This window comes from Streptomyces sp. NPDC040432 (genome assembly GCF_055595445.1).
In genome coordinates this window covers 1-56,947 of the sequence record NZ_JBVIVP010000025.1, presented here as the reverse complement: position 1 = coordinate 56,947, position 56,947 = coordinate 1, and the positions used below count along the sequence as shown (strand labels likewise).

At 71.8% G+C, this 56,947-nt stretch carries 50 protein-coding genes, 1 pseudogene and 2 riboswitches; of the genes and pseudogenes, 22 read left to right on the top strand and 29 right to left on the bottom strand.

Annotation, left to right across the window (positions count from 1 at the left end):
• Window positions 1-382: 382 nt before the first annotated feature.
• The 5 genes from ligA to ACZ58N_RS32905 all read right to left on the bottom strand — a co-directional run bounded on the left by ligA (window position 383) and on the right by ACZ58N_RS32905 (window position 5,934).
• Entirely contained in the window at window positions 383-2,584 is a 2,202-nt protein-coding gene (gene ligA / locus ACZ58N_RS32925; RefSeq protein ID WP_471167451.1) for an NAD-dependent DNA ligase LigA, read from the bottom strand.
• Between the two features lie 30 nt (window positions 2,585-2,614).
• The gene (locus ACZ58N_RS32920; RefSeq protein ID WP_471167449.1) at window positions 2,615-3,598 is read right to left on the bottom strand and encodes a methionine synthase; all 984 of its coding nucleotides are present in this window, start codon (window positions 3,596-3,598) and stop codon (window positions 2,615-2,617) included.
• The gene (locus tag ACZ58N_RS32915; RefSeq protein ID WP_471167446.1) at window positions 3,595-4,284 is read right to left on the bottom strand and encodes an SDR family oxidoreductase; all 690 of its coding nucleotides are present in this window, start codon (window positions 4,282-4,284) and stop codon (window positions 3,595-3,597) included. The genes ACZ58N_RS32920 and ACZ58N_RS32915 overlap by 4 nt, the downstream gene beginning before the upstream one ends.
• Before the next feature lie 145 nt (window positions 4,285-4,429).
• On the bottom strand, window positions 4,430-4,774 hold the full coding sequence (locus ACZ58N_RS32910) for a DUF1330 domain-containing protein (RefSeq protein ID WP_471167443.1): 345 nt from the start codon (window positions 4,772-4,774) through the stop codon (window positions 4,430-4,432).
• A 98-nt stretch (window positions 4,775-4,872) separates the two neighbouring features.
• Complete coding sequence (locus ACZ58N_RS32905) at window positions 4,873-5,934, bottom strand: GlxA family transcriptional regulator (RefSeq protein ID WP_471167441.1); 1,062 nt, start codon at window positions 5,932-5,934, stop codon at window positions 4,873-4,875.
• A gap of 126 nt (window positions 5,935-6,060) precedes the next feature.
• Between ACZ58N_RS32905 and ACZ58N_RS32900 the strand changes: the two genes are divergently transcribed.
• Complete coding sequence (locus ACZ58N_RS32900; protein WP_471167439.1) at window positions 6,061-6,984, top strand: NADP-dependent oxidoreductase; 924 nt, start codon at window positions 6,061-6,063, stop codon at window positions 6,982-6,984.
• Between the two features lie 83 nt (window positions 6,985-7,067).
• On the opposite strand, the gene mnmA is transcribed toward ACZ58N_RS32900, so the two are convergent.
• Window positions 7,068-8,198 (bottom strand): tRNA 2-thiouridine(34) synthase MnmA, encoded by a 1,131-nt coding sequence (mnmA, locus tag ACZ58N_RS32895; protein WP_471167436.1) that lies wholly within the window; start codon window positions 8,196-8,198, stop codon window positions 7,068-7,070.
• A 68-nt stretch (window positions 8,199-8,266) separates the two neighbouring features.
• Here mnmA and ACZ58N_RS32890 point away from each other — a divergent pair, with 68 nt between their 5' ends.
• Window positions 8,267-8,938 carry an N-acetylmuramoyl-L-alanine amidase gene (locus ACZ58N_RS32890; RefSeq protein ID WP_471167433.1) on the top strand — a complete coding sequence of 224 codons (672 nt, stop codon included), beginning with the start codon at window positions 8,267-8,269 and terminating at the stop codon, window positions 8,936-8,938.
• Window positions 8,939-9,010: 72 nt separating this feature from the next.
• Here ACZ58N_RS32890 and ACZ58N_RS32885 read toward each other — a convergent pair whose 3' ends face one another.
• The 11 genes from ACZ58N_RS32885 to ACZ58N_RS32835 form a co-directional block, all read right to left on the bottom strand.
• A complete protein-coding gene (locus ACZ58N_RS32885) occupies window positions 9,011-10,174 on the bottom strand; it encodes a cysteine desulfurase family protein (RefSeq protein ID WP_471167431.1) in 1,164 nt (387 codons plus the stop codon).
• Window positions 10,175-10,276: 102 nt separating this feature from the next.
• Window positions 10,277-11,128 (bottom strand): thioesterase family protein, encoded by an 852-nt coding sequence (locus ACZ58N_RS32880; RefSeq protein WP_471167429.1) that lies wholly within the window; start codon window positions 11,126-11,128, stop codon window positions 10,277-10,279.
• Between the two features lie 79 nt (window positions 11,129-11,207).
• Window positions 11,208-11,864 carry a trimeric intracellular cation channel family protein gene (locus ACZ58N_RS32875; RefSeq protein WP_471167426.1) on the bottom strand — a complete coding sequence of 219 codons (657 nt, stop codon included), beginning with the start codon at window positions 11,862-11,864 and terminating at the stop codon, window positions 11,208-11,210.
• Between the two features lie 85 nt (window positions 11,865-11,949).
• Window positions 11,950-13,083 (bottom strand): ABC transporter ATP-binding protein, encoded by a 1,134-nt coding sequence (locus tag ACZ58N_RS32870; RefSeq protein ID WP_471167424.1) that lies wholly within the window; start codon window positions 13,081-13,083, stop codon window positions 11,950-11,952.
• Window positions 13,080-14,087, bottom strand: coding sequence for an ABC transporter ATP-binding protein (locus ACZ58N_RS32865; protein WP_281208082.1), 1,008 nt, complete (start codon window positions 14,085-14,087; stop codon window positions 13,080-13,082). Before ACZ58N_RS32865 ends, ACZ58N_RS32870 begins: the two co-directional genes overlap by 4 nt.
• 98 nt (window positions 14,088-14,185) lie before the next feature.
• Complete coding sequence (locus tag ACZ58N_RS32860; RefSeq protein WP_471167421.1) at window positions 14,186-15,187, bottom strand: ABC transporter permease; 1,002 nt, start codon at window positions 15,185-15,187, stop codon at window positions 14,186-14,188.
• Between the two features lie 146 nt (window positions 15,188-15,333).
• Window positions 15,334-17,100 (bottom strand): ABC transporter substrate-binding protein, encoded by a 1,767-nt coding sequence (locus ACZ58N_RS32855; protein ID WP_471167418.1) that lies wholly within the window; start codon window positions 17,098-17,100, stop codon window positions 15,334-15,336.
• Window positions 17,101-17,140: 40 nt separating this feature from the next.
• Window positions 17,141-18,133, bottom strand: a complete 993-nt coding sequence (locus tag ACZ58N_RS32850) for an ABC transporter permease (protein ID WP_281208051.1) — start codon at window positions 18,131-18,133, stop codon at window positions 17,141-17,143.
• 576 nt (window positions 18,134-18,709) lie between these two features.
• Entirely contained in the window at window positions 18,710-19,450 is a 741-nt protein-coding gene (locus ACZ58N_RS32845) for an enhanced serine sensitivity protein SseB C-terminal domain-containing protein (protein WP_281208052.1), read from the bottom strand.
• A gap of 56 nt (window positions 19,451-19,506) precedes the next feature.
• Window positions 19,507-20,241, bottom strand: a complete 735-nt coding sequence (locus ACZ58N_RS32840) for an enhanced serine sensitivity protein SseB (RefSeq protein WP_471167414.1) — start codon at window positions 20,239-20,241, stop codon at window positions 19,507-19,509.
• Window positions 20,242-20,312: 71 nt separating this feature from the next.
• Window positions 20,313-20,936, bottom strand: a complete 624-nt coding sequence (locus ACZ58N_RS32835; protein WP_471167411.1) for an AAA family ATPase — start codon at window positions 20,934-20,936, stop codon at window positions 20,313-20,315.
• A 263-nt stretch (window positions 20,937-21,199) separates the two neighbouring features.
• Window positions 21,200-21,304: riboswitch (glycine riboswitch) on the top strand.
• 186 nt (window positions 21,305-21,490) lie between these two features.
• On the opposite strand from ACZ58N_RS32835, the gene gcvT reads away from it, so the two are divergent.
• The 7 genes from gcvT to ACZ58N_RS32800 all read left to right on the top strand — a co-directional run bounded on the left by gcvT (window position 21,491) and on the right by ACZ58N_RS32800 (window position 29,255).
• Window positions 21,491-22,606, top strand: a complete 1,116-nt coding sequence (gcvT, locus tag ACZ58N_RS32830; RefSeq protein ID WP_471167408.1) for a glycine cleavage system aminomethyltransferase GcvT — start codon at window positions 21,491-21,493, stop codon at window positions 22,604-22,606.
• 122 nt (window positions 22,607-22,728) lie between these two features.
• Window positions 22,729-23,112, top strand: coding sequence for a glycine cleavage system protein GcvH (gene gcvH / locus ACZ58N_RS32825; RefSeq protein ID WP_281208055.1), 384 nt, complete (start codon window positions 22,729-22,731; stop codon window positions 23,110-23,112).
• A 17-nt stretch (window positions 23,113-23,129) separates the two neighbouring features.
• Window positions 23,130-24,386 carry a serine hydroxymethyltransferase gene (gene glyA / locus ACZ58N_RS32820; protein ID WP_471167404.1) on the top strand — a complete coding sequence of 419 codons (1,257 nt, stop codon included), beginning with the start codon at window positions 23,130-23,132 and terminating at the stop codon, window positions 24,384-24,386.
• A gap of 165 nt (window positions 24,387-24,551) precedes the next feature.
• Complete coding sequence (locus tag ACZ58N_RS32815; RefSeq protein WP_471167401.1) at window positions 24,552-26,198, top strand: APC family permease; 1,647 nt, start codon at window positions 24,552-24,554, stop codon at window positions 26,196-26,198.
• A gap of 159 nt (window positions 26,199-26,357) precedes the next feature.
• Window positions 26,358-27,740: an L-serine ammonia-lyase gene (locus ACZ58N_RS32810; RefSeq protein ID WP_471167399.1), complete on the top strand. Its 1,383-nt coding sequence runs from the start codon at window positions 26,358-26,360 to the stop codon at window positions 27,738-27,740.
• A gap of 431 nt (window positions 27,741-28,171) precedes the next feature.
• A complete protein-coding gene (locus tag ACZ58N_RS32805; protein WP_471167396.1) occupies window positions 28,172-28,585 on the top strand; it encodes an SsgA family sporulation/cell division regulator in 414 nt (137 codons plus the stop codon).
• 142 nt (window positions 28,586-28,727) lie between these two features.
• Complete coding sequence (locus tag ACZ58N_RS32800; RefSeq protein WP_471167394.1) at window positions 28,728-29,255, top strand: AMIN-like domain-containing (lipo)protein; 528 nt, start codon at window positions 28,728-28,730, stop codon at window positions 29,253-29,255.
• Between the two features lie 89 nt (window positions 29,256-29,344).
• On the opposite strand, the gene ACZ58N_RS32795 is transcribed toward ACZ58N_RS32800, so the two are convergent.
• The gene (locus ACZ58N_RS32795) at window positions 29,345-30,097 is read right to left on the bottom strand and encodes a flavodoxin family protein (RefSeq protein WP_471167391.1); all 753 of its coding nucleotides are present in this window, start codon (window positions 30,095-30,097) and stop codon (window positions 29,345-29,347) included.
• A 65-nt stretch (window positions 30,098-30,162) separates the two neighbouring features.
• A riboswitch (cobalamin riboswitch) is annotated at window positions 30,163-30,358 on the top strand.
• Window positions 30,359-30,387: 29 nt separating this feature from the next.
• On the opposite strand from ACZ58N_RS32795, the gene ACZ58N_RS32790 reads away from it, so the two are divergent.
• From ACZ58N_RS32790 to ACZ58N_RS32770, 5 genes are read left to right on the top strand one after another with little or no spacing between them, the layout of a single operon-like run.
• Complete coding sequence (locus ACZ58N_RS32790) at window positions 30,388-31,089, top strand: energy-coupling factor ABC transporter permease (protein ID WP_471167388.1); 702 nt, start codon at window positions 30,388-30,390, stop codon at window positions 31,087-31,089.
• Window positions 31,086-31,466 carry an energy-coupling factor ABC transporter substrate-binding protein gene (locus ACZ58N_RS32785; protein ID WP_471167385.1) on the top strand — a complete coding sequence of 127 codons (381 nt, stop codon included), beginning with the start codon at window positions 31,086-31,088 and terminating at the stop codon, window positions 31,464-31,466. The genes ACZ58N_RS32790 and ACZ58N_RS32785 overlap by 4 nt, the downstream gene beginning before the upstream one ends.
• A gap of 4 nt (window positions 31,467-31,470) precedes the next feature.
• Entirely contained in the window at window positions 31,471-32,220 is a 750-nt protein-coding gene (gene cbiQ / locus ACZ58N_RS32780) for a cobalt ECF transporter T component CbiQ (protein ID WP_471167383.1), read from the top strand.
• Window positions 32,217-33,050, top strand: a complete 834-nt coding sequence (locus tag ACZ58N_RS32775; RefSeq protein ID WP_471167380.1) for an energy-coupling factor ABC transporter ATP-binding protein — start codon at window positions 32,217-32,219, stop codon at window positions 33,048-33,050. Before cbiQ ends, ACZ58N_RS32775 begins: the two co-directional genes overlap by 4 nt.
• A gap of 55 nt (window positions 33,051-33,105) precedes the next feature.
• Window positions 33,106-33,666 (top strand): PadR family transcriptional regulator, encoded by a 561-nt coding sequence (locus ACZ58N_RS32770; protein WP_471167377.1) that lies wholly within the window; start codon window positions 33,106-33,108, stop codon window positions 33,664-33,666.
• Window positions 33,667-33,740: 74 nt separating this feature from the next.
• Here the strand turns inward: ACZ58N_RS32770 and ACZ58N_RS32765 are convergent, their stop codons facing one another.
• Entirely contained in the window at window positions 33,741-33,953 is a 213-nt protein-coding gene (locus ACZ58N_RS32765; RefSeq protein ID WP_281208070.1) for an EF-hand domain-containing protein, read from the bottom strand.
• Between the two features lie 254 nt (window positions 33,954-34,207).
• On the opposite strand from ACZ58N_RS32765, the gene ACZ58N_RS32760 reads away from it, so the two are divergent.
• Together ACZ58N_RS32760 and ACZ58N_RS32755 are read left to right on the top strand one after the other, a co-directional pair.
• Window positions 34,208-35,029: a tRNA-dependent cyclodipeptide synthase gene (locus tag ACZ58N_RS32760; RefSeq protein ID WP_471167374.1), complete on the top strand. Its 822-nt coding sequence runs from the start codon at window positions 34,208-34,210 to the stop codon at window positions 35,027-35,029.
• Window positions 35,010-36,257 carry a cytochrome P450 gene (locus tag ACZ58N_RS32755; RefSeq protein ID WP_471167372.1) on the top strand — a complete coding sequence of 416 codons (1,248 nt, stop codon included), beginning with the start codon at window positions 35,010-35,012 and terminating at the stop codon, window positions 36,255-36,257. Before ACZ58N_RS32760 ends, ACZ58N_RS32755 begins: the two co-directional genes overlap by 20 nt.
• Window positions 36,258-36,443: 186 nt before the next feature.
• Here ACZ58N_RS32755 and ACZ58N_RS32750 read toward each other — a convergent pair whose 3' ends face one another.
• Together ACZ58N_RS32750 and ACZ58N_RS32745 are read right to left on the bottom strand one after the other, a co-directional pair.
• Window positions 36,444-37,634 (bottom strand): YncE family protein, encoded by a 1,191-nt coding sequence (locus ACZ58N_RS32750; RefSeq protein WP_471167369.1) that lies wholly within the window; start codon window positions 37,632-37,634, stop codon window positions 36,444-36,446.
• Window positions 37,631-38,428 (bottom strand): polysaccharide deacetylase family protein, encoded by a 798-nt coding sequence (locus ACZ58N_RS32745; RefSeq protein WP_471167366.1) that lies wholly within the window; start codon window positions 38,426-38,428, stop codon window positions 37,631-37,633. The genes ACZ58N_RS32750 and ACZ58N_RS32745 overlap by 4 nt, the downstream gene beginning before the upstream one ends.
• A gap of 460 nt (window positions 38,429-38,888) precedes the next feature.
• Between ACZ58N_RS32745 and ACZ58N_RS32740 the strand changes: the two are divergent.
• A pseudogene (locus ACZ58N_RS32740) lies at window positions 38,889-39,992 on the top strand (ABC transporter substrate-binding protein); the annotation flags it as partial.
• 24 nt (window positions 39,993-40,016) lie between these two features.
• Here ACZ58N_RS32740 and ACZ58N_RS32735 read toward each other — a convergent pair.
• The 6 genes from ACZ58N_RS32735 to ACZ58N_RS32710 form a co-directional block, all read right to left on the bottom strand.
• Entirely contained in the window at window positions 40,017-40,628 is a 612-nt protein-coding gene (locus ACZ58N_RS32735; protein ID WP_471167364.1) for an ATP-binding protein, read from the bottom strand.
• A gap of 146 nt (window positions 40,629-40,774) precedes the next feature.
• Entirely contained in the window at window positions 40,775-41,542 is a 768-nt protein-coding gene (locus tag ACZ58N_RS32730; protein WP_471167361.1) for an enoyl-CoA hydratase/isomerase family protein, read from the bottom strand.
• Window positions 41,543-41,629: 87 nt separating this feature from the next.
• Window positions 41,630-42,871 (bottom strand): L,D-transpeptidase, encoded by a 1,242-nt coding sequence (locus tag ACZ58N_RS32725; protein ID WP_471167359.1) that lies wholly within the window; start codon window positions 42,869-42,871, stop codon window positions 41,630-41,632.
• A 121-nt stretch (window positions 42,872-42,992) separates the two neighbouring features.
• Entirely contained in the window at window positions 42,993-43,700 is a 708-nt protein-coding gene (locus tag ACZ58N_RS32720; RefSeq protein ID WP_471167357.1) for a L,D-transpeptidase family protein, read from the bottom strand.
• 140 nt (window positions 43,701-43,840) lie between these two features.
• On the bottom strand, window positions 43,841-46,330 hold the full coding sequence (locus ACZ58N_RS32715) for a SpaA isopeptide-forming pilin-related protein (RefSeq protein ID WP_471167354.1): 2,490 nt from the start codon (window positions 46,328-46,330) through the stop codon (window positions 43,841-43,843).
• Between the two features lie 190 nt (window positions 46,331-46,520).
• Window positions 46,521-47,756, bottom strand: coding sequence for a L,D-transpeptidase (locus ACZ58N_RS32710; RefSeq protein WP_471167543.1), 1,236 nt, complete (start codon window positions 47,754-47,756; stop codon window positions 46,521-46,523).
• A 182-nt stretch (window positions 47,757-47,938) separates the two neighbouring features.
• Here ACZ58N_RS32710 and glgX point away from each other — a divergent pair, with 182 nt between their 5' ends.
• Window positions 47,939-50,197, top strand: a complete 2,259-nt coding sequence (glgX, locus tag ACZ58N_RS32705; protein ID WP_471167352.1) for a glycogen debranching protein GlgX — start codon at window positions 47,939-47,941, stop codon at window positions 50,195-50,197.
• A gap of 95 nt (window positions 50,198-50,292) precedes the next feature.
• Here the strand turns inward: glgX and ACZ58N_RS32700 are convergent, their stop codons facing one another.
• On the bottom strand, window positions 50,293-50,874 hold the full coding sequence (locus ACZ58N_RS32700) for a MarR family transcriptional regulator (RefSeq protein ID WP_471167349.1): 582 nt from the start codon (window positions 50,872-50,874) through the stop codon (window positions 50,293-50,295).
• A 404-nt stretch (window positions 50,875-51,278) separates the two neighbouring features.
• Here ACZ58N_RS32700 and ACZ58N_RS32695 point away from each other — a divergent pair, with 404 nt between their 5' ends.
• On the top strand, window positions 51,279-52,001 hold the full coding sequence (locus ACZ58N_RS32695; protein WP_471167346.1) for a CDP-alcohol phosphatidyltransferase family protein: 723 nt from the start codon (window positions 51,279-51,281) through the stop codon (window positions 51,999-52,001).
• On the opposite strand, the gene ACZ58N_RS32690 is transcribed toward ACZ58N_RS32695, so the two are convergent.
• A complete protein-coding gene (locus ACZ58N_RS32690) occupies window positions 51,982-52,470 on the bottom strand; it encodes an FAD synthase family protein (protein WP_389707703.1) in 489 nt (162 codons plus the stop codon). The genes ACZ58N_RS32695 and ACZ58N_RS32690 overlap by 20 nt on opposite strands.
• A 172-nt stretch (window positions 52,471-52,642) precedes the next feature.
• On the opposite strand from ACZ58N_RS32690, the gene ACZ58N_RS32685 reads away from it, so the two are divergent.
• The 3 genes from ACZ58N_RS32685 to ACZ58N_RS32675 are packed head-to-tail and all read left to right on the top strand — an operon-like array spanning window position 52,643 to window position 56,828.
• Entirely contained in the window at window positions 52,643-53,848 is a 1,206-nt protein-coding gene (locus ACZ58N_RS32685; RefSeq protein WP_471167541.1) for a glycosyltransferase family 4 protein, read from the top strand.
• Window positions 53,845-55,590, top strand: a complete 1,746-nt coding sequence (locus tag ACZ58N_RS32680; protein ID WP_471167342.1) for a lipopolysaccharide biosynthesis protein — start codon at window positions 53,845-53,847, stop codon at window positions 55,588-55,590. Before ACZ58N_RS32685 ends, ACZ58N_RS32680 begins: the two co-directional genes overlap by 4 nt.
• Window positions 55,587-56,828 (top strand): MATE family efflux transporter, encoded by a 1,242-nt coding sequence (locus ACZ58N_RS32675; RefSeq protein WP_471167340.1) that lies wholly within the window; start codon window positions 55,587-55,589, stop codon window positions 56,826-56,828. Before ACZ58N_RS32680 ends, ACZ58N_RS32675 begins: the two co-directional genes overlap by 4 nt.
• Window positions 56,829-56,947 lie beyond the last annotated feature (119 nt).

The following is a 56,947-nucleotide window of genomic DNA, read 5'->3' as shown; positions in this document are numbered from 1 at the left end:
TCCCTCTCACAGCCGGCGATGCCGATGTCACGCGATGGCCCCGATGTCATGCCATCACGGCCGGAAGCGCATCCAGGCAGCCGTGCACGACAGGCGCACCCCACAACAGTAGGACGCGGGAGGCACCCAGGGGCAGCGGTCGGCGGTGGTTGCCCGAATGCGACCCGGCCATCCTCATCAGTACGGTATCCGCCGAACGGGTGAGTTTGGACCAGGCCCCCCGTCACCCGTCCGATGATCCGATGGCCCAACGCGCCACGACCAGGCCTGTACCGGCCGTTTACCGCCGGGCGCCGCGCCGGGCGTGCGCCCGCCCGTACGGCCGCACGCCACGCATCCGTTCGCCTCCACCGCTCCCCCGAGGCGGCTCCCGGATGGGTTACTACTCCGTCGCGGCCCCGTCGTCCAGGGGAAGCGCCGCTTCGCGTGCCGCGTCGGGCCCCTGTTCGAGCAACACCTCGAAACCCGCGTCGTCCAGGATGGCCAATTTCAGCTGCACGGCCTTGTCGTACTTCGATCCGGGGTTGTCCCCGACGACGACGAAGGAGGTCTTCTTCGACACCGATCCGGTGACCTTGGCGCCCCGGCTCTGCAGGGCCTCCTTGGCGCCGTCGCGGGTGTGGCCCACGAGGGTGCCGGTGACCACCACGGTCAGGCCCTCCAACGGACGCGGTCCCTGCTCCTCGGCGGAACCCTCCTCCTCCATCCGCACCCCGGCCTCACGCCACTTGCGGAGGATCTCCTGGTGCCAGTCGACGGCGAACCACTCCTTGAGGGAGGCGGCGATGATCGCCCCGACGCCCTCCGTGGCCGTCAGCTCCTCCTCGGTGGCCTGCTCGATGCGCTCGATGGAACGGAACTCGCGGGCGAGGGCCTCCGCGGCGACCGGGCCGACGTGGCGGATCGACAGGCCGTTGATGATGCGGGCGAGCGGGCGCTCCTTGGCGGCCGCGATGTGCTCCAGCATCGCCAGGGCGTTCTTCTTCGGCTCGCCCTTCTGGTTGGCGAAGACCGTGACGATCTTCTCCTCGCCGGTCTTCGGGTCCCTCTTGGGCAGCCCGCTGTCCGCGTCGAGGACGTACGCCTTGATGGGCAGGAGCTGTTCGATGGTCAGGCCGAAGAGGTCGCCCTCGTCCAGCAGCGGGGGCGTGGCCGGCTCCAGCGGGCCGGTCAGCGCGGCCGCCGCGACCATGCCGAAGTTCTCGATGTCCAGGGACTGCCTGCCGCCGAGGTAGAAGAGCCGCTCCCGCAACTGGGCCGGGCAGGTCTGGCCGTTGGGGCACCGGACGTCGATGTCCCCTTCCTTCATCGGCCGCAGCGGCGTCCCGCACTCGGGGCACTCGGCCGGCATGACGAACTCCCGCTCGCTGCCGTCGCGCAGGTCCACGACCGGGCCGAGGATCTCGGGAATGACGTCGCCCGCCTTGCGCAGCACGACGGTGTCGCCGATGAGGACGCCCTTGGCCTTGACGACCTCCTGGTTGTGCAGGGTCGCGAACTCGACCTCGGAGCCCGCGACCGTGACGGGTTCGACCTGCGCGTACGGGGTCACGCGCCCGGTGCGCCCGACACCGACCTTGATGTCGATCAACTTGGTGTTGACCTCTTCGGGCGCGTACTTCCAGGCGATGGCCCAGCGCGGGGCGCGGGCGGTGGAGCCGAGCCGGCCCTGGAGGGCGATCTCGTCGAGCTTGACGACGACGCCGTCGATCTCGTGCTCCACCGAGTGCCGGTTCTCACCGAAGCGGGTGATGAACTCCCGCACCTCGGCGAGCGTGGAGACCACCGCGTTGTGCTGGGCGGTCGGCAGACCCCACTCGCGCAGCAGCTCGTACGCCTGGGACTGGCGCTCGATGTCGAAGCCCTCGCGGGCGCCGATGCCGTGCACGACCATGTGCAGCGGCCGACCGGCGGTGACCTTGGGGTCCTTCTGGCGCAGTGATCCGGCCGCCGCGTTGCGCGGGTTGGCGAAGGGCTTGCCCTCGGCCGCGACGAGCCGTGCGTTGAGCTCCTCGAACTTCTCCATCGGGAAGAAGACCTCGCCGCGGATCTCGACGAGGGCCGGGATCCGGTCGCCCTTGAGGCGGTCCGGGATCTCGGCGATGGTGCGGACGTTGGGAGTGATGTCCTCACCGGTGCGGCCGTCGCCGCGGGTGGCCGCGCGGGTGAGCCGGCCGTTCTCGTAGGTGAGGTTGACGGCGAGCCCGTCCACCTTCAGTTCGCACAGGTAGTGGTAGTCGGAGGTGTTGGCGTCCCGGGCCACGCGCTCGGCCCAGGCCGCCAGTTCCTCGTCGTCGAAGGCGTTGTCGAGGGAGAGCATCCGCTCCCGGTGCTCGACGGAGGCGAAGTCCGTCGCGTACGCCCCGGCCACCTTCTGGGTCGGCGAGTCGGGGGTGCGGAGCTCCGGGTACTGCTCCTCCAGTGCCTCCAGCGAGCGCAGCAGCTTGTCGAACTCGGCGTCGCTGACGACCGGCTGGTCGTTCACGTAGTACCGGAAGCGGTGCTCCTCGACCTGCTCGGCCAGCAGTGCGTGCTGCTCACGCACCGCCGTCGGTACTGCCGTGTCCTGCTGTTCGGCTGCCATGCCGTGTCCTCCCGTGGCCCGTCTCGACCGTCACTCAGGGTTATCGGCGAGCGACCTCGCCGCCCTGACGCAATGGGCCTGCGCCGCGCGGGCGTAGGCGGGCGAGGCGCCCGCCAGTCCGCACGACGGGGTGACCACGACGGACTCGGCGAGAGTCCCCGGGGCCAGCCCCAGCCTGCGCCAAAGCTTCCTGACACCCATGACGCTACCGCCCGGGTCCGACAACGCGGCGTCGGTGCCCGGCACCACTCCGGCGAAGAGTTTCAGACCGCCCTCGACGGCTTCCCCGAGGGCGTCGTCCTCGCGCTCGGTGAGCAGGGAGAAATCGAACGAGACGCCTGCGGCCCCGGCCCGCCGCAGCAGTCCGAAGGGCACCTCGGGGGCGCAGGAGTGGACGATGACCTCGCCGTCGTGGACGGCGAACAGGTCGCGCAGGGTGCCCTCGACGACCTGCCGGTCGATGGCCCGGTAGGTGCGGTAGCCGCTGGCCGAGCGGATCCGGCCGAGCAGGACGGCGGTGAGCGAGGGCTCGTCGTACTGGAGGACGACCTCGGCGCCGGGGATGCGCTTGCGGACGTCGGCCAGGTGCTCGCGCAGGCCCTCGGCGAGGGAGGCGGCCAGGTCCCGGCAGGCTCCGGCGTCCTGGAGCACGGCCTCGCCGCCGTGCAGTTCGAGGGCGGCGGCGAGCGTCCACGGTCCGACGGCCTGGACCTTCAGCTTCCCCCGGTACCCCTGGGTGAACTCCTCCAGGGCGTCCAGGTCCTCGCCGAGCCAGGAACGCGCGCGCCGGGTGTCGCGGCCCGGACGGTCGCTGATGCGCCAGCCGCTGGGCTCGACGTGGGCGTACAGGTCGACGAGCAGCCCGAGGGAGCGGCCGTTCATGTCGGCGCCGGGCCCGCGCGCCGGCAGCTCGGCGAGGTACGGGAACTCCTCGAAGGACCCGGTGACGGTCTTGGCCGCCTCGCGGGCGTCACCGCCGGGCAACGAACCGACGCCGGTGGCGCTCGCGGTCATCGTCCGGGCCTGACGGACAGGTCGTTCACCTCGGCGTCGCGGGGCAGGTCGACGGCCATGGCGACGGTGGTGGCCACGGACTGGGGGTCGATCCACGCGGCGGGGTCGTACTCCCTGCCCTCCTGCGAGTGCACCTTGGCCTGCATGGGGCTCGCGGTGCGCCCCGGGTAGACGGAGGTGACGCGGATGCCGTGCTCCCTCTCCTCGGCGCGCAGCGAGTCGGCGAGTGCCTTGAGGCCGTGCTTGGAGGCGGCGTACGCGCTCCAGTCGGCGTGGGCGGTCAGGCCGGCGCCCGAGTTGACGAAGACGATGGTGGCCTTGGACGCGCGCAGGGTGGGCAGCAGCAGCCGGGTGACCTCCGCGGGGGCGATCAGGTTGACGTTGAGCTGGTGGTGCCAGGTCTTGGGGCGGAGCTCGCCGACGGGGCCGAGGTCGACGACGCCCGCGATGTGCAGGAGGGAATCGATGCGCTCGGGGATCGGCTGCTTGGAGAAGGCCCACGAGAGGCGGTCGGGGTCGGCCAGGTCCCCCACGAGGGTGCGCGCGCCGGGGTAGAGCTCGGCGAGCTGCCGGGCCCGGCCGGCGTCACGGGCGAGGAGTACCAGGTCGTCGCCGCGGGTGTGGAGGCGGGCCGCGACGGCGGCGCCGATGCCGGAGCCGGCGCCGGTGATGAGATGAGTAGGCATACGAGCCATGCTCGCACCCCCGAGGGGCCCCCGTGGCCCCCGGCCGGAAGCCGCCGGCGGGGAGGCCGGGGATCGCGCCGTCCACGGCCCGTCGCGTCGGGCCGGCGGGCCCCCGGACGGGCGGGGGACGGCCGGGGCGGCCGGGTCAGAGGCCGGCTGCGGCCCGCATCGCCTTGGCCGTCGCGCGGGCGTCGTAGCCGGCGGGGACGCCCTGGACCAGGAACGTCTCGCCCGAGATGTGGGCGGTGCGCAGCGGCAGGATCTCCTGGTAGGCGGGCGAGGCGTACCAGGCGCGGGCCCGCTCGATGTCCGGGAATCCGATCATCACGATGGTGCCGGGGAAGGGGCCTTCGAGGACCTCGACCTCGGCGCCGTGGACGAGGAAGCGGCCGTCGAAGGGATCCATCGTCGACTGGATCTCCTCGATGTAGCGCAGGATGTCCTCGTTCAGGGCCTCGGGGCGTATGTGGGCGATGGCGTACGCGGTCATGGTGGTCTCCCCTGTCAACGGGCCCGCGGTTCCCCGGGCCGTCGGCTCCCATCCTGCACCGGGGGGCACCCCCCGTGTCGATGACCGCCCAGGTCATGTCAGGTCGTGGTGACGGCCGCCGCGGGGTGGGGGGATTCGGCGGGTCCGTGCGGCTGGAAGGTTCGGCGGTAGGCGATCGGGGAGACGCCGAGGGCGGCGCGCATGTGCTGGCGCAGGGAATTGGCGGAGCCGAAGCCCGCGCGGTGGGCCACGAGGTCGACGGGCAGGTCACTGGACTCCAGCAGCTGCCGCGCGATCTCCAGCCGTTGGGTGGTGAGCCACTGCACGGGGGTCATGCCGACCTCGTCGCGGAAGCGCCGGGTGAAGGTGCGCAGGCTCATCCGGGCGTGGGAGGCGAGCTCCGCGAGGGCGATGGGTTCGGCGAGGCGCTCCAGGGCCCAGGCGCGGGTGGCGGTGGTGGTGGCGACGGTGGGTTCGGGGACGGGCCGGTCGATGTACTGGGCCTGACCGCCGTCCCGCCACGGCGGCACGACGCACATCCGGGCGGCCCGGTTGGTGGTGGCGACGCCGTGGTCGCGGCGGATGAGGTGCAGGCACAGGTCGACGCCCGCGGAGACACCGGCGGAGGTCAGGACGTCGCCGTCGTCGACGAAGAGGACCTCCTCGTCGACGAGGACCCGGGGGTAGGCCCGACGGAACTCGGGGGCGAGGTTCCAGTGGGTCGTGGCGGGGCGGCCGTCGAGGAGGCCGGCGGCGGCGAGGACGTAGGAGCCGCTGCAGATGGAGACCAGGCGGGTGCCGGGCCGGATGCCGGCGATCGCGGCGGCCACCCCGGGCGGCAGCGGCCCCCCGAGAGCCAGCTCGGGCATGGCGTGGGTGGGCGGGATGATCACGGTGTCGGCGGCGGCGAGGGCCTCGGGCCCGGCGACGGGGTGGATGGCGAACCCGGAGTCGCTGGTCACCGGGCCGCCGTCGGCCGTGCAGACCACGACCTCGTACAGGGCGGCGCCGTCCTCGTCGACGGCGCTGCCGAAGACGCGGGAGGGGATCCCCAGCTCGAAGGGCGGGAAGCCGGGCAGGGCGAGGACGGCGACCAGGTGGCGGCCGTCCGCACCGGCCCCGCCCGCCGACCGCGTCGGGTCCGTACGCGTCTCACTCATGGCCAGATCCTGTCACATGGTGGCCGGACGGCCAACACCATGAAGGGTCGCCGTGGCGGAATGTGGGACGTGCCGCCGGGGAATGCCCCGGTGACGACGCAATCGGACGGAATGAGGCGGACAGACATGCGCGCGATGGTCGTGAACGAGTGGGGCGGTCCCGAGAACCTGGTCGAGCGGGAGATCGAGCGACCGGAGCCCGGTCTGGGCGAGGTCCTCGTCCGGGTCCACGCGGCCGGCGTGAACCCGGTGGACTGGAAGACCCGCGCGAGCGGCGCCCTGATCAACTGGGGCGAGACCCCGATCGTGGGCTGGGACGTCTCCGGCACCGTCGAGGCGGTCGGCCCCGGCGTGACCCTGCACGGCGCGGGCGACGAGGTGTTCGGGATGCCGCTCTTCCCGCGACAGGCCGGCGGCTACGCCGAGTACGTGGTGGCACCGGCCCGACACTTCGCCCGCAAGCCCGCCTCCCTGGACCACGTACAGGCTGCCGCGCTGCCGCTGGCGGCGCTCACCGCCTGGCAGGCGCTGGTGGACACCGCCGACATCACCGCGGGACAGCGGGTCCTGGTGCACGCGGCGGCGGGCGGTGTCGGGCACCTGGCGGTGCAGATCGCCAAGGCGCGCGGCGCGTACGTCATCGGCACCGCGAGCGCGGCCAAGCACGAGCTGCTGCGCGAGCTCGGCGCCGACGAGCTCATCGACTACCGGGAGCAGGACTTCACCGAGGCGGTCGCCGAGGTGGACGTGGTGATCGACGCCCTCGGCGACGGGACCGCCGAGCGCTCCCTGAAGGTCCTGAAGGCCGGTGGGCACCTGATCTCGCTGCCCGGACCGGACTCGGTCCCCGCGGACGCCGGCACCGCGCGGGCGGTGTGGCTGCTGGTCGACCCCGACCTCAAGGGCCTGGAGGGCATCGCCGCCCTCGCCGACCAGGGCCTGCTGAAGCCCTTGGTGGAGACGGTGTTGCCGTTGGAGCGGGCCGCGGAGGCGCACGAGATCGGCGAGCGGGGCCGGACCACCGGCAAGATCGTCCTGACGGTGGTCTGATCCGGAGGAGCCGTACGGCCGGTACGGGCCGCCACGGCCCGTACCGGCCGGCACCGGCGGCCCGAGCCGTACGGCGTCGCGCGTCAGACCGCGGCCGCGGCCCGGGTGGTGGTGGCGATGGTCGCGGAGCCGACCACGCGGGTGCCGTCGTAGAGCACGATCGCCTGGCCCGGGGCCACGCCGCGGACCGGCTCGGTGAAGGAGACGCGCAGCTCGCCGTCCACCAGCTCGGCGAAGACCTCGGTCTCGCCGCCGTGGGCGCGCAGCTGCGCGGTGTAGGTGCCGGGGGCGGCGGCCGTGGAGCCGCACCAGCGGGGCCGGATCGCGGTGAGGGCGCTGACGTCCAGGGCCTCGACGGGGCCGACGGTGACGGTGTTGTTCACCGGGGAGATGTCGAGGACGTAGCGCGGCTTGCCGTCGGCGGCGGGGTGGCCGATGCGCAGGCCCTTGCGCTGGCCGATGGTGAAGCCGAAGGCGCCCTCGTGGGTGCCGACCTTCTCCCCGGTCTCGTCGACGATGTCGCCCTCGGCCTTGCCGAGGCGGTTCGCGAGGAAGCCCTGGGTGTCGCCGTCGGCGATGAAGCAGATGTCGTGGCTGTCGGGCTTCTTCGCGACGGCCAGGCCCCGCTCCTCGGCCTCGGCACGGATCTCTTCCTTGGTGGTGAGGGTGTCACCGAGCGGGAAGAGGGCGTGGGCGAGCTGCTTCTCGTCGAGCACGCCCAGGACGTACGACTGGTCCTTGGCCATGTCGGAGGCCCGGTGCAGTTCGCGGGTGCCGTCCTCGTTGAGGACGACGGTCGCGTAGTGGCCGGTGCAGACGGCGTCGAAGCCGAGGGCGAGGGCCTTGTCGAGCAGCGCCGCGAACTTGATCTTCTCGTTGCAGCGCAGGCAGGGGTTCGGGGTGCGCCCGGCCTCGTACTCGGAGATGAAGTCCTCGACCACGTCCTCGCGGAAGCGCTCGGCGAGGTCCCACACGTAGAACGGGATGCCGATGACGTCGGCGGCGCGACGGGCGTCCCGGGAGTCCTCGATGGTGCAACAGCCGCGGGCCCCGGTCCGGAAGGACTGCGGGTTCGCGGAGAGCGCCAGGTGGACGCCGGTGACGTCGTGCCCGGCTTCGACCGCGCGGGCGGCGGCGACGGCGGAGTCCACGCCGCCGGACATGGCGGCCAGGACGCGAAGGGGACGGGCGGTGCGCGGCAGGTTCTCAGTCATAGCACCGTCCAGGGTACGGGGAACCGAGCGGGGTCACAGCGCGTTATCGGCTGTGGGGGGTGGATCACATGACGGAGCAGACGGACAAGGGCGGTAAATCGCCGCGCAGGACCCGCAGGGCGGTGCTGTTCGGCGGGCTCGGCGTGCTCGCGGCGGCGGCGGTCGTCGGGCGTGAGGAGATCGGCCGGGCCTGGTGGCTGATGCCGGGGGTGTCCAAGCCCCGCAAGGAGGGCGAGCTCGACCACGCGGGCGCGAGCTGGACGGCGGCGTCGCCCGCGAACTGGCGGCTGGCCGACCGGCCGGACGACTACCGGGTGGACCGGATCGTCGTGCATGTCACACAGGGCGGCTTCGCCTCCTCGGTGGACGCGTTCAAGAACCCGTGGCACAAGGCGTCGGCGCACTACATCGTGCGACAGGACGGGCACATCGAGCAGATGGTGCGCGAGCTGGACGTGGCGTACCACGCGGGCAACCGCTCCATGAACGAGCGCAGCGTCGGCATCGAGCACGTGGGCTTCGTGCACCGACCGCAGGACTTCACGGACGCGATGTACGCGGCCTCGGCCAAGTTGGCGGCGGACGTCTGCCGGCGCTACGACATACCCGTCGACCGCGAGCACATCGTGGGCCACTCCGAGGTGCCGGGAGCCGACCACACGGACCCGGGCAAGCACTGGGACTGGGACCGCTACATCCGCATGACCGCCGAGGCCCTGGCCGCCGCGCCCAAGGCCTGACCCGGCGGGCCCCGTACGGGGCGGACCCGGTCCGCGTCCCCGACGCCCGAGTCGGCGTCGAGGCGCTGCGGATCAGCTGAGGCCCGCCGTGCGGGCCCGGGCGACCGCCGGTCCGATGGCGGCGGCCACGGCCGCGACGTCCTCCTTCGTGGAGGTGTGGCCGAGGGAGAACCGCAGGGTTCCGCGGGCCAGTTGCGGGTCGGTGCCGGTGGCCAGCAGGACGTGGCTGGGCTGGGCGACGCCGGCGGTGCAGGCGGAGCCGGTGGAGCACTCGATGCCCTGCGCGTCCAGGAGCAGCAGCAGGGAGTCCCCCTCGCAGCCGGGGAAGCTGAAGTGGGCGTTGGCCGGGAGCCGGTCCTCGGGGTCGCCGCCGAGGACGGCGTCGGGCACGGCCCGCAGCACGGCGCCGATCAGCTCGTCGCGCAGCGCGCCGACCTCGGCCGCGAACCGTTCGCGGCGCTCGGCGGCGAGCACGGCGGCCACCGCGAAGGCGGCGACGGCCGGGACGTCGAGGGTGCCGGAGCGGACGTGGCGTTCCTGCCCGCCGCCGTGGAGCACGGGGACGGGGCTCTGGTCGCGGCCGAGCAGCAGCGCCCCGATGCCGTAGGGGCCTCCGACCTTGTGGCCGCTGACGGTCATGGCGGCGAGACCGCTGTCCGCGAAGCGGACGTCGAGCTGTCCGAAGGCCTGGACGGCGTCGGAGTGCAGGGGGACGCCGTGTTCGCGGGCGATGGCGGCCAGTTCGCGGACCGGCATGACGGTGCCGATCTCGTTGTTGGCCCACATGACGGTGGCCAGGGCCACGTCGTCGGGGGCGTGCTCGACGGCTTCCCGGAAGGCGGCGGGGTGCACGCGCCCGTGCCGGTCGACGGGCAGGTACTCGACCCGCGCGCCCTCGTGCTCGGCGAGCCAGTGCACGGCGTCGAGGACGGCGTGGTGCTCGACGGGGCTGGTCAGGACCCGGGTGCGGGAGGGCTCGGCGTCGCGGCGGGCCCAGTACAGGCCCTTGACGGCGAGGTTGTCGGCCTCCGTGCCGCCCGAGGTGAACACCACCTCGCTCGGCCGGGCGCCGAGGGCTTCGGCGAGGGCCTCGCGGGCCTCCTCGACGGTGCGGCGGGCGCGGCGGCCGGCGGCGTGGAGGGAGGACGCGTTACCCGTGGCGGCGAACTGCGCGGTCATCGCCGCAGCGGCCTCCGGCAGCATCGGGGTGGTGGCGGCGTGGTCGAGGTAGGCCATGATCCCCCGATTCTACGAGTCCCCCGGGCCCGGGATCCCCAGCGGGCGGGGCCATCGGATCGCCCCGCCCGTCCGCCCCGCCGGTCCGCGTCGTCGGGACGACTACCTCGGAGCCCGCGCGAGCTGCCGGGACTGGGCCACGAGCCGGTCCGCGGAGTCCCAGACCTCGGCGTCCTCCTCCAGGAAGCCGCCTGCCATGTTGCGGGTGGTGATGGAGACGCGCAGCGGCCCGGGGGCGGGACGGCAGCGGATGTGGGTGGTCAGTTCGACGGTCGGGGCCCAGCCGACGAGCCCGAGGTCGAAGGCGGTGGGGGGCAGCGCGTCCACCGCGAGGAGCAGGGAGAACGGGTCGGGGTCGCGGCCGTCGGCCAGTTCGAACCAGGCCCGCATCTCGCCCTTGCCGGAGGGCGCTCCGACGGCCCAGCCGGCGGTCGCCGGGTCCAGGCGCAGCCGGAGGCGGTCGACGATGGCGGAGCTGCCGGGGATGGGCGCGGGGCCCGCCTCGGCGCCCAGGCAGTCCTCGTAGGCGGGGAAGGCGGGCGGCTTGGCGGCGGTGTGCACGGTGTCGGGCAGGGCGGCGAGGTCGCCGTAGGAGGCGAGGACGCGGATGCGCTCGACCTCGGCGCCGTTCTCGTCGAACTGGTACAGCGAGGCCTGGCCGGTGGAGAGGGTGCGGCCGACGCGGACGACCTGGGTGCGGATGACGGCGGGGCCGGGCACCGAGGAGGTCAGGTAGTGCGCGGACACGGTGAAGGGGTCCGGGTGCGGCAGCGCGGCCGACAGGGTCCGGCCGACCAGGGCCAGCAGGTAGCCGCCGTTGACGGCGGTGATGATCGTCCAGCCGGCGGAGAGTTCCGCGTCGTACACGCCGGGCTCTGCCGCGCGGGGGGAGACGCGGGTGTCACGGTCGAATTCGCTGTCGCCGATGGAGGCCTGGGCCGCTGCGTATGCCATGGAACGACGGTACACCGGCAGGCTACTAAGCGGTAGCTTTGGATTTCTTCCCCGGCTCGTGGCCGCCCCACCGCGCCCCCTACGGCTCCTCGGCCACCGCCGAGCGCCTGTTCCAGGCCAGCGGCGCCCGCCAGTGGTAGCGCATGGCGAGCAGCCGCAGCACGAAGGTGGTGACGATCGCGAGGCCGGTCGTCACGGCGTTCAGCGTCTCGAAGGCGATGAAGAGCGCCACCATGGCCGCTCCCACGACGGCCGGCACGGCGTACATCTCCCGGTCGCGGAGCAACGACGGCACCTCGTTGGCGAGGACGTCCCGCATGACGCCGCCGCCGACCGCCGTGGCCAGCCCCAGTGCGGCGGAGGCGGTCAACCCGAGGCCGTACTCGTAGGCCTTGGTCGTACCCGTCACGCAGAACAGGCCGAGGCCGGCGGCGTCGAACACGTTGATGGCCCGGTTGATGCGCTGGACCTCGGGATGCAGGAAGTAGACGAGCGCGGCGGCGATCAGCGGCGTGACGAAGAAGCTCAGCTCCCCGAAGGCCGCGGGCGGGACGGCGCCGATGCACAGGTCGCGCAGCAGGCCGCCGCCGAGGGCGGTGACGAGGGCGAGCACGGCGATGCCGAAGACGTCGAAGTTCTTGCGCACGGCGAGCAGCGCGCCCGCGGTGGCGAAGACGAAAATGCCCGCGAGGTCCAGGGCGTGCTGGACGCCGGGCGGGAAGAGATCGTGGAGCACCCGGCCATTGTCGCCCGGAAACGGAGCGGGGCCCCCGGGACGTGTCCCGGGGGCCCCGCTCCGGCGCCGGCGCCGGTCTCGTCCGCTACTCCGGGACCGACACCACCGCGTCCGCCGCGCCGGGCAGAGCCTTGTCGCCCGGAGCCTGGTCCGGGGCGTTCTCGGGGTGGTGGCAGGCGACCTGGTGGCCGGTGGCCAGGGACAGCATCGGCGGCTCCTGCGTCGTGCAGATCTGCGTCGCCTTCCAGCACCGGGTGTGGAAGCGGCAGCCGCTCGGCGGGGAGATCGGCGAGGGCACGTCGCCCTTGAGCAGGATGCGGCCGCTCTTCGCGCCGCGCCGCCGCGGGTCCGGCACCGGCACGGCCGACAGCAGCGCCTTGGTGTACGGGTGCATCGGGGTCTCGTAGAGCGACTTGCGGTCGGTCAGCTCCACGATCTTGCCGAGGTACATCACCGCGATGCGGTCCGAGACGTGCCGGATGACCGACAGGTCGTGCGCGATGATCACGTACGTGAGGCCGAGCTCCTCCTGGAGGTCGTCCAGCAGGTTGACCACCTGGGCCTGGATCGACACGTCCAGCGCCGACACCGGTTCGTCGGCGACGACCAGCTTCGGGTTCAGGGCCAGGGCCCGGGCGATGCCGATGCGCTGGCGCTGGCCGCCCGAGAACTCGTGCGGGTAGCGGTTGAAGTGCTCGGGGTTGAGGCCCACGAGCGACAGCAGCCGCTGCACCTCCGCCTTGAGCCCGCCCTCCGGGGAAACCCCCTGGAGCTTGAAGGGCGCTCCGACGATGGTGCCGACGGTGTGCCTCGGGTTCAGCGAACCGTACGGGTCCTGGAAGATCATCTGCACGTCGCGGCGCAGCGGGCGCATCCCGGCGACCCCGAGGTGCGTGATGTCGCGCCCCTCGAACTCGACCGTGCCGCCCGTCGGCTCCAGCAGGCGCGTGATCAGCCGGCCCATCGTGGACTTGCCGCAGCCGGACTCGCCGACGACGCCGAGCGTCTCGCCGCGGCGGACCTCGAAGTCGATGCCGTCCACGGCCTTGACCGCCCCGGTCTGGCGGCGCAGCAACCCCTTGTTGATGGGGAAGTGCTTGACCAGCCCGGTCACCTTCAGCAGCGGCTCCGCGTCGGATCCCTCGGCGGTGGCCTGCGCGACGCGCCCGGCGGGGTCCTTCACGGCGTCCTTCGCGGCGTCCTTCTTCATGTCGGTCACAGCTTCGGCGCAATCTCTTCGGTCCAGATCCGGGTCCGCTCGTCCTGCGACATGTGGCAGGCGGACCAGTGCCGGCTGTCGTCCTGGACCAGCTCGGGCCGCTGGGTGCGGGTGATGCCGCCCTTGGGGACGTCGGCGTACGGGCAGCGCGGGTTGAAGGCGCAGCCGCTCGGGATGTTGATCAGGCTGGGGGGCGAACCCTTGACCGGGATGAGCCGCTCGGTCTGGTCGCGGTCGATGCGCGGCATCGAGCCGAGCAGGCCCCAGGTGTAGGGGTGCCGGGGCTCGTAGAACACCTTCTCGGCGGTGCCGCGCTCGATGCACCGGCCGCCGTACATCACGAGGATCTCGTCGGCCATCTCGGCGACCACGCCGAGGTCGTGCGTGATCATGATGACCGCGGAGCCGAACTCCTTCTGCAGGTCGCGGATCAGGTCCAGGATCTGCGCCTGGACGGTGACGTCCAGGGCGGTGGTCGGCTCGTCCGCGATGAGCAGTTCGGGGTTGTTGACGAGCGCCATGGCGATCATCGCGCGCTGGCGCATGCCGCCGGAGAACTCGTGGGGGTACGCGTCCACGCGCCGGTGCGGCTCGGGGATGCCGACCCGGTCGAGCATCTCGACGGCCCGCTTGCGGGCGGTCTTCTTGTCGACCTTGTGGTGGGTGCGGTACGCCTCGACGATCTGCGCGCCGACCGTGTAGTACGGGTGCATCGCCGAGAGCGGGTCCTGGAAGACCATCGCCATCTTGCGGCCGCGGAGCTTGCGCACGTGGTCGGCGTCGGCGGCGACGAGGTCCTCGCCGTCGAGCCGGACCTCGCCGGAGATGTGCGGGCGGCTGCGGGCGTTGCCGGTGCGGTGCAGTCCCATGATGGCCAGCGAGGTCACCGACTTGCCGGAACCGGACTCTCCCACGATGCCGAGGGTCTTGCCGCGTTCCAGGTCGAAGGAGAGCCCGTCGACGGACTTCACGAGGCCGTCGTCGGTCGGGAAGTGCACCCGCAGGTCGCGTACGGAGAGGTACGCGCCGTCCCGCGGACCGGCCTGTTCGGGGACGAAGGCGGGCCCGCCGGAGGCGGTGGGGGTGGAGGCGGGATTCTCGGTCACGTCAGCCTCACGCGCGGGTCGATGACGGCGTACAGCAGGTCCACGATCAGGTTGGCCATCACCACGAAGAGCGCGGCGAGCAGGGTCACTCCCATGATCACGGGGAGGTCGCCGGCGCCGATGGCGGCCACGGCGGCCGTGCCCAGGCCCTGGAAGTTGAAGGTCGTCTCGGTGAGCACCGCGCCGCCGAGGAGTCCGCCCAGGTCGAGGCCGAACATGGTGACGACCGGGGTGAGCGTGGAGCGCAGGGCGTGCTTGCGGATGACCACGCCCTCCTTGAGGCCCTTGGCGCGGGCGGTGCGGATGTAGTCCTCGCCGAGCACTTCGAGCATGGTCGCCCGGGTGATGCGGGCGTAGGTCGCGGCGAAGAGGAAGGCCAGGGTGATCCAGGGCAGGATCAGACTGTTGAGCCAGGCCAGTGGATCCTCGGTGAGTGGCTGGTAGTTGGAGACGTCCAGCCAGCCGAGGCCGTAGACGAAGATCGCGGGGGCCACCATGCCGGTGAAGAAGATCGGCAGGGAGACGCCGGCGAGGGCGCCGACCATGACGGTCCGGTCGATGGCGGTGCGGCGCTTGAGCGCCGAGACGACGCCCGTGGCCACACCGGCGATGACCCAGATCACAGCCGCGCCGAGGGCGAGCGAGAGGGTGACCGGCATGCGGTCGATCATCGTCTCCCAGACGGGGGCCTCGGTCTTGAAGGAGTAGCCGAAGCAGGGCGCCGCGCAGTGCGTGACGTCCGTGCCGCCGTCGTAGTCGCGGCCGACGAAGATGCCCTTGAGGAAGAGCAGGTACTGCTCGGAGATGGGCTTGTCGAAGCCCATCTTCACGCGGATGCCCGCCAGGGCGGTCTCGTTGGTCTCGCGGCCGGCGTACATGAGCGCGGGATCGCTGCCGGTCAGCTTCGGGACCGCGAAGAAGATGCCGAAGGTGACCACGGAGACCACCAGCAGCGTGGCGGCGACGTTGAACAGCCGCCGTATGAGGTAGACGAGCACTGCAGTCGGCCGCCCGGGGCGGGTGGCCGCCGTCCCTCGTGGGGACGGCGGCCACCGCCTGCGGCCTTCACCTGCCCTTCGGACTAGCGCATGTGCGGTGAAGGCACTTACTTGCGTGCTGAGTTGCTATGAACCAGGCCTTGCGACTACTTGGCGGCGATGCCCACCGTGGCAAGGTCGATCTTGCCCATGGAGTCGTTGAAGTAGACGTTCGTCAGGCGCGGGTTGTGGTAGACGAAGGCCTTGTCGAAGTTGATCGGCAGGTAGAGCGCCTTCTCCATGACCTTCTTGTTGATCTCCGTGTAGAACGGGGCGGCGGCCTCGGGCGTGGCCGCGGAGGCGGCCTTGTCGAAGAGACCGTTGACCTCGGGGTCGTTCAGCTCGGTGTAGTTGTTGTTGCCGTTCGGCAGGATGAACGAGCCGTCGACCAGGGGCTGGAGGAAGCCGGCGCCGGAGTTGTAGTCGGCACCCCAACCCATCACGATGATGCCGTAGTTCTTCTTCTTCACGTTCTCGGGCGAACCGATCGTGGAGGAGGAGAGCTTGCCGTCGTACTGGTCGATCGTCGCCTTGATGCCGACCTTGGCGAGGGCCGCCTGCAGCGACTCCGCGCTCTTCACCTCGGGCGCGCGGTTGTTGCGCACGGCGATGGTGGTCTCGAAGCCGGCGGGCTTGCCACAGGCCGCGAGGGCCTCCTTGGCCTTGGCCTCCTGCGGCTCGCCCTTCGTCAGGCCGAACGGGTCGAAGGCCTTGTCCGAGCCGGGGATGCCGGGCGGCAGCATGTTGGCGCCGAGGTCACCGCTGGTCGGGCCGCCGCGGGCGGTCTGCAGCGACTTCGGGTCGGCCGCGTAGATGACGGCCTTGCGGCACTCGATGTTGTCGAACGGCGCGACGGACTGCGGGAAGGCGAAGTAGCGGATGTAGCCCGTGAACGGGTTGTCCGCGTTCTTCTTGAGGTTGGGGTCCTTCAGGACCTTGTTCTTGCCGGCCTGCTGCATGCCCGTGCCGTCGACCGCGAGGTCGATGTCACCGGACAGCAGGCGCTGGTCCATGTCGTCCGGGTTGGTCGTCACCGTGAAGGAGACCTTGTCCGGCAGGCCCTTGCGGATCGTGTCGGTCTTCGGGTCCCAGTGCTCGTTGCGCACGAAGGTGGCGCCCTTGCCCGCGGTGAAGCTCTCCACCTTGTAAGGGCCGGTCGACAGCGGCTTGTTGGTGTAGGTGGCGCCCGTGTCCTTGGCCGCCGGGACCGGCGAGGAGGACGGCATGGCCAGCAGGTAGCTGAAGTCGGAGTTGGCGCTCGCCAGGTTGAAGACGACCGTCTTGTCGTCCGGCGTCTCGACGGACTTCAGACCCATCTTGTTCGGGTCGGTGTCCTTGTACGGGCCGGGGTACTTCTGCCCCTGGTCGAGGATGTCGATCAGGTACGTCGGACCACCGGACAGCACGTCCTGCGCGAAGACGCGCTCGATGCCGTACTTGATGTCCTTCGAGGTGACCGGCGTGCCGTCCTCGAACTTGACGCCGTCCTTGAGCTTGACGGTGTAGGTCTTGCCGTCGTTGCTGAGCACCGGCAGGGCCTCGGCGAGGTCCGGGACCAGCTTGGTGCCCGCCTCGCCCGGCTTGCTGTCGTACGCGAGCAGCTGGCGCACGTAGAGGCGCTGCATGTTCCACACGAAGCCGTAGTAGGCACGCGCCGGGTCGAGGTAGTCGACGTCCTGCGGCGACCAGAGCTTGAGCTCCCCGCCCTTGGCGTCCGACGGGTTCACGAGCCCGGTGGTGGCCGCGTTGAACGCGGCTCCGCCGTCACCGGCCTTGCCCTCGGCCTTCTTGTCGTCGCCGCCACCGCACGCGGCGGTCAGCGACAGGGCGGCGATCACGGCGGTGATCGCGAGTGCCTGCTTTCTGCGGATCACTATTGTCCAACCTCCATAGGTGGGTGAATCGAGAAGCGGTTCAGCTGCCCTTGGGGTCGAGTGCGTCACGCAGCCCGTCCCCGAAGAGGTTGAACGCCAGGACGGTGATGAAGATCGTGATACCCGGGACCACCATGTACATGGGGTCGTCCTGGTAGATGGGGATGGCGTCGGACAGCATCTTTCCCCAGGAGGCGGTGGGCGGCTTGACGCCGGCGCCGAGGAAGCTGAGGGCCGCTTCCGTCAGGATGTTGGTCGGGATGATCAGCGTCGCGTAGACGAGGATCGGCGCGACCAGGTTCGGCAGCAGCTCCTTGATCAGGATGTAGCCGCGGCCGGCGCCCAGGCTGCGGGCCGCCTCGACGTACTCGCGCTCCCTCAGGGAGATCGTCTGACCGCGGACGATGCGGCCGATGTACGGCCAACCGAAGAAGCCGATGACGACGATCAGCACGCCCATGCGGACGCCCGAACCCTCGAATCCCAGCAGGGAGTTCGGGACGACCGAGACCAGCGCGATGGTGAAGAGCAGCTGCGGGAAGGCCAGCAGCAGGTCCATCAGGCGGCTGATGACGCCGTCCACCCAGCCGCCGAGGAAGCCCGCCAGCGCGCCGAGGAAGCTGCCGATGACGACCGACACGAAGGCCGCGAGGAACGCGACGACCAACGAGATGCGGGCGCCGTAGACGATCCGGCTGAACACGTCGCGGCCATTGGTGGGTTCGACGCCCAGCAGGAACTCGGAGCTCATTCCGCCGAAGGAGCCGATCGGCGTGCCCAGGTCCGGGTCGATCATGTCCTCGTGGAACTCGTTGGGCGGGTGGCCCAACAGGCTCACGATCTGCGGTGCGAACACCGCGATCAGGATCAGCAGGATCACGACCACGCCGCCGGTCAGCGCGACCTTGTCACGCTTGAGCCGCATCCAGGCGATGCGGCCGGGCGAACGGCCTTCGATGGCTTTGGCAGGGACGTCGGCTACGGACACGGGTGCGGGTGTTTCCGCGCTCGTGTCGTGCAGTGGTGCCGTCATCGTGGTGGGGACCCCTCTCGGCCGACGGGTGGTCGGCCCATGCCCGCCGCTGTGGCGGCGTTGGTGCGGAGTGGCGCTCGGAGTGCGTGGTACACGCAGAACGCGTGCGGAGTGCAGGGTGCGGAGCAGCTGAAGTGCGGAAAGTGCGGGAAGTGCCGTGCGGAACAACAAGCGAAGCCCACGTGCCGAACCGGGTCCCGCAGGACTGACCGGCTCTTGGGTGGGGAGTCTTCATCGGGCGCTCGACCAGCCGCCAGACCCGCAGATGAATGGATGCGCAACCGTGATCTGACGCATCGGTTCCCGTTATCCGGACTCCGCTGTCGGCTCAGCGGAGCAAGACCGGCCGTTCGGTACCTAACCGGACATCGCGCCCAACTCGCTGGAGGAGTGCGCCTATTGGGCGCCCATCGGGGACGAAATCCGGACAAGACGAGAGCCGCCGGGAACCGTGGTTCCCGGCGGCTCGAAGTCCGTCGAAGGGGTCCGTCCCAGAGTGCGGGCAGCCTGCCCGAATTCCCTGTAGGTGACCTGGTGAAAGCCCTCCGGAAACGTCCCGGCGGCCTCCGGCGCCCGTCAGTGGACCGCCGCCTGACCCTCCCGGTCGTAGAACGGACGGGTCTGCGCGCGCAGCCACATCGCCACCGGGTCGTGCTCGTCGGCCAGCGCGACCGTGCACACCGGCACCCCCTCGGGCACCGCCCCCACCGACTGCCGCATCATCTCCCGTACGGATTCCAGGGCGGGCGCCGAGGCGTCGTAGAGGTCGAGGCCCACCGCCAGGTACGCCGACCCCAGCGAGGGCTGCACCCAGGCGCGGCGCAGCGAGCGCACGGCGGGCGTGCGGTGCGCGTGGCGGGTCAGCAGACCGTAGAACTGCGGGAGCTCCAGGGAGGGCTCGGAGAGCCGCAGCGGGCCCGCCGGCATCCGGTCCAGGCCGGTGGCGATCCGGCGCAGGTCGGCCCACGGCACGCCGAGGCCGCCGCCCTGGGCGTGCGGGTTGACCCACAGGCCCCAGCGGTCCGGGTAGAGGGCGCGGGCGATGTCCCGGCCGGTGACCACCTCGTAGCCGCGGTTCCAGCCGCTCGCGGCCAGTTCCTGCGGCGAGGTCACGCAGGGCGCGTAGCCGAGTCCCTCGACCTCCATGCCCCCGTACTGGGCGTCCGGAGAGCCCGGCTGCCCCTGCCACAACAGCATCCACAGCCGGCCCTCCGCGAGGGCGTGCAGCAATGACTCGTAGCTCTCATAGCGCCCGGGAGTCACCTGGCGCAGCATGTGCTCGACCTGCCCGGCCGCGGCCGTGCCTGACGCACTCACCCGGTACCCCTCTTCGTCCGCCCGTCGTCCACACGTACCAACCAGCTTAAGCGGCGCTACGGGAGGTAGAAGGGGCGTACGCGCTCACGAATCCACTCCGTGACCGGGTCCTCGGCGGCGTCCAGCAGGATCAACTGCACGGTCCAGGGCACCGGTACGCGCGCGAGGGCACGTCCGAGGGCCTCCAGCGGGGCACCGCGGAACTCGGGGTCCCATCCCACCAGGCGGACACCGACGTACAGCTCGGGGGCCCCGCCCTCCACGCTGGCCAGGCAGCGGTGGGCGGCGGCGACCACCCCGGTGCCGCGGAACTCCTCGGCGGCGGCGGCCAGGAAGTCGACGGGGTCCTCCTGCCAGTCGGGCTCGAAGAGCCGTACGCGGCCGCCGGTGGCCGGTCCGTCGAGCGGGCTCCGCCCGGCGCGGCACAGCTCGGCGACGGCGGCCGGGGGCAGCGGCACGCCGACGGCCCCCTCCGGGTTCACGGCGATGCCGAGCTGCGGGGGCAGGCCGCGGGCGAACTCCACGGCCGGGGCGATCACGAAGTCCATGCCGGGGCCGGCGCAGAACCGGAACTGGGCCTCGGAGCTGTAGACGGGGACGAACGCCTCCCCGCCGATCACCATGGTCGGCAGGCTGAGGCTGCCCTGGTCCGGGCCGCCGCCCTCGGGCAGCGGCACCCAGATCGGGCTGCGCCCGAGCACCTCCAGGATCCGCTCCCCGGCGTCCGTCTGCCCGAGCGCCGCCCCGAGCACCTGCTCCAACTCGTTCGCCGGCCAGCCGCTGCCCTGCATGTACCCCTGCCCTCCGTGTGGTCCCGCCGATGTGCTGCCGAGGCTATCGGCTGCGGGCGGGCCGGCCGGAGTCAGCCGTGGAACGCGATGGAGGTCACGGCGGCGGCCGAGCGGCGATCGAGGAGCGTCACCGAGGCGCACCCGGCGGGCGGGCGCCCGGCCTCGGCCTCCCGGAGCAGTCGGCGGACGGCTCCGCGGTGGCGGGCGAAGGCGTACGCGGACACCCGGCGCCCGCGCGCCGCCTGGCCGGACAGGGCCTCCTCGGCGGTGGTGTCGAGCAGCAGCAGGTGCAGGGAGGCGCCCCGCCGGCGGGCCACGGAGGCGAGCAGGCCGCGGACCCAGCTCTGGGTGCCGCAGTCGTGGACCACTACGGAATCACCGGAGGACAGCTTGCGCCACAGTCCCCAGTAGTGGGCGGCGCGGACCAGCGGTCGGTACGCGGCGTACGGCAGCGCGGCCGGCATCCGGCGCTCCCAGCGCTCGCGGGCGTCCTGGGAGTCGATGCCGCCCCCTTCGGCCGCGCGCTTGATCAACGTGCTCTTCCCGCCGCCGGGCAGACCGGACACCACGACGATGTCGCCCGCCGGCCAGCCGAGCCGCTGCGGACCGGGCACGGCGGAACCGCGCAGGTCACGGACCGACCCCACACCTTCGACGACGCGCGGGTCCACGCCCGCGCCCCGCTGGGTCGGCACACCGTCGATCCCCGCGCTTCCGGTGCTTCCGGTGCTTCCGGCGCTTCCGTCGACGGGTCCCGTCGTGGTGACCACTCCGAACCTCCGCACAGCGTCTCCCCCCGAAACGGGGCCGCACGGGCCCCCTTCCCACTGAGTGTAAAGAGACGGTAATCCGGCGCCCCCGGTTCCGCTCTCGGCTTTCTTCCGGGCCCCGCGGCCCGGTCCCGGACGTCCCGTGCAATGATGTGCGCCATCTGGACACCAACTGCATACCGGCCGCTTGAATCCGCGCGGGAGAGTCCCGGCAGGGCCGCAAGGCCGTGCCCGGGCGCCGAAGGAGCAAGTACCTCCCTTGAATCTCTCAGGCCCCGTACCGCGTGGATGAGGCAGATCTGAAAAGCGAGCCGCGCCACGACCGTCCCCGACGGTCGTCGGAGCGTGCTCCACCCAAGGTGCAAGCCGTGGAGTTGACCCGTACGCGTGGGAACTCCCGGCGAACCTCTCAGGTTCCGATGACAGATGGGGAGGATCGTCCTCGTCATGTCATGCCCTGGGACCCGGGAGCCACACCCATGAGCACTGCCCCCCGCCTGACCGCGCTCGACGCGCTGCACCGTTCGCTCGGTGCGACCATGACCGATTTCGCGGGCTGGGACATGCCGCTGCGGTACGCCAGCGAGCGCGACGAGCACAACGCCGTGCGCACCCGCGCCGGCCTGTTCGACCTGTCCCACATGGGCGAGATCACCCTGACCGGCCCCGAGGCCGTCAAGGTGCTGGACCACGCCCTGGTCGGCAACATCTCGACCGTCGGCGTCGGTCGCGCCCGCTACACGCACATCTGTCAGGAGGACGGCGGGATCCTCGACGACCTGATCGTCTACCGCCTGGGCGAGACCGAGTTCATGGTCGTCGCCAACGCCTCCAACGCCCAGGTCGTGCTGGACGCGATCACCGAGCGCGCCGCCGGCTTCGACGCCGAGGTCCGTGACGACCGTGACGCGTACGCGCTGATCGCCGTCCAGGGCCCGGAGTCCCCCGGCATCCTGAAGTCCCTCACGGACGCCGACCTGGACGGCCTGAAGTACTACGCGGGCCTGCCGGGCACCGTCGCGGGCGTGCCCGCGCTGATCGCGCGCACCGGCTACACCGGCGAGGACGGCTTCGAGCTGTTCGTCGCCCCCGAGCACGCCGTGGAGCTGTGGCAGGCGCTGACCGAGGCGGGCGCGGGCGTCGGCCTGGTCCCGGCCGGTCTGTCCTGCCGCGACACCCTGCGCCTGGAAGCGGGCATGCCGCTGTACGGGCACGAGCTGACGACCTCCCTCACCCCGTTCGACGCGGGCCTGGGGCGGGTCGTGAAGTTCGAGAAGGAGGGCGACTTCGTCGGCCGCGCCGCACTGGAGGCCGCCGCCGAGAAGGCCGCCGCGAACCCGCCGCGCAAGCTGGTCGGCCTGATCGCCGAGGGCCGCCGCGTCCCGCGCGCCGGTTTCCCGGTCGTCTCCGACGGCAAGGTCATCGGCGAGGTCACCTCGGGTGCCCCGTCCCCGACGCTGGGCAAGCCGATCGCGATGGCGTACGTCGACGCGGCGCACGCCGCACCCGGCACCTCCGGCGTGGGCGTCGACATTCGCGGTACGCATGAGCCGTACGAGGTCGTGGCCCTGCCGTTCTACAAGCGGCAGAAGTAGTCCCGCACACGGCATCGCGGCACGGACATCCGTACGGGCACCCGTACGGCGCCGTCTCGTACCGTCTCACCCACCAAGACCGCTGTTCGTATCCACTCCCCCGCATCCAGGAGAATCAGGTCATGAGCAACCCCCAGCAGCTGCGTTACACCAAGGAGCACGAGTGGCTGTCGGACGCCGTGGACGGCGTCGCGACGGTCGGCATCACGGAGTTCGCGGCCAACGCGCTCGGTGACGTCGTCTACGCCCAGCTCCCCGCGGTCGGCGACACCGTCACCGAGGGCGAGACCTGTGGCGAGCTGGAGTCGACCAAGTCGGTCAGCGACCTGTACTCCCCCGTCTCCGGCGAGGTCGTCGAGGCCAACCAGGACGTCGTGGACGACCCGGCCCTCGTGAACACGGCCCCGTTCGAGGGTGGCTGGCTGTTCAAGGTGCGCCTCTCGGACGAGCCCAAGGACGTGCTCTCGGCCGAGGAGTACGCCGCGCTCACCCACTCCGACAACTGACACCCCAGGGGATCTCGATGTCCGTACTGAACACGCCCCTCCACGAGCTCGACCCCGACGTCGCCGCGGCCGTCGACGCCGAGCTCGTGCGCCAGCAGTCCACCCTGGAAATGATCGCGTCGGAGAACTTCGCTCCCGTCGCCGTCATGGAGGCCCAGGGCTCGGTCCTGACCAACAAGTACGCCGAGGGCTACCCCGGCCGCCGCTACTACGGCGGTTGCGAGCACGTCGACGTCGTCGAGCAGATCGCGATCGACCGGATCAAGGCGCTCTTCGGCGCCGAGGCCGCGAACGTGCAGCCGCACTCCGGTGCGCAGGCGAACGCCGCCGCGATGTTCGCGCTGTTGAAGCCGGGCGACACGATCATGGGCCTGAACCTGGCCCACGGCGGTCACCTGACCCACGGCATGAAGATCAACTTCTCCGGCAAGCTCTACAACGTGGTCCCGTACCACGTCGGTGACGACGGCCAGGTCGACATGGCCGAGGTCGAGCGCCTCGCCAAGGAGTCCAAGCCGCAGCTGATCGTCGCCGGCTGGTCCGCCTACCCGCGCCAGCTGGACTTCGCCGCCTTCCGCCGCATCGCGGACGAGGTCGGCGCGTACCTGATGGTCGACATGGCGCACTTCGCCGGTCTGGTCGCCGCGGGCCTGCACCCGAACCCGGTGCCGCACGCCCACGTCGTCACCACCACCACGCACAAGACCCTCGGTGGTCCGCGCGGCGGCGTCATCCTGTCGACGCAGGAGCTGGCCAAGAAGATCAACTCCGCGGTCTTCCCGGGCCAGCAGGGCGGCCCGCTGGAGCACGTGATCGCCGCGAAGGCCGTCTCCTTCAAGATCGCGGCCTCGGAGGGCTTCAAGGAGCGCCAGGTGCGCACCCTTGAGGGCGCGCGGATCCTCGCCGCCCGCCTGGTCCAGGACGACGTCAAGGCCGTGGGCGTGGACGTCCTCACCGGCGGCACCGACGTGCACCTGGTCCTGGTGGACCTGCGCAACTCGGAGCTCGACGGTCAGCAGGCCGAGGACCGCCTCCACGAGGTCGGCATCACGGTCAACCGGAACGCCATCCCGAACGACCCGCGGCCGCCGATGGTGACCTCGGGCCTGCGGATCGGCACGCCGGCGCTCGCCACCCGCGGTTTCGACGCGGAGGCGTTCACCGAGGTCGCCGACATCATCGCGCAGGCGCTGAAGCCGGAGTACGACGCCGCCGACCTGAAGGCGCGCGTCTCGGCGCTCGCCGCGAAGTTCCCGCTGTACCCGTCGCTGTAGTCGACGGACGGGGCCCGGCCGTGTTTTCCACAGGGCCGGGCCCTTCTCATGACCAATGTCCTCGGCGGATGCCGCCCATCGCCTCTTAAACGTTCAAAAAGTGGCAAATAGGCTCGCCATAAATACAGCACGCCACGGCATCCCCGTCAGGACGGACACCTCCCCATGGACATGAGCGCAGCGAACCGGAAGGGACTCAGTCTCTTCGCGCTGATCATGATCGGCATCGGCTCGATCTTCGGATCGGGATGGCTCTTCGGTGCCGGCACGGCCGCGCAGGTCGCGGGTCCCGCCGCCCTGGTCGCCTGGGTCATCGGGGCCGTCTTCATCGGCATGATCGCCATGTCCTACGCGGAGGTGGGCGCCGCCTACCCGATCCCCGGCGGCATGGCCCGCTACGGGGCCATCTCGCACGGCCCCGTCCTCGGATTCATCACCGGCTGGGCGGTGTGGATCGCGGTCGCCTCCCTGATCCCCATCGAGTCGATCGCGGCGACCCAGTACATGTCCTCCTGGAGCTTCGGCTGGGCGCGGGACCTGGTGGACACCGGGTCCCAACAGCTGACCGGCTTCGGCATGGCGGTGGCACTGGTGCTCACCGTGGTGCTGTGGCTGTCCTGCTACTGGTCGGTCCAGCTGCTGGCGAAGATCAACGCGGCACTGACCCTGGTCAAGTTCGCGATCCCGGTGCTCGCCGTCGCCGCCCTGATCGCCTCCGGCTTCCACACCGAGAACTTCTCCGCCCACGGCGGCTTCGCGCCGAACGGCTGGACCGCCGTCCTGACCGCCGTCACCACCTCGGGCGTCGTCTTCGCCTTCAACGGCTTCCAGGCCGTCGTGAACCTCGGCGGGGCCGCCAAGAACCCCGGCCGGGCCATCCCGATCGCCCTGGTGGGCGCGCTGTCCCTGGGTCTGGTCATCTACCTCGCCCTCCAGGCGGCCTTCCTGGGCGCCGTACCGCCGGAGCACCTGGCGCAGGCCGGCGGTTGGTCCGGCGTCAACTTCAACTCGCCGTTCGCCGACCTCGCCAAGCTGCTGATGATCCACTGGGTGGTGGTGATGCTCCAGTTCGGCGCCTTCATCTCCCCCGCCGGTTCCAACATCGCCAACGTGGCCTCGGCGGCCTACATGGTGCAGAACCTGTCCGAGACGGGCTTCTTCCCCAAGAGGCTCAAGGAGACGCACCCCGTGTACGGCACCGCCCGCCCGGCGATGTGGCTGAACCTCGGGTTCTCCGTCCTGCTGCTGGTGACCGTCGGCCACAGCTGGAAGACCCTGGCGCCGGTGATCTCGGCCGCGATGGTCATCTCCTACCTGATCGGCCCCATCGCGGTCGGCGTCTTCCGCCGCACCAAGCCCGACCTTCCCCGCCCCTTCCGGCTGCCCGCCGCGAGGATCCTCTGCCCGCTCACCTTCGTCTTCGCCGCCTGCGCCCTCTACTGGTCGAAGTGGCCGAACACCGGCATCGTCACCGCGCTGACCCTGCTGGCCGCCCCGATCGCCGCCCTCGTCCTGTCCCGCAAGGGCGAGCGGAACCTCTCGCGCCAGTTCGCCCCGGCCTGGTGGATCGTGTTCTTCCTCGGCGCCCTGTCCCTGCTGTCCTGGCTCGGCTCCACCGACTTCGGCGGCCGGGGCACCATCCCGGGCGGCCTGGACATCGCCCTGGTCGCGGCCATGGCCCTCGTCACGTACTTCTGGGCCGTGAACGCCGGCGTCAAGGCCCACCGGGCGGGCCTGCCGGGCCCGGACCCGGTGCTGGACGGCTCCCCCGCCCCGGCGACGGAACCGGAACGCGAGGCGGTCCACGCCTGAGCGTCACATCCGGCAGCAGAGGCGTTCACCTGCACGCGTTACGCTCGACCACCGGACAAAATCCACAGATCCGCCCCTTTGATCACCACACCGCTCGATCAGCACACCGCTCCACCTCCTGCCCCCTCCCACCCCACGAGCAGACAAGGGAGTCCGCCAGTGGCCATCTCCGTCTTCGACCTCTTCTCCATCGGCATCGGCCCCTCCTCCTCCCACACGGTCGGCCCGATGCGCGCGGCGCGCATGTTCGTCACGCGGCTGAAGAAGGACGGCGTCCTCGCCCAGACCGCCTCCGTGCGCGCGGAGCTCTTCGGGTCCCTCGGCGCCACCGGCCATGGCCACGGCACGCCCAAGGCGGTGCTGCTCGGCCTGGAGGGGCATTCCCCCCGCACGGTGAACGTGGAGACCGCCGACGCCGAGGTCGAGCGCATCCGCAAGAGCGGCCGGCTGCGGCTGCTGGGGGCGGAGATAGGCGATGGCCACGAGATCGCCTTCGACGAGCCCAACCAGCTGATCCTGCACCGCCGCCGCTCGCTGCCGTACCACGCGAACGGCATGACGCTCTTCGCCTACGACGAGACCGGCAACCCGCTCCTGGAGAAGACGTACTACTCCGTGGGCGGCGGCTTCGTCGTGGACGAGGACGCGGTCGGCGAGGACCGGATCAAGCTCGACGACACCCCGCTGAAGTACCCGTTCCGCTCCGGCGACGAGATGCTGCGCCTCGCCAACGAGACCGGCCTGTCGATCTCCTCCCTGATGATGGAGAACGAGAAGGCCTGGCGCACCGAGGAGGAGATCCGCGAGGGCCTCCTGGAGATCTGGCGGGTCATGCAGGCCTGCGTCGCGCGCGGCATGTCCCGCGAAGGCATCCTCCCCGGCGGCCTGCGGGTCAAGCGCCGGGCCGCCTCCACGGCGCGCCAGCTGCGCACCGAGGGCGACCCGATGATGCACCGCAGCGAGTGGACGACCATCTACGCGATGGCGGTCAACGAGGAGAACGCCGCCGGCGGTCGCGTGGTGACCGCCCCGACCAACGGCGCGGCCGGGGTGCTGCCCGCCGTCCTGCACTACTACACGAACTTCGTGCCGGGCGCGGACGAGGACGGCGTGGTGCGCTTCCTCCTCGCGGCGGGCGCGATCGGCATGCTGTTCAAGGAGAACGCCTCGATCTCCGGCGCCGAGGTCGGCTGCCAGGGCGAGGTCGGCTCGGCCTGCTCGATGGCGGCCGGCGCCCTCGCCGAGGTTCTGGGCGGCACCCCGGAGCAGGTCGAGAACGCCGCCGAGATCGGTATGGAGCACAACCTGGGCCTGACCTGCGACCCGGTCGGCGGCCTGGTGCAGATCCCCTGCATCGAGCGCAACGGCATGGCGGCCGTGAAGGCCGTGACGGCCGCGAAGATGGCCATGCGCGGCGACGGCAGCCACAAGGTCTCCCTCGACAAGGTCATCAAGACCATGAAGGAGACCGGCGCGGACATGAAGGTCAAATACAAGGAGACCGCCCGCGGCGGCCTCGCGGTCAACGTCATCGAGTGCTGACCGACTCCGCCCGGGGCTGACCGGGCACCGGGAGCCCGCCCCCTCTGGGGGGCGGGCTCCCGCGCGTACGGAACCGGGGGCGGGGCAGGGGCGTCGCAGGAGGCGGCTACGATCGCGCGTACCGGCGAGGGGGGGGAAGCGTGGAGACATCGCAGCGGGCGTCAAGTCCGGCCGCCCCGGGGGTGTTTGGGGGCAGCCACCCGATCGCCCCGATCACCGTCGTGCCGGTCGGACGGGTCGCCTCCGCCGGCCTCCTCGCCCGCCCCCTCCGCGCCCGCCCGCCCTGATCGGCGTACGGTCGCCCGCCGGCCCCGAAGAGGGGTCCGGGGGCCCGTCCGCCTCGGGACCTTCGGCGTCCGGCCGGGCCCGGGGGGTCGGCTGGCGTGCCGGAAGGGCCCCGGAAGACCCCGTTCGAGAGGAAGGCTCACCCGTTGACCACCACCGTCACCGAGCACCGCGTCCTGCCGCTGCGACTGGAGGCGGCTCCCGTGTCCGTCCCCCTCCAGGGGGTCTTCGTGTACCGCACGGACCGGCCGTACGAGCTGGCCGTGGACTTCCGCGGCGCGGGGGTCCACCTGGCGCGCTGGGTGTTCTCCCGGGAACTCCTGCTCGACGGGGAGTCCACCGCCACGGGTGAGGGCGACATACAGGTGTGGCCCCGCCGGCAGCGCTCGGAGCCGCGGGTCTTCCTCGCCTTCAGCAACGGGCTGCAGAACTGCGTGGTCTCCGCCCGCGCCAAGGACATCCGCGAGCTGTGCCGCCGGATGAGCACCCTCGTCCCGCGCGGACAGGAACGTCGTCACTACGACCTCGACGCCGAGGTGAGCGCCCTGCTGGCGCACTGACCGGCCGCCGGACGGATCCGGGGGCGCCGACCGGCCGGGAGGGCCGGAAAAGGGCCCGCGCGGCCGTGCAACCGTAGGCGCCCGCCGGGTGTCCTACCCGATGACACCCTTGTCCCCGTCTCTGAAGAATCGGGGGGACGTCATGCGTCACCTGCTTCGTCCTCGTCGTCGGCGGATCGTGGCCCTGGCCACGGGCGCGCTGCTCACCGCCGGGCTCGCGCTCGCCGGTCCGGCCACCGCCGCCTCCGCCGCCGCTTCCACCACCAGGACCCAGACCCCGCTCGTCGTGAACGCCCGCTGGGGCGGTCACTGCACCTTCGACCGGATCGTGATCGACATCCAGGGCCACGTCCCGACGGTCAACGTCAGTCCCGTCCCCAAGCTGGTCTACGACGGTTCGGGCAAGCCCGTGCCGCTCGCCGGGAAGTACTTCCTGGAGATCCGTCTGAACCCCGCCGCGGGACACGACGACGCGGGTCAGAACGTCTACCTGGGCCCCCGGCTGCAGAAGATCTACCTGCCCAAGCTCAAGGGCATCGCCATGACCGGCGACTACGAGGGGTACGTGACCTTCGGCGCCGCCTTCGACACCAAGCCGGCCTACGGCGTCACCGTCCTGCACAACCCGGAGCGGGTCGTGGTGGACGTGTCGCACCCCAACACCTGCTGACCTGACGGGACCGGCGAACGGTCGGGGGCCCGGGGTGTCGCACACCCCGGGCCCCCTGCCGTTGCCCCGGGCGGGTCCCGGGCGGGGGCTCAGCGGTGCTCGGGGTTGGGGAAGTCGAAGCGGCAGCCCGCGTCCCACGCGGAGCGCTGGTTGCCGTGCGCGGGGAAGCCGCCGGCGCGCTTGAGGAGCGCGGCGAGGTGCATGAGGTTCCAGGACATGAAGGCGGTGTTGCGGTTGGTGAAGTCGTTCTCGGGGCCGCCCGAACCCGGGTCGAGGTAGGAGGGTCCCGGTCCGGCCTCGCCGATCCAGCCCGCGTCGGCCTGCGGCGGGACGGCGTAGCCGAGGTGCTGGAGGCTGTAGAGGACGTTCATCGCGCAGTGTTTGACGCCGTCCTCGTTGCCGGTGATCAGGGCTCCGCCGACGCGCCCGTAGTAGGCGTACTGGCCCTGTTCGTTCAGGATCGAGGAGCAGGCGTAGAGCCGCTCGATCACCTGCTTCATGACGGAACTGTTGTCGCCGAGCCAGATCGGGCCGCAGAGCACCAGGATGTCGGCGTCCATGATCCGGCTGTAGAGGACCGGCCACTGGTCGCTCTCCCAACCGTGCTCGGTCATGTCCGGCCAGACCCCGGTGGCGATGTCGTGGTCGACCGCCCGGATCAGGGACGTGCGGGCACCGGCGGCCTCCATGACGGCGCGGCTCCGCGCGATCAGGCCCTCGGTGTTGCTGGGCTCGGGCGAGCGTTTGAGCGTGCAGTTCACGTAGACGGCGGAGAGGTCCGAGTAGTCGAAGGATTCGTCAGCCACTCCCCCACGCTGGCCCGACCCGTCGCCGGCCGCCATCGGACCGCATCCACCCGGGTCACCCCCGCCGGCGGGGCCGGGTTGTTACCGGTCGGCGCGGCCGACTACTGTCAGCGGGCCTTGGTGTTCGGGAAACCGGTGGGAAACCGGTGCGGCCCTCGCCACTGTGATCGGGAAGTCCGGCTCCATTCCTGCGGGAAGCCACTGGGTTCCGCGCGGGAGACCGCACGGCCCCGGGAAGGCGGAGTCAGGGCATCAGTACCCGTGAGCCAGGAGACCGGCCGGGGCGCGTCGTCCATCCACGAGGTGCTGGAGAGGTCTCTCTACTCATGCATATAGCCGAGGGGTTCCTGCCCCCTTTGCACGCGGTCGCCTGGGGCGCCGCATCCGCTCCCTTCGTCGTCCACGGCGTCCGCGCCCTCACCCGCGAGGTGAAGGCCAATCCCGAGAGCACCCTGCTGCTCGGGGCGTCCGGAGCGTTCACATTCGTCCTTTCCGCCCTGAAGATCCCTTCGGTGACGGGTAGTTGCTCGCACCCCACCGGCACCGGCCTGGGAGCCATCCTGTTCAGGCCGCCGATCATGGCGGTCCTCGGCACGATCACCCTGCTGTTCCAGGCCCTGCTGCTGGCGCACGGCGGGCTCACCACGCTCGGCGCCAACGTCTTCTCGATGGCCATCGCCGGCCCCTGGGCGGGCTACGGGGTCTACCGGCTGCTGAAGAAGTTCGACGTGCCGCTGATGGTGACCGTCTTCTTCGGCGCCTTCTTCGCCGACCTCGTCACCTACTGCGTGACCTCCGTCCAGCTCGCGCTGGCCTTCCCGGACCCGTCCGGCGGCTTCGTCGGCGCCCTGGAGAAGTTCGCGGGCATCTTCGCCCTCACCCAGATCCCGCTCGCGGTCAGCGAGGGCCTGCTGACGGTCCTCGTGGTGCGGCTGCTGATGCAGTCCAGCAAGTCCGACCTGGTGCGCCTGGGCGTCGCCCGGCTGACCGGTGGCAACAAGGCGAAGCAGGAGGCGACGGTCCGATGACCCGGAACGCGAAGATCAACACACTGCTGCTGCTCCTGGTGGCGGCGCTGGCCGTGCTCCCGCTCGCGCTGGGACTCGGGGACGGCAAGGAGGAGCCGTTCGCGGGCGCCGACGCGCAGGCGGAGGCGGCCATCACCGAGCTGAAGCCGGATTACGAACCCTGGTTCTCCCCGCTGTACGAACCCCCCTCGGGCGAGATCGAATCGGCCCTGTTCGCCCTCCAGGCGGCGCTCGGCGCGGGCGTGCTCGCGTACTACTTCGGCGTGCGCAAGGGGCGCCGCCAGGGCGCGGCGCTCGCGGACGGCGGGACCGGGACCGGCGACGGGGCCGGCACGGGCGGCGGAACCGGTTCGGCGGCGGCCGGCGCGGAGCGCTAGCGCGGTGCTGCCGATCGACGTGGCGGCGCACAGCAGTCGCTGGCGCCGCCGCCATCCGTTGGAGAAGGCCCTGCTGGGGCTGGGGCTGACGGTCACCGCCGTGTGTCTGCCGCCCTGGCCCGGCGGGCCGTTGGTCGCCGCGGCGACCCTGGTGGTGCTGCTCGGACCCGCCGGGGTCGCCGGGCGGCAGCTGTGGCGGGCCTTCCGGGTACCGCTCGGCTTCTGCTGCACGGGGGCGCTGCCGCTGCTGGTGTCACTGGGCGGGCCGGCCGGTTTCGTCTCGCTCGCCCCCGACGGGCCCCGGCACGCCGGCGAGCTGCTCCTGCGCACCTCGGCGGCCTCGCTCGGGGTGCTGCTGTTCGCCTTCACCACCCCGGTGTCGGACGTGCTGCCCCGGCTGGTGCGGGCCGGGGTACCGGCCCCCGTCGTCGACGTGGCCCTCGTCATGTACCGGATCGGGTTCCTGCTGCTCGACTCGATGGCCCAGGTCCGCCGGGCCCAGGCGGCCCGCCTCGGGCACACGAACCGGGCCGCGGTGTGGCGCTCGCTGGCCGGGCTCGCGGCGACCGCGTTCGTCCGGGCCTTCGACCGCGCCGGACGGCTCCAGGAGGGGCTGGCCGGGCGCGGCTACGACGGCGCGCTGCGGGTGCTCGTCCCCGAGGCGCCCCTGTCCCGGCGGTTCCTGGCGGCCTCCGCCGTCCTGCTGGCCTCCCTGGTCGGCCTGACCCTCGTACTGAAGGAGCTGTATCCGTGACCCCGTTGGTGGAGCTGGTCGGCGCGGGCTACGCCTACGAGGACGGCCCCGCCGTCCTGTCCGGCGTGGACTTCGGCATCGCGCCGGGCCGCGCGCTGGTCCTGCTGGGCCGCAACGGCAGCGGCAAGACCACCCTGATGCGGCTGCTCAGCGGGGGCCTGCGGCCCGGCTCGGGCGCGCTGCGCCTCGACGGCGAGGTGGTGACGTACGACCGGACCGGTCTGACCCGGCTGCGCACGTCGGTGCAGCTCGTGGTCCAGGACCCGGACGACCAGTTGTTCGCGGCCTCCGTCGAGCAGGACGTGTCCTTCGGCCCGATGAACCTGGGGCTGGCCGCGTCGGAGGTACGCGAGCGGGTCGACTCGGCGCTGGCCGCGCTCGACATCACCGCGCTGCGGGACCGTCCCACGCACCTGCTGTCCTACGGGCAGCGCAAGCGCGCCGCCATCGCGGGAGCCGTCGCGATGGCCCCGCGCGTGCTGATCCTGGACGAGCCGACGGCCGGCCTGGACCCGGACGGCCAGGAGCGGCTGCTGGACGTCCTGGCGGGGCTGCGGCGGGCGGGGACGACGGTCGTGATGGCCACCCACGACGTGGACCTCGCGGTCCGCTGGGCCGACGACGCGGCCGTCCTCACCCCGACGGGCATCCGCACCGGTGGGGCGACGGCCCTGCTCTCGGACCCGGACCTGCTGGCCTCGGCGGGCCTGCGCCAGGCGTGGTCGCCGGCCGTGACGGCCTTCCTGCGCGCCCGGGGCCTGCTCGACGAGGACTCGCCCGGGCCGCGCGTCCCGGAGGCCCTGGCCGCCTGGCACCAGGGCGTGTCGTGAAAGCGGCGTCGGGCGCCCGGGCCGCCCGGCGGTCGCGCGTACCTAGGATGGCGGCATGTCGCTCCCGCACGCCATCCTCACCGCCCTGCTCGAAAGGCCCTCGTCGGGGCTGGAGCTGACCCGGCGGTTCGACCGGTCGATCGGGTACTTCTGGTCCGCGACCCACCAGCAGATCTATCGGGAGCTGGGTCGGCTGGAGGAGGCCGGGCTGATCCGCGCGCTGCCCGGGGAGGTGCCGCTCCGGGGTCGGAAGAAGGAGTACGAGGTGCTGCCCGCCGGCAGCGCGGAGCTGGCCCGGTGGGTCGGCGAGAGCCAGGACCCCAAGCCGATGCGGGATCCGCTGCTGCTGCGCATCCGGGCGGCGGGCGTCGTGGGACCGCAGGGGCTGCTGCCCGAGTTGCGACGCCATCTGGACCTGCACCGGGGGCAGTTGGAAACCTACGAGGCCATCGAGGCGAAGGACTTCCCGCCGGGCCGTGACGCCGTGGAGGACCGGCTGCGCCGGCTCGTGCTGCACGGGGGCATCGCGCTGGAGACGTTCTGGTTGCGCTGGCTGGAGGAGGCGCTGGCCGAGGTCGACGGCATGACCCCGCGGGCGGACGGGGACCGGGCCTGACGCCCCCGCCCCGGTGGGCGGGGGCGGGGCGCGGGCGGGCTCGGCCGGCGGGCCGGCCCGCCGCGCGCGCGGGCCTACTTGTTGAGCGAGGCCCAGAACTCGTCGAAGCTGAGCAGCTTGTCGCCGTTCGCGTCCTTGGAGGCGATGACGGCGTCGGCGACCGCGCCGGTGACGAACGCGTCGCCCATGGCCTTCATGGCCGCGCTGTACTCGTCGGCCGTGACGAAGCCGTCGCCGTCCGCGTCGAACCTGCCGAACGTCGCCCGTGCGCTCTCGATGTCCGCCACTGGGTCCACCCCTTCTTGGTGCTTGTTGACCGGCTCAGGGTAGCGGCCACCGGGCCCGCCCCGCCCCTCGGGTCCCGTTCGGTCGGCAGAAACAAATTCAATTACCCTTCCGTAACGCGGAAGTGATAATTCCGGCCAACAAATCCGGCCCCCACTTGTCACGCTCCGGGATCACGGCATAACGTACAGACATTGCCGCCACACCGGGAGCGCAGGGCTCCCAGGGACAAGCGGCAACAAGGGCGATCACACAGGTGACGATCACAGCTGACGCATCATTCGAAGTTCTGCCCTTCACCCGCACCTGCCGCCATATCTGGGAAGACGGCGACCATGTGCTCATCGGAGTGAGTCCTGGCAACAGCTACTTCAGTGCCGAGCGCGTGTCCAGTCTTGCCCGATGGGCCACGACCCGCTTCGCGCAGGTCGACTTCGTCTACGCGGACCTCCACGTCGACCGGATGTTCGCCGCCTTCGGCTACACCCCGGAGCACGCGGAGAAGCGTGCGGCGAAAGAAATAAAGGCAGTTCGGAGAAGGATCCTCAAAGGCGTCGATGAATCAGGACCTCAACAGGCCGAGATTCGGGTGAGGGCGCTCTCGGAGTTCCAGTCGAACCCCGTGTACCAACTTCTGCACCGCCGCGTGCTCCATTTCCTGGAGACCGATGACGCGTTCCGCAAGGGTTGCGAGGAAATGGCTCTCCATTTCGTCGGGTCCAAGTTGCCGGAAGGTGAATCCATCACGGACGCGCAGTTGCAGGTCTGTTTCGATTACATGGCGGCGGAGCTGCCCTTCTTCGTGGACACCCCGAGCATTCTCGACGTGCCGTCCTCCGTGGCCGCGTACCACGTCAAGATGCCGATGACGGACCTCCTCTTCGCCCGGGGCGGGGGTCTGCGCGCCACCCGCAACCAGGCCTACGCCGTGGTGCGGCCTGAGGCCGTCGACGCCACGGACGACGGGCCGGCGACCGCCGCGCCCACGACCACCACCGCACCGCAGGGCACGGCACCTCAGAACACCGTGAACCACGCGATCACCGAGAGGACCGTCGATGAGCGTCGAGCAGCTTGAGGGCCGGGAAGGCCGGGAGCGGCAACAGCAGCCGCTCCTCGACTTCCCGCTCTCGCGGCGCGGTGACGTACTGCCCGAGGAGTGCTCCTGGCTCCGCGAGAAGGCGCCGGTCGCCAAGGTCCGCACCCTGACCGGGGATCCGGCCTGGCTGGTGAGCAGCTACGCGCTGGCCAAGCAGGTGCTGGAGGACGAGCGCTTCAGCCTCAAGGACACCGCGAACGCCGGGGTGCCCCGGCAGTACGCCCTGACGATCCCGCCCGAGGTCGTCAACAACATGGGCAACATCAACAGCGCGGGCCTGCGCAACGCGGTCATGAAGGCGCTCAACCCGCGCCAGAAGGGCCTTCGGGAGCACCTGCGCGCCCGGGCCGACGAGCTCGTCGACCTGATCGTCGCCGAGGGCGGCCCGGCGGACCTCCGAGCGGGGTTCGCCGACCCCTTCTCGGCGGACCTGCACTGCCAGGTGCTGGGCGTTCCGTTCGAGGACTGGCGCCGGCTGATGTCGGGCCTGGACGTCGCCTTCATGACGGCCCGCGAGCCGTTCGCCGACTCCGCGCTCAACTGGTACAAGGACGTCGGCTACTTCGCCGGGCAGTTGCAGGCGCAGCTCGCGCTGCCGTCCGAGGAGCGTACGGGGCTCCTCGGCCGGTTCGCGGACCTGAAGGAGGCCGATCCGGAGTCGGCGCACCTGACGGACGAGATGTTCGCGACGGTCGCCGTGTCCCTGTTCGGCGCGGGCGCGGTGTCCACGTCGGCGTTCCTGGTCCTCGCGGTGCTCGCGCTGCTCCAAAGGCCGGAGCTGATCGGGTACCTGCGCGAGCACCCGGAGCGGATGGGCGGGGCGGTCGACGAGCTGCTGCGCTGGAACCTGTCCGTCGGTGACGGGCTGCCGCGCATCGCGCTGGTGGACGTCCAGGTGGGTGACGTCCTGGTGCGGGAGGGCGAGCTGGTCCTGGTCCTGCTGGAGGGCGCCAACTTCGACCCGGAGGCCTTCGAGAACCCGGACGAACTGGACCTGGCGCGGGAGAGCCCCAACGCCCACCTCGCCTTCGGCGCCGGGCGGCACTTCTGCCCGGCCTCGGCGCTGGGCCGGGCGCACGCGGAGATCGCGCTGGAGGTGCTGGTCGAACGACTGCCGCAGCTGCGGCTCGCGGTCCCGGCGGAGAACCTCGTCTGGCGGACGGGGTTCATCAAGCGGCTGCCCGAGCGGCTGCCCGTGGCCTGGTGACGGCCGGCCGGGCTTGAGCCGAGGGGCGTCCGGCGGGGCGCCCCTCGTGGATCCGGTGTCCCGGGAGCTGTGCGAGCTCCCGGGGCGCCGTCATGTCCGGCCCCGGCCCGTGGCGGTGACGCCCCGGTCCGACGTACGGCCGCGGTCGCGGGCCGGCCGGGCCCGCGGTCCGCGGTCCGCGGCGGCCTAGCGGAAGATCCCGGTGTGGCCGAGCGAGTAGCGCCCGGGCTGCGGGTACACGGCGAGGCCGTGCGGGCCGTCGCCGACCGGGATGCGGGCGAGCTCCTTGCCGGTCGCGGTGTCGATCGCGTAGACCTCGGAGTCGTAACGGCCGGACAACCACAGCACCTTGCCGTCGGCGGAGACCCCGCCCATGTCCGGGCTGCCGCCGTCCGGCAGCTCCCACTTCTTGGTGAGCCGGTTCTGCTTGAAGTCGAAGACGGAGATGCTGCCCTCGCCCCGGTTGGGGATGTACATCTCCTTGGAGTCACGACTGATGTACAGGCCGTGGCATCCCTTTCCGGTGGGCAGCAGTTTGGGTGTGTCGAACTTGTCGCCGCTGAGCACCCACATGCCGTGCGCCATCATGTCCGCGACGTAGAAGGTCTTCCCGTCGGGGGACACCTTGACGTCCTGCGGCATCGCTCCCTCGAACGGCAGTTTCTGCTGGCCGATGACCTCCATCTTCTCGGTGTCGACCTTGAGGAGTTCACCGGAGAACTCGCAGCTCACGATGAAGTAGCGGCCGTCCGCGGAGAAGTCCGCGTGATTGACGCCGAAACAGGTCACCGGGACGGTTTTCACTCGGTTCATGGTGTGCGGGTCGCGGAACACCAGCTCGCGGTCCAAGGAGGCCATCACGATGGCGTACTTGCCGTTCGGCGTGAAGTAGAGGTTGTACGGGTCGTGCACCTCGACCTCCTTGCCCGATTCGCCCGTGGCCGGGTTGATCGGGGTCAGCGTGTGGCCGCGGTTGTTGTTGACCCACAGGGTCTTCATGTCCCAGGAGGGGACCACGTGCTGGGGCTGGACGCCGACCGGGATGGTGTCGATGACCTTGTAGGTGGCCGGGTCGATGACGGACACCGTGTTGGAGTTGGTGTTGGGCACGTAGACGCGCGGCGGGAAGTCCTTGACCACCGGGGACAGCTTGTTGGGCCGGTCGGCCGCGTACACGTCGTTGGGGTCCAGGACCGGCGGCATCCCCGGGAGCCCGGGGGGCGCGACCGGTACGACCTTGGCCGGGCGGGCCGGCCCGTTGGAGCCGAGTGCCGCGGGCTCGCCCTTCCCTCCGGATCCTCCGCAGCCGGCCAGGGCGGCGAGGACCAGTCCGGCGAGGAGCGCGGTGGCCTTCCGTGGAAGGCGGTTCGTGGTCATGGGGTCAGCAGCTCCGTGGTGGTCACCGCGCGCAGCTCGCGGCGCGCGAGTTCTTCGAGGAGGGGCGGCATCGCGTCGACCGTGTCCGCGTAGCCGAAGTGCAGGCTCACCACCGATCCGCCTTGGATCGTCCCGGTGACGTTGCGGATGACGGCCGCGGCGCCGGGCGAGGTGAAGTCGAGGGAGTCCACGTCGTACGAGAGGACGTGCGGGTAGCCCGCCCGCTGGGCCAGCGTGCGCACGAGCGGGGTCGCGTACTGGGTCTGCGAGGGGCGGAACCAGGTCCCGATGGAACCGGTGAGGCGCTTGAGGCGTTGGGCGCAGCCGGTGATCTCGGCATGGGCCTCCGCCTCGGACATGTCGTTGATCGCGAGGTGGCGCTGGGTGTGGTTGCCGAGCTCGTGGCCGCCGTCCAGGACGCGGCGGGCCATGTCGGGGTGGTCGTCGAGCCAGCTGCCGATGGCCAGTACGGTGACCCGCGCTCCGGCCCGCTCGGCCTCGGCGAGCACGGAGCGGGCGATGGCCGGGTCCCCGTTGCCGTGGAAGGTGAGGGCGACCCGGCGCCGGTCGCGCGCGCCGTGGGCGATCTCGACGGGCTGCCCGGCGAACCGGCGGGGGGCCGGTGCGGGGGCGGCCGGGGCGGGTTTGGCCGTCGCGCCGCCGGTGGCCCGGGGCGGGGCGGTGGGAGCGGACCCCGGGTCGGAGGTCCGCCCGGTCCCGCAGCCGGCGGTGAGTCCGGCCAGCGTGGCGAGGCCCGCGCGCAGGGCCGCCCGGCGGCCTGATGGTGAGAACACCTGCCCATTTAAGGGGTGGATGACCCGTAAGGTAATGATTGACCCAATTCGGGACCTTCGCGGGCCGGACTTTCCGACCCCTCCGTCCACTATGTGATCAACGATTCACGCAGAGCAGTCGATACTTATTCATAGATTACGAGGTGAGTGGCCCATCTCACCTAGGATTTAGGTAGAAACTCTTAGGATATGCACACTTATGTCCAACTTGGGACTTTTGGTGTTCGGACCCTCATCTGCCATAGTCGCCATCACGGCTTCCCATTGACCCGAGCGAAGTCGCCCGCCGAGGATCACACCCCCTTCGATCCTCGGCGCACCCATGAAACCCCCGCACCGCCCCACCACGGCGCCAGGGGGTTTCAGGCGTTCCGGGCCCGTTCGGCCCGTGACCACGAGGGGCGGCGCCCCCGGCGATATGCGGTTGCCCCGGCCGTGGGCGGCGGATCCAATGGCCGCCATGAGCCCGAACCAGCCGCCCCGAACCGCGCCCCCGACCGGTTCCCCCGTCCGACTGGGCGCCCTCGCCCCACTGACCCGGCCCGGCTGGGTCGCGGCGGGCCGGCATCTGCTCGCGGGGCTCGATCTGGCGGTCCGCGAGGTCAATGCCGCCGGCGGGATCCACGGCCGACCACTGGAGCTGCTGGTCCGGGACACCGCGGCCGATCCCGAGCGGGCCGCGACGGCCGTCGCGGACCTCGCCGACCTGGGTGTGGCCGCCGTGGTGGGCGAGTACCACAGCGTCGTCGCCCGCGCCGCCGCCACCCGGGCCGACGCCCTCGGCGTACCGTTCCTCTGCTCGTCGGCGGTCCTCGACTCGCTCACCGGGGAACCGACGGAGCGGGTCGCGCGCCTGGCCCCCGCCCAGTCCCGGGGCTGGCGGATCTACGGGGACTTCCTCCTCGGCACGGGCCGGCGGCGGATCGCCGTGGCGGCCCAGCCGAGCCTCTACTGGGCCACCGGCACCCGCGTCCTGCGGGACCACCTCGCCCCGCACGGCGTCGTCGTCATCGAGCTCGACGCGGACGCCCCGTCCGCCGGGGCCCTGTGCGACGCACTGGTCGAGCACGGCGCGACGGCGCTCCTCCTGCTGGCCGGCCTTCCGGAGCCGGCGGCGGCGATCGTCAGGGCCGTCCGGGGCGACCGACGCCTGGCCGGCATGCTGATCGGCGCTCCGGCCGGACAACCCGAGTTCGCCGAATGGGCCGCGCTGCTCGGCGAGGACGGCGCCGGCATCCCGTTCCTGCGCTACCTGCCCGAACACCTCGGCCCGCTCGGCGAACGGGTCGGGGCCGAGCTCCGCGGGCTGCTGGGCGAGGCGCCGTCCTTCGTCGCCTTCGAGGGCTGGGACACCGTCGCCGTCCTCGCCGAGGTGCTGCGCTTCCACGGCACGGACCGGGCGACCGTCGCGGCGTCCTGGTCGCGCGTGGCCGTCGAGGGGACCCGCGGACGGATCCGGTTCTCCCGGGTACCGGGCATCGGCGTTCTGCAATGGGCCTGGGCGCCGATCCAGGTCGCCGATCGCGACCCGGCGGAGCCCGACCGCTTCCGGACCCTCCATGCCGTCCGGGCCCGCCCCGGGGACGGCTCAGCGGTCGGCGACGCGCATCTCGAACCAGGTGATCTTGCCGCGCGGGAGCAGGTCGGCCCCCCAGCGGTCGGACAGCTTGTCGACGAGGAAGAGCCCCCGACCCGTGGTGTCCAGCTCGTGCACCGGCATCAGGCAGGGCAACCCGCGCGAGGGGTCGCGCACCTCGACGCGGATCCAGCCGCGCCGACGGAGCATCCGTAGACCGAAGGAACGGGCCCCGGTGTGGCGCACGGCGTTGCCGACGAGCTCCGAGACCAGCAGGACGGTGTGCTCGGCTATCTGGGGCGAGAGGCCCCAGAAGCGGATCACCACGCTCTGCGTGAGCCGGCGGGCCGTGCCGGCCGATTCGGGCATGGAGGGCAGGGTCACCTCCGCCTCGGCCGGATTTCCGTACAACTCCAGCGCTTTGAGGCCCTGTTCGTCCTCAAGCGCCGCCGTGAGCCGTACGGCCGAAGCGCTACTGATGCGCTGCCGCGGCTGCTCAACACCCTCCAGGCCCGCCATGCACCCATCATGGACGGCCCGTGTGCCCGTCCGGGCCGTTCCGCAGGAAAACACCCCCCGGAACCTTCGATTCCGGGAGGGTGCATCGGCATATGCACAGGGCAACCGGAGCCCTGTGATACCCACTTGACCTGCGGTGACAACCTGTCGTGCGGCGGTCACACCGAGTGGATCACCGTTTCTCCTTAAGGCTGCCTTAAGGCCTGGCTAATCCACCCCCATGGAGGAGGGCCGCCGCAAGAGCCGCCCACTCACACGAACTTGGCCTTGCCCGGACCCTCCTCGACGAAGCTGCGCATGCCGCGCTCGCGGTCCTCGGTGGCGAACAGGCCCGCGAACCAGTTGCGTTCGATGGTCAGGCCGGTGTCGATGTCGGCCTCCAGGCCCGCGTCCACGCACTCCTTCGCGGCGCGCAGCGCCAGCGCCGGGCCCTGCGCCAGCTTGGCGGCCCAGGCGTGCGCCTGCTCGTACACCTCGGCGGCGGGCACGATCCGGTCCACCAGGCCGAGGGTGAGCGCCTCCTCCGCCTTCACCATCCGGCCGGTGAAGATCAGGTCCTTGGCCTTGGACGGGCCGATCAGCCGGGACAGCCGCTGGGTGCCGCCCGCGCCCGGGATCAGGCCGAGCAGGATCTCCGGCTGGCCGAGCTTGGCGTTGTCGGCGGCGATCCGGTAGTCGGCGCACAGCGCGAGTTCGCAGCCGCCGCCGAGCGCGTAACCGGTGACGGCCGCGACGACCGGCTTGGGGATCCGGGCGACGGCGGTGAAGGCCTCCTGGAGGCCGCGGGACCGGGCGACCATGGCCGCGTGGTCCATGACCTGCATCTCCTTGATGTCCGCGCCGGCCGCGAACACCTTCTCCCCGCCGTAGAGGACGACCGCGCGCACGTCGGCGCGGTCGGTGGCCTCCACCGCGAGCTCGCGGAGCCGGTCCTGGGTGGCGATGTCCAGGGCGTTCATGGGCGGTCGGTCCAGCAGGATGGTGCCGACGCCTTCGGAGACTTCGAGAGAGATGGTCATACGGGTCAGGTTAGCGGCGGTTAACCACAAGTGGCCCGGTGCCGTGGGTCACAGCACCGGGCCACTTCTACCACGCGCGGGGGCGTCCTACTTGATCCACTCCGCCCAGTCCATGTTCCAGCCGTTCAGGCCGTTGTCCGGGGCGATCTGCTTGTCCTTGGAGTTCTTCACGACGACCACGTCGCCGATCAGCGATTCGTTGAAGAACCAGGCGGCCGGGGTGCTGTCGTCACCTGCGCCACGGACGTCGCGCAGGCCGACGCAGCCGTGGCTGACGTTCTCCGAGCCGAAGGTGCCGGAGGAGGCCCAGTAGTTGCCGTGGACGAAGGTGCCGGACTGCGACAGGCGCATCGCGTGCGGGACGTCGGAGATGTCGTACTCGCCGCCGAAGCCGACGGTGGCGCCGTTCATCCGGGTCACCTTGTACTTCTCGCTGATGACCATCTGCCCGTTGTAGGTGGTCGTCGCCGGGGCGCCCGCGGTGATCGGGATGTTCTTGAGCACCTGGCCGTCGCGGACGACCTCCATCTGCTTGGAGCTCGCGTCGACCGTGGTCACCTGGGAGCGGCCGACGGTGAAGGTGACCGTGCGGGTCTGCTTGCCGTAGACCCCCGGGCGGCCCTCGACCCCGTCGAGAGCGAGCTTCACGGTGACCTTCGTGCCGGCGGCCCAGTACTTCTCCGGGCGGAAGTCGAGGCGGTCGTTGCCGAACCAGTGGCCCTCGACGGGGACGGACGGCTCGGCGGTGACCGTGATGGCCTTCTCGACGGCCTCGGGGTTGGTGATCCCACGGGTGAAGTTGATCGACACCGGCATGCCCACGCCGACCGTCGAACCGTCCTCGGGCGTGTAGTGGCCGACGAACGTGTTGACGGGGGTCAGGGTGGAGAAGGTGGTGTCCTTGGCGGACTCGCGCCCCGCCTCGTCCTTCGCGACCGCGTGCACCTTGTACTCGGTGGCGGAGGCCAGGTGGCGGTTGGGCTCCCAGCTCGCGCCGTCCGCGGCGAGCTTGCCCTCGACCGCGTTGCCCTTGGTGTCGGCGACGGTCACCGTGGTGAGCTTGCCGCCCGTGCTCGTTATCTTCAGGACGCCGCTCGTCGCGACCTCCTTGGCCCCGTCGTCCGGCTTGACGTTCACCACGGCCTTGGACGCCTCGGTGCCGGGCTTGCCGCCGCCCCCGGATCCGCCGCCCTTCCCGTCGCCGCCCCCGCTGTTGCCCCCGCCGCTGCACGCGCTGGTCAACAGCAGGGCCGCTCCCAGCAGGAGGGCCGGCAGGCCGGTGCGGACGCGGCCGCGTATCGGCTGCAGGTTCACTCGTGTACTCCCCATGTCCCCCGCGCGCGGGCAGTCGCGCGCATGTCGACAGGTAACCACAGGGGAACAACACGAAAAGGCACGGTCTTGTCACCGTTCCGTCCCAAGTGCCCGGAGTGGCGCGGGCCCCCGGACGTCAGTCGTCGGTGCCGGGTTTGACGCCCCACACGTAGACGACGTCGCCCTCCCGCAGCAGGTCCCAGAGCCGCTTCGCGTCCGGCACCGAGAGGTTCACGCAGCCGGCCGAGCCGCCGTGTTCGAAGAGCGGGCCGGGACGGCCGTGCAGGGCCTGGCCCTTGTCGAAGAACTGGGCGTACGGCATCGGGGCGTTGTCGTACAGGGTCGACTTGTGGTCCTTGCTGCGCCAGTAGATCTCGTGCAGGCCGGGGCGGGTCTCCTCGTCGTCGCGGCCGGTGCGGACGGGCACGGGCGCAAACACGATCCGGCGGCCGTTCTGCACCCACAGCAGCTGGCGCGCCAGGTCGACGCACGTCACCCGGTGGCTCCGGACGGGGCATTCCCCGGCCTCGTTCGGGTTCGCGCGGGCGGCGACGGCGACGGCGGTGCGGTGGGTGACGAGGCCCGCGTAACCGTCGGCGGGGGTGATCCCGTGCTCGCTCTGGAAGGCGCGGACGGCGAGGCAGTCGGCCTGCGACTGGGTCCCGTCGACCGGCAGGCGCAGCTGCGCCTCCAGCTCCCGCTGGTAGGGGCCGGTGCCGGCGGTGCAGGCCCGCTCGGGTTCCGGTTCCGGTTCGGCCGCGGCGAGCGCGGGGGCGGCGAGCCCGAGCGCCGCCCACAGGAGTGCGGCTCCGGCCGCCGTGACCGCCGCCTGACGTGTAGCCATCCGGGCCTCCTCCGGCCCGCCGGCCGGGCCACCGCGCTCCACCCAACCCGCGCCGGCGGCGGTGCGCCCGCGCGGGTGCGCCGCCGGAGTGAGGAGATCACTCCGGCGGCGCACCGGACGGGGTCGTACGGGTCGTCGTCCTACTCGGGACCGCCCCGGCCGGTTTCCTTGCCGCCCTTGCCGCCCTTGCCGTGGTCGTCGCGCTCGTTCTTGAGCGTGACCACGAGCCTCCCGCCCGGGGTCGTCCCGTCCAGCTTCAGCGGGCCGGTGACCCGCTCGCGGGGCAGCTTGTAGCCCTCGGGGACGTCCGTCTCGACCAGGTAGTACCAGCCCTCGGAGAGCCGGTCGAAGTCACAGACGCCGTTGCGGTCGGTGGCGCAGCCCGGCCCGGTCCTCCGGTCGGGGTTGATGCCGCGGGTCTGCAGGCCCCTGGTGTTGTTGGTCTCCTTCCAGACCTCGAACACCGCTCCGCGCAGCGGCCGTTTCGTCTTCGCGTCCTTCTTCAGGACCCGGATCGAACCGGTGAACGGCTCCTTCTTCTTGTTGGTCACGTTGACGACGACGCCCTGTGCGACGTCACCCTCGTCCAACTCGAAGGCCGTGACCGGGTCGCGGGAGAGCTCGTAGCCCGGCGGGACCGCGGTCTCCCGCCAGTAGTAGGTCTCGCCGACGGGCAGTTCGACCGTGCAGGTGCCCTGCGCGTCGGTGACGCAGACGGTGTCGAGCCGCTCGTCGGGGTCCTGACCGCCGGTCTGCAGACCGGGCCGGTCGTTCGCCTCGCCCCACAGCTCGAAGGTCGCGCCCGGCAGGGCGGCCCCGGTCTCCTTGTCGGACTTGCGCAGGACGACCTTCGCGACGTCGGGCGTGGTGCTGCGCTCGTTGTCGACCTGGTACTGGACACCGCCCGCGGCGTTCTCCCGGGTCAGCGTCAGCGGGAAGACGTTGTCGGCGGGCAGGAGGTATCCGGGCGGGGCCGCGGTCTCCCGCCAGTAGTAGGTGCCGAGTTCGGCGCCCTCGCGCGCGCAGACGCCGTCGGCCGGCGTGACGCAGTCGGTGATCCTGGTGTCGGCGCCGGGGCCGGCGACCTGCAGGCCCGCGACGTTGTTCGTCTCGCGCCACAGTTCGAACACGGCGCCGGCCAGCGGCTCTCCCTCGTCGTCCCGTTTGAGGACGGAGATCGAGCCGGTCACCGGGACCGTCGTGCGGGTGTTGACGGCCCGCGCGCGGGGGGTCCGGCCCTCGGTGACGTCCTCCCGCGTCAGTACCAGCGGGAAGACCGGGTTCGCGGGGAGGTCGTGGCCGGCGGGCGCGGCCGTCTCCCGCCAGTAGTACGTCCCCGGCATCAGGTTCGCCCGGGAGCACTGGCCGTCGGCGGGGGTCGTGCAGTCGGAGATCTTCGTGTCGGGGGCGTCGCCGTCCGGCTGGAGACCGGGCCGGTCGTTGGTCTCCTGCCACAGCTCGAAGGTGGCGCCCGCCAGTGCGGTGCCCGCCTCGTCCACCTTGGTGACGGCGACCGCGCCGGTCGCCGGGGGCGTCGTGCCGCAGTCGGGGAGGTCACCGGTGAAGGGGTAGGCGTGGAATTCCTGGCCGCCGCCCCCGACCGTGGCGCTGCCGTGGGTGACGGAGCCCGTGGTGAAGAACCGGCCGTTGATGCCGGGCAGGGTGACCGTGGTCTCGGAGGCCTGGTTGCCGATCAGGAAGCTGCCCTGGAACTGGCCGCTGCCGGTCAGGTTCACCGTGGTGGCGTCCGGGAAGTTCCACAGCAGCCGCTCGCGGTACGTGTTCAGGTCGGGGGAGCCCGAATCGACGAGGGTTCCGCTGTAGGTGTTGATGGTTCTCGTGCCGGTTCCGAGGACGTTGACCAGGATGGTCGCCCCGGCCGGGATCCGGGTGAAGCGGATGCCCTGGGCGCCGCCCGTGCCGCTGACCAGGTCGGCCTGCACGTTGAAGACCTGGAGCGGGGATCGGTTGTCACCGGTGAACAGGGTTTCGAAGCCGCTGTTGACGGCGGTGCCGGTCGGCGGGCGCGGACTGCCGTCGACCGTGGCGTAGCACTGGGAGGAGGCGGTGAGGCGGTCGCGCAGGCCCGCGTACGGGGCGACGGCGGCCGGGTCGCGGGTGGTGGTGCCGGTGACGGCGCCGGGTCCGGTGAGGGCGCCCGCGTACCGGACGACGCCCCGGTCGGCGATCAGGGTCTCCCCCGCGGCGACGGAGACGTCGGCGCCGGTGGTGAGGAAGTCGGCGCCGTCGGGCGGCGGGACGAGCGAGCCGGCGCCGACGATGCCGACGTTGTAGCGGCTGTCACCGCCGGCCTGCTTGTCCTGGTCGAAGCCGCCCAGGACGACGAGTCGGCCCTCGGCCTCCGACGCCGACCCGCGGACGCGGAACTGGCTGCCGGCGAAGATGTTGACGGCGTTGTCGCGGCCCTTGATGCTGCCGTCGCTGCCGATCTGCGGGAACGGGCTCGGGCAGTCACCCGGCACGCAGGGGCCGAGCCCGCCGGGCAGGGGGGCGCGCAGTGTGCCGGCCGCCGGGGGGACTGCGCCGGGACCCGCGGCGAGTGCCGTGGGGGCGGCGGTGGCCAGTACGGCCCCGATCGCCACCCCGAGGGTCCAGTTCCTTGCTGACATGACGCTCCGTCCGTATCCGCGCTGTGGGCCCTGCCAGGCTGCGGGCGGGCTCCGGCGCGGCGGACGGACGACACCGGCGACTACGGCATTCCGGTCCGACAATCACTCGGTTGCTGCGTCCGGACGGGTGACCGGCCCGCGGCCGGTCACCGCGGGCCGAGGACCGGGGCCGGTGTCGCTGCCGGTGCCGTCAGGTGAGGGAGGATCCGGCGACCCAGTCGGCCCAGGACATGTTCCAGCCGCCCAGGCCGTTGCTCGGGGACACCGTCTTGTCCTGGGAGTTCACGACCTCCACCACGTCGCCGACCAGCGTGCGGTCGAAGAACCAGCCGGCCGGGGTGTCGGAGCCGCCGCCCTTGTCGTCGCGCAGGCCCACGCAGCCGTGGCTGACGTTGGTGGAGCCGAAGGTGTCGGGGCTGGCCCAGTAGTTCCCGTGCAGGAAGGTGCCCGAGTTGGTGAGGCGCATGGCGTGCGGGACGTCCGGGATGTCGTACTCGCCCTTGCCGTCCTCGCTGGTGAAGCCGACGGTGGCGCCGTTCATGCGGGTGACGTCGAACATCTCCATCACCACCATCTTCCCGTTGTAGGTGGTGTTCTCGGGGGCCCCGGCGGTGATCGGGATCGTGGAGAGCAGCTGCCCGTCCCGGCGGACCTGCATGGTGTGCGCCTCGGCGTCCACCACGGTGGTCTGGGAACGGCCGACGGTGAAGCGGACGGTCTTCTCCTGGATGCCGTAGGAGCCCGGGGCTCCCTCGATGTCCCGCAGGTCCATCTTGATGGTGACCTCGGTGCCGGGCTTCCAGTACTCCTTGGGCCGGAAGTCGAGGCGTTCGTTGCCGAACCAGTGGCCGGCGACCTGGACGGGCGGGTTCGAGGTGACGGTGATGGCGCGCTCCACGTCCGTGCGTTCCTTGATGGCCCGGCTGAACTTGAACGAGACGATCATGCCGGTGCCGACGGTGGAGCGGTTCTCGGGCTTGAAGTAGCCGATGAAACGTTCCTCGGGAACGTAGGTGGTGAAGGTGGTGTGGCGGGCCTGACGCCGGTTGTGGCCGTCGAGGGCGACCGCGTCCACGGTGTACTTGGCGGCGAGCGAGAGCCGTCCGGCCTTCGGGTCGGGGCTCCAGCTGAGGCCGTCGGCGGCGATGCTGCCGGGGACCCTCTCCTCCTGGGCGTCCTCGACCTTGGTGACCACGACGCGTTCCAGGCGCCCCTCGGGGACGGTCACCCGGAGCGGGCCCTCGGCGGGCACCCCCTTCGCGTTGTCGTCGGGGGTGATCCGGATGGCCTCGGCCGGCGGCTTGGGTCTGCCGGGCAACTGCACCTCCACCGGGGACCTGCCGTCCTCGGTGCATCCCGTCAGCCCACCCAGCAGGGCCGCACATGCCGCCAGGGCTGCCCACCCCGCCCCTGCCCGCCTCGTCAAAAGAGTCACGAAGGGTCCAACGACCGGCCCCCTCCGAGGGAAACGTGAGGGCGGGGCACGTTCCGGGCAGAACAGTCAGGGCAGAACAGTGTGAAGGCACCAGACGGGGGCGGGCCCAGGCCGGGACGCCGGGGCCGTGATCCCCTGCCCCCATCGGTACCCAGGAGCCGTGGAGGCGGGCATTGTCTAGCGCAGCCGAACAAGAGGCGGTGGATGCCGCCGAGGGCACCGCGAACGCGGTGAACACGCGGGAGCTGGTCCACACGAAGGTGTTGCGGGCGTCCGCGCGCCCGGGGCCGCCCGTGTGGCCCGGGTCCTCGCACCCGTTGGGAGCCCGCCACCACGCCGGCCCCGGAGGGGTCGCCGGCACCAACTTCGCCCTGTGGGCACAGGGCGCGGAGGCGGTGGAGGTCTGTCTGTTCGACGAGGCCGGCGCCGAGACCCGCTGCGCCCTGACGGAGCTCACGCACGAGATCTGGCACGGGTTCCTGCCCGGCGTGCGGCCCGGTCAGCGGTACGGGTTCCGGGTACATGGCCGCTGGGACCCGTGGACGGGCGCCCGCCACAACCCGGCCAAGCTGCTGCTGGACCCGTACGCGCGGGCCGTCGACGGGGACTTCACGCTCCCGCCGGAGGTGTACGGGCACGTCCGGGACTGGCCGCAGCAGTACATCGCGGACACCGTGCGCGACGACCGGGACTCGGCGCCGTTCGTCCCGAAGGGGGTGGTCGTCCACGACGACGACGACTGGGCGGACGACGTCCGGCCGAAGACCCCCTGGGCCGATTCGGTGATCTACGAGCTGCACGTGCGCGGTTTCACGATGCGTCATCCCGGTGTTCCCGAGGAGCTGCGCGGCACCTACGCGGGCCTCGCCCATCCGGCGGCGGTCGAGCACCTCTCGAAGCTCGGCGTGACGGCCGTCGAACTGCTGCCCGTGCACCAGTTCGCCCACGAGGACCACCTGCTGCGCCGGGGCCTGCGCAACTACTGGGGCTACAACTCGGTCGGCTACTTCGCCCCGCACGCCGGCTACTCGTCCAGCGGGACGACCGGGCAGCAGGTCGGCGAGTTCAAGCGGATGGTGCGCGCCCTGCACGCGGCCGGGATCGAGGTCATCCTCGACGTGGTCTACAACCACACGGCGGAGGCGGGCGAGCTGGGCCCGACCCTGTCCCTGCGCGGGATCGACAACCGGGGCTACTACCGGCTCCAGGCGGACCAGCGCCGGTACTCCGACTACACGGGCTGCGGGAACACCCTGCACGCCGGGCGTCCGCACGTGCTGCGCCTGATCACGGACTCGCTGCGCTATTGGGTCACCGAAATGGGGGTGGACGGCTTCCGCTTCGACCTGGCGGCGGCGCTGGCCCGGTCCATGCACGACGTGGACATGCTGTCGCCGTTCCTCGCGGTGATCGCCCAGGACCCGGTGCTGCGCCGGGTCAAGCTGATCGCGGAGCCGTGGGACGTGGGCTCGGGCGGCTACCAGGTGGGGGCGTTCCCCCCGCTGTGGACGGAGTGGAACGACCGCTACCGCGATGCCGTGCGGGACTTCTGGCGGGGCGCGCTGCCCGACGTGCGGGACCTCGGGTACCGGCTGTCGGGCTCCAGCGACCTGTACGCGTGGGGCGGCCGGCGACCGTACGCCTCGGTGAACTTCGTGACGGCCCACGACGGCTTCACCCTGCGGGACCTGGTGACCTACGAACGCAAGCACAACGAGGCGAACGGGGAGGAGGGCCGCGACGGCACCAACGACAACCGGTCGTGGAACTGCGGGGCGGAGGGCGAGAGCGACGACGACCGGATCGGGTCGCTGCGCCGGCGCCAGCTGCGCAACCTGCTCACCACGCTGCTGCTGTCGACCGGGGTGCCGATGCTGGTCGCGGGCGACGAGTTCGGTCGGACCCAGGGCGGCAACAACAACGCCTACTGCCAGGACAACGAGACGGGCTGGGTGGACTGGTCGCTGCTGGAGGACCCCTCCTGGAACGAGCTGTTCGCCCTGACCCGGCGGTTGATCTCGCTGCGCCAGGCCCATCCGGTGCTGCGGCGCAGGGCCTTCTTCTCCGGCCGGGCGCAGGGCGCCGACGGGCTGCGCGACCTGGCCTGGTTCACCCCGCGGGGCGCGGAGATGACGGAGCGGGACTGGTACGCGCCGGCCGCCTCGGTGGGGCTGTACCTGTCGGGGCGGGACATCCCGGGCCGCGACGAGCGGGGCCGGCAGGTGACGGACGACAGTTTCCTGGCCCTGCTGCACGCCGGGGACCGGCCCGTGGAGTGGCTGCTGCCGGGGGCGCCGTGGGCGGAGGTGTACGAGCTGGTGCTGGACACCTCGCGGGAGGCGCAGGCCGTGCCGCCCGCGACCCGGCACCGCGGCGGGGAGGCCCTCACCGTGCCGGCCCGGTCGGTGATGCTGCTGCGCGTGCTGACGTGACGGGAGGGGGCCGGGGCGAGGACCGGCCCCGGCCCCGGTCCTGGCGTCGGATCAGCTGCGGGGCGGACCGGAACCGGGGAGCCGAGCGGCCGCGGTCAGCGCGTTTCGACCTGGATCAGCATCCGCTTGAGGAGGGCGGCGAGAGCGGCGCGGTCGGCGTCGTCGAGGGGTTCGATCATCCGCGCCTCGGCGATGCCGCGCCAGCGCATGGCGTCGGTCCAGCGCCGGTGCCCCTCACCGGTGAGCTCGACGTCGACCCGGCGGCGGTCCGCGGCGGCGCGCAGCCGCCGGACCAGGCCCGACTTCTCCAGGGTGTCGAGGCGTCCGGTCATGCCGGCCGGCGAGAGGAGCAGTTCGGCGGCGAGTTCGGAGGAGGGGGCCCGCCAGGGGGCGCCGCGGGATGCGAGGCGGTGCATCGTCTCGAACTCGAAGGACTGGAGTCCGGTCTCGGCGAGGGCCCGTTCCTTGCCGTGCGCGACGTGCTTGGCGAGCAGTTGGATCCGTGTGATGACGGCCTCGGTGGGCACGTCGAAGGGGACCTTGCCGCTCCAGCGCGCGATGTGGCGGTCGACCGAATCGTCCGCGGGTGCCGCCGGCTCCGGCCGGTCGAAACCGGGGCGGGGGGCGGGGTCCGTGGTCCCGTGCGGTGCCGGGGTCGCGCCCGTCTCTGTGCCCATGTCGGCATTATGACCCGGGCCGCGGCGGCCTCGTCCCCGCCCCCGGGCGAAAGCATTCGGCCGGCGAACTCTTCGCCGGCGAAATAATCCTCGCGGCGCGACCCCGGTCCTGCTGCGCCTCCTCGCGGTCCGTACCTGCGCCGCCTTCGGCACGGCGCTGATAGCCACCACGCCCACCCTCGCGGTGATGCGCACCGGTTCGGCCGGCGACCCGGGCCCGGTCCTCGCCGCCGAGTTGCCGCCGACGCCGCCCCTGCCGCCCGTGGCGGGGGTGTCCGTACCACTGCTTCCGGACGTAAGGACGGATCCGGAGCGGAAGCCTTCGCCCGCCCTGCGATGATGTGGCCCTCATACGAACACGCGTGCATCGCGCACGTGTGCCATCGAAGGGCTCAGGGGTACGCATGGCGAGAGTCGGGACCGCGCTGCTGGAGCTGCGCGGGGCGCAGAAGTCGGCGAAGGGGGTGTCGCTCTACTCGCGGTTCGTGAACCGGCCCGCCGGGCGGTACCTGGCCGCCGGATCGTACGCGCTGGGCCTCACTCCCAACCAGGTGACGCTGATCAGCGCCGCCTTCAGCTTCGCCGCCGTGGCGGCCGTCGCGCTGGTCGCGCCCTCCTGGGGGCTGGGCGTCGCCGTGTGGGCGGCCCTCGCGGTCGGCTTCGCCTTCGACTCCGCCGACGGGCAGCTGGCCCGACTGCGCGGTGGCGGCAGCGCGGCCGGCGAGTGGCTCGACCACGTCGTGGACTGCGCGAAGCTGACGGCGCTGCACACCTGTGTGCTGATCGCCTTCCACCGGTTCCCCGAGGCCTACGGCACGGGCTCGGAGGGTTGGCTGCTGGTGCCCCTCGGGTTCCAGTTCGCCGCGATCGTCACCTTCTTCGGCGGGCTGCTGACCGAGAAGCTCAAGCCCAAGCCGGCCCCGGGCAGCCCCGCCGCCGCGCCGTCGACCCTGCGCGCGGTGGCGTTGCTGCCCGTGGACTACGGGGTCTTCTGCCTGGTGTTCCTGCTGCTCGGCGGCGGCACGCTGTTCCGCTGGGCGTACGCGGGACTCGGCGTGGTCGCCGCCCTGTTCCTGCTGGCGTTCCTCACCAAGTGGTTCCGGGAGCTCAGCGCCGTTCGGCGGTGAGCGCCTCGGGCCCCGCGAGGGGCTGGGCGAGGGCGTCCAGGGCCCGGCGCAGCTGGGTGCTGGACGTGTGGACGGTGTAGGGGAAGTAGACGACGTCGACCCCGTGGGCGGCGAAGTCCTTCTCCAGCCGGTCGCCCTTGGGGGTGCCCCGCCAGTCGTCGCCCTTGAAGATCACGTCGAAGCGGACCTGCTTCCAGGTCTCCACCTTGTCCGGGACCGTCTCGACGAAGGCCGCGTCGACGTACTTGACGCTGCGGACGATCTCCAGCCGTTCGACCAGGGGAATCATCGGTCGACGGCCCTTGGCCAGTTCGGCCATCTCGTCGGAGACCACTCCGGCCACCAGGTAGTCGCACTGACTCCGGGCGTGCCGAAGGATGTTCAGATGTCCGATATGGAACAGGTCGTAGGCGCCGGGCGCGTACCCGACCCGGTACGGTCTGCGCGCGGACGGCCCAGGCTCGGACATATCGTGCTCCATCATCAATTACCCCCCAGCGGCCACACCCCCGGGTGTGGCGGATTAGCAGACAATAGCGTGCACGTTCCGCACCCTGTCGGTGAACGAATAGGGTGACGTGCGCATCATCCAGGGGAGAAGGGGACGTTCAGTGTCCAATTCCGGTCACCGGCGCCTGCTGCTGGTTTCCACCAACTACGCCCCCGAGCACGCGGGCATAGGCCCGTACGCCACTCAGATCGCGGAGCACTGGGCCAGTATCGGCCACGAGACCCACGTCCTGGCGGGCATGCCGCACTACCCGGCGTGGTCGGTCGAGCCGGAGTACAAGGGGGCGCTCCGGCGCACGGAGGGGCGCGCGGGAGTGACCGTGCACCGGCGTGCGCACACCGTGCCCCAGCGACAGACCGCCGTGAAGCGCGCCCTTTTTGAAGGATCGATTCTGCTGCACGGCGCCGTGGCCCCGCCCCGGATGCCGAGGCCGGACGCGGTCCTCGCCCAGATGCCCAGCCTGGCCGGCGGCGTGCTCGCCGCACGGTTGGCGGCGCGCTGGAAGGTTCCGTACGTACCCGTCGTCCAGGACCTGATGGGGGCCGCGGCGGCACAGAGCGGCATCAGCGGCGGCGACAAGGCCGCGGCGATCGCGGGGCGCGCCGAGGCGTACGCCCTGAAGCGGGCCACGCTGGTCGGTGTGATCCACGAGACGTTCGTGGACCGGGTCGTCGGCATGGGCGTGGACCCGAAGCGGATCCGCCTCGTGCCCAACTGGTCGCACGTGCCGCAGCCCACCAAGCCGCGCGGGGAGACCCGCCGTCACCTGGGCTGGGCGCCCGGCCAGACGGTGGTCCTGCACTCCGGGAACATGGGCCTGAAGCAGGGTCTGGAGGTTCTCGTCGGCGCCGCCCGACGGGACCCGTCCGTCCGCTTTGTCCTGATGGGTGACGGCAGTCAGCGGGCGGCGCTGGCCTCCCTCGCGGCGGACGTTCCGAATCTCGACATCATCCCCCCTGCCGCTGACGGCGAGTTCCCCGATATTCTCGCCGCGGCGGACGTGCTCGCTGTCACGCAGCACGCGGCCGTGCTGGACATGAGCGTTCCGTCCAAACTCACCTCCTACTTCCAGGCCGGCCGGCCCGTCGTCGCCTCCGTCGCGGCGGAGGGCGGGACCGCCCAGGAGGTGGCTCGTTCGGGCGCAGGGGTGCTCGTACCGCCGGAGGATCCCGACGCGCTGTTGAAGGCCGTACGGGCTCTGGCGGAGGACCCCGAGGGCGCGGACGCGCTGGGCGCTGCCGGGCCCGTCCACGTGGCGGCCCACCTGAGCCGGGAAGCGGGCCTCGCCCGCATCGACGCACTGATAGACGAAGCACTTGGGGGCACCCAGCCGTGATCGAGACGAACCGCCCAGCAGCGGCCCCGGCCGAGGACGAACCCGATCTCCTCAGGGACCAGTTCAAGCAGCTCCTGCGCTACCGCCGGCTCATCGGCGCCGGCGTGGGCATCGGCCTGCTGGGCGGCGTCTACCTCGGCATATCCACCGCGGACACCTACGTGGCGACCGCCGACGTGGTGCTGCGCGCCCCGACCGACGACCCGTTCAACCCGAGCCTCGCGCCCGACAAGGCGATCAACATCGGCTCCGAGCGCCAGGTCGCGCTCTCCAGCTCCATCGCCGAGGCGGCCAAGAAGAGCCTCAAGATCCCCGATCAGGACTTCGCCTCCCTGCGCAGCGGTCTCCAGGTGACCAACCCGCCGCAGACCATGGTGCTCCGCTTCACCTACACCGCGTCCTCCCCCAAGGAGGCCGCCCGCCGCGCCAACGCGATGACGCAGGCCTACCTGCTCAAACGGCAGGAAGCCCTCGACGCCACCCGCGACAAGATGGTCAAGGGCTACAAGGAGCAGCGCGACCCGGTCGCCAAGCAGCTCGACGAGCTCTCCAAGGAGATCGCCCGGATGCCCGCGGGCGCCGCGCGCGACGCCGCGACCTCCTCCAAGACCGACCTGCAGAGCGAGGTCGGCGGCTACAACGGCAAGATCACCAAGCTGGAGGCCCTGGACATGACCCCGGGCCGGGTCACCAGCGCGGCGACGGCCCCGACCGGCCCCGACGGCCCCGGCATCTTCATGTCCCTCGCGCTGGGCGCGGCCGTGGGCCTGGCGCTCGGCCTGCTCGCCGCCTGGGTCCGGCTCGTCTTCGACCCGGCGCCGCGTTCCGAAGGTGACGTCTCGCGGGCCCTGCGGGCTCCCGTGCTGGGCTCCCTGCCCCGGGACAAGACGGGCGGCGGGCCGCTCCTCGCGGCCGGTGAGGCCGACCCGAGGCTCGCCGAGGAATACCGCTCGGTGGCGTTCCGGCTCGCCTACGACTCCCGCTTCGCGGACCGGCGTCGACTCCTCGTCGTCGCCCCGCGCGGCAGCAGCGAGACCGCCGCCGCGGTGGCCGTGAACCTGGCCGCCTCCTTCGCCGAGACCGGCAAGGACGTCCTGCTCATCGAGGCCGACCTGCGCACCCCGGTGCTGGCCAGCCAGTTGCCCACCGACGCCGGTGGCCGGCCCCGCTGGAGCCAGATGCCGGGCGGTCCCTCCGCCGGCGGTCACGGCGAGTCCGACTGGCCCGACGGACGGCAGCTCGTCGTGGACGCCGGGGAATCGGGCGCCTTCGACCTGATCCCGGGTGAGCAGGTCCGCAACGTGCCGCGCGCGCTGACCTCCCCGCGCGCCACCCGGCTGATCTCCGAGGCCGACTCCCCCAACTCGACCGTCGTGGTGCTCGCCCCGCCCGTGCTCTCGTACGCCGACGCCCTCGCGCTCGTCGACCGCGTCGACGGCGTGCTGGTGGTCTGCGACCCGCGCGCCGTGCACCGCACCGACCTGTCCCGGATCCGTGAGCTCATCAGCGGCGCCGGCGGAACGGTGCTGGGCGCCGTCCTGCACACCCCGCTGCCGACGGAGAAGCGTGGCCGCGGCAAGGGCAAGGGGAAGGGCGCGCCCGCCCCGGCGACCCTGCCCCCCGCGCCGGCGAAGTCCGCGCCGCAGCCCCTCACCCGTGAGCCGGCCGAACCCGAGCAGCACATCCCGGGTGACGGCACCGACACCGTCGCCCTGCGCACGGTGCGCACGGGCCGGCGGTGAGCCGGCGGGGCCTCGCCGCGGTCTCCTCGGTCCTGGACCAGGCCGCCTCCAGCGCCACGAACATCCTGGTGCTGGTGCTGGCCGCCCGGTTGTCCTCGGCGTCCGGCTTCGCGGACTTCTCGATGGTGTACGTGGCCTTCAGCGTGCTCCTCGGGCTGAACATGGCGTACGTCGGGCAGACCGTCGTCCTGGAGAAGGGCGAGCGCCTCGGCGCGGTCTGCCGGTCCTCGGTCCTGTTCACGGCCGCCGCCTCGGCGGCGGCCGGACTGCTCCTCGCCGCGGTCGGCCTTGCCCTGCCCGGCGCCGCCGGCGCGGCCTTCCTCGCGCTGGGCGCCGTCCTGCCCCTGGTCCTCGTCCAGGACGGGCTGCGCTACTGCTTCTCCGCCCTGCGGGTGCCCGAACGGGCGCTGGCGGCCGACGCGCTGCGGCTGCTCTGCGTCGTCGTCGCGCTGGCCCTGCAACCGTCGGGTGCGTCCCCGGGACGGCTGGTGCTCGTGTGGGGGCTGTCCGCGCTCCCCGCGCTGGCGCTCGGCCTGTGGCTGCTGCGGCCCTTCGTGCGCGGGGTGCGCGGTGAACTGCGGCCCTACCTGCGCCGCGGGCACCTGGGGCAGCGGTTCGTGGTGGAGTTCGCCGTGGGCAACGGCTCCAGCCAGCTCGCGGTCCTCGGACTCGGTGTCTTCGCGACCCCGCTGGCCGTCGGCGCCCTGCGGGGTGCCACCACCCTCTTCGGGCCGCTGAACGTGCTGTTCAACTCGGCGAACGCCTTCGGCCCTCCCGTGGTCGGCCGCGCCCGCGGCAAGCGGGGCGTCGTCCGGCTGACGGTCCTGATGGGCGCCGGCCTCGCGGTGCTCGGCGCGGGGTGGGCGGCGGTCCTGTACGCGCTGCCCGAGCGGTGGGGCCGCCACCTGCTCGGCGACACCTGGGCCGCCGCGTCCGCCCTGCTCCCGGCGACGGGAGCGCAGTACGCCGTCATGGGTCTCGGCACCTGCGCGCTGTTGACCCTGCGCGTCCTGAACCCGAAGGCCACCCTGTCCCTGCAAGTGGTCTTCTCCCTGCTGTCGGTGGCCCTGCTGCTCGGCGGGTACGCCCTGTGGGGCGTCGCGGGGGCCGCCTGGGGCCTGGCCCTGGGCTCCGCGGCGAAGGCGGCGGCCGGCTGGCTGCGCGTCGCCCGCCTGGAGGCGCCGGCCGGGGACCCGACACCCGCCGCCCCGGACACCGCAGGGCGGACGGCCGCCTGAGCGGCGGCGGGCCGGACACGGCCGCGGGGGGGGGGGGGGGGGGGGGGGGGGGGGGGGGGGGGGGGGGGGGGGGGGGGGGGGGGGGGGGGGGGGGGGGGGGGGGGGGGGGGGGGGGGGGG

Coding starts and splice junctions, on each gene's coding strand:
- ACZ58N_RS32905 (WP_471167441.1), bottom strand. CDS start 5,934: ATGAGTGAGACGCGTACGGACCCGACGCGGTCGGCGGGCGGGGCCGGT.
- ACZ58N_RS32800 (WP_471167394.1), top strand. CDS start 28,728: ATGCGTCACCTGCTTCGTCCTCGTCGTCGGCGGATCGTGGCCCTGGCC.
- gcvH (WP_281208055.1), top strand. CDS start 22,729: ATGAGCAACCCCCAGCAGCTGCGTTACACCAAGGAGCACGAGTGGCTG.
- ACZ58N_RS32755 (WP_471167372.1), top strand. CDS start 35,010: ATGAGCGTCGAGCAGCTTGAGGGCCGGGAAGGCCGGGAGCGGCAACAG.
- glyA (WP_471167404.1), top strand. CDS start 23,130: ATGTCCGTACTGAACACGCCCCTCCACGAGCTCGACCCCGACGTCGCC.
- ACZ58N_RS32915 (WP_471167446.1), bottom strand. CDS start 4,284: ATGCCTACTCATCTCATCACCGGCGCCGGCTCCGGCATCGGCGCCGCC.
- ACZ58N_RS32815 (WP_471167401.1), top strand. CDS start 24,552: ATGGACATGAGCGCAGCGAACCGGAAGGGACTCAGTCTCTTCGCGCTG.
- ACZ58N_RS32720 (WP_471167357.1), bottom strand. CDS start 43,700: ATGGCTACACGTCAGGCGGCGGTCACGGCGGCCGGAGCCGCACTCCTG.
- ACZ58N_RS32715 (WP_471167354.1), bottom strand. CDS start 46,330: ATGTCAGCAAGGAACTGGACCCTCGGGGTGGCGATCGGGGCCGTACTG.
- ACZ58N_RS32725 (WP_471167359.1), bottom strand. CDS start 42,871: ATGGGGAGTACACGAGTGAACCTGCAGCCGATACGCGGCCGCGTCCGC.
- gcvT (WP_471167408.1), top strand. CDS start 21,491: ATGAGCACTGCCCCCCGCCTGACCGCGCTCGACGCGCTGCACCGTTCG.
- ACZ58N_RS32920 (WP_471167449.1), bottom strand. CDS start 3,598: ATGACCGCGAGCGCCACCGGCGTCGGTTCGTTGCCCGGCGGTGACGCC.
- ACZ58N_RS32795 (WP_471167391.1), bottom strand. CDS start 30,097: ATGGCGGCCGGCGACGGGTCGGGCCAGCGTGGGGGAGTGGCTGACGAA.
- mnmA (WP_471167436.1), bottom strand. CDS start 8,198: ATGACTGAGAACCTGCCGCGCACCGCCCGTCCCCTTCGCGTCCTGGCC.
- ligA (WP_471167451.1), bottom strand. CDS start 2,584: ATGGCAGCCGAACAGCAGGACACGGCAGTACCGACGGCGGTGCGTGAG.
- ACZ58N_RS32695 (WP_471167346.1), top strand. CDS start 51,279: ATGGCGAGAGTCGGGACCGCGCTGCTGGAGCTGCGCGGGGCGCAGAAG.
- ACZ58N_RS32910 (WP_471167443.1), bottom strand. CDS start 4,774: ATGACCGCGTACGCCATCGCCCACATACGCCCCGAGGCCCTGAACGAG.
- ACZ58N_RS32880 (WP_471167429.1), bottom strand. CDS start 11,128: ATGGCATACGCAGCGGCCCAGGCCTCCATCGGCGACAGCGAATTCGAC.
- ACZ58N_RS32770 (WP_471167377.1), top strand. CDS start 33,106: ATGTCGCTCCCGCACGCCATCCTCACCGCCCTGCTCGAAAGGCCCTCG.
- ACZ58N_RS32690 (WP_389707703.1), bottom strand. CDS start 52,470: ATGTCCGAGCCTGGGCCGTCCGCGCGCAGACCGTACCGGGTCGGGTAC.
- ACZ58N_RS32700 (WP_471167349.1), bottom strand. CDS start 50,874: ATGGGCACAGAGACGGGCGCGACCCCGGCACCGCACGGGACCACGGAC.
- ACZ58N_RS32850 (WP_281208051.1), bottom strand. CDS start 18,133: ATGACGGCACCACTGCACGACACGAGCGCGGAAACACCCGCACCCGTG.
- ACZ58N_RS32750 (WP_471167369.1), bottom strand. CDS start 37,634: ATGACCACGAACCGCCTTCCACGGAAGGCCACCGCGCTCCTCGCCGGA.
- ACZ58N_RS32785 (WP_471167385.1), top strand. CDS start 31,086: ATGACCCGGAACGCGAAGATCAACACACTGCTGCTGCTCCTGGTGGCG.
- ACZ58N_RS32730 (WP_471167361.1), bottom strand. CDS start 41,542: ATGACCATCTCTCTCGAAGTCTCCGAAGGCGTCGGCACCATCCTGCTG.
- ACZ58N_RS32890 (WP_471167433.1), top strand. CDS start 8,267: ATGACGGAGCAGACGGACAAGGGCGGTAAATCGCCGCGCAGGACCCGC.
- ACZ58N_RS32840 (WP_471167414.1), bottom strand. CDS start 20,241: ATGCAGGGCAGCGGCTGGCCGGCGAACGAGTTGGAGCAGGTGCTCGGG.
- ACZ58N_RS32900 (WP_471167439.1), top strand. CDS start 6,061: ATGCGCGCGATGGTCGTGAACGAGTGGGGCGGTCCCGAGAACCTGGTC.
- ACZ58N_RS32790 (WP_471167388.1), top strand. CDS start 30,388: ATGCATATAGCCGAGGGGTTCCTGCCCCCTTTGCACGCGGTCGCCTGG.
- ACZ58N_RS32885 (WP_471167431.1), bottom strand. CDS start 10,174: ATGGCCTACCTCGACCACGCCGCCACCACCCCGATGCTGCCGGAGGCC.